This is a genomic window from uncultured Methylobacterium sp., assembly GCF_964244095.1.
Lineage (GTDB): Bacteria > Pseudomonadota > Alphaproteobacteria > Rhizobiales > Beijerinckiaceae > Methylobacterium.
In genome coordinates, this window is record NZ_CAXTHR010000012.1 from 1 (window position 1) to 49,861 (window position 49,861).

Annotated in this window: 42 protein-coding genes, 1 tRNA gene and 1 pseudogene; 20 read left to right on the forward strand and 24 right to left on the reverse strand. The window is 72.8% G+C overall.

Annotated features, from left to right (window positions below):
* Nucleotides 1–1,142, reverse strand: a 1,142-nt coding sequence (locus ACFE86_RS03560; RefSeq protein WP_375453958.1) for a NupC/NupG family nucleoside CNT transporter, incomplete at its 3' end; no start/stop codon positions are given.
* 250 nt (nucleotides 1,143–1,392) lie between these two features.
* Here ACFE86_RS03560 and ACFE86_RS03565 point away from each other — a divergent pair.
* The 3 genes from ACFE86_RS03565 to ACFE86_RS03575 all read left to right on the forward strand — a co-directional run bounded on the left by ACFE86_RS03565 (nucleotide 1,393) and on the right by ACFE86_RS03575 (nucleotide 3,075).
* The gene (locus ACFE86_RS03565) at nucleotides 1,393–2,286 is read left to right on the forward strand and encodes an alpha/beta hydrolase (RefSeq protein WP_375453959.1); all 894 of its coding nucleotides are present in this window, start codon (nucleotides 1,393–1,395) and stop codon (nucleotides 2,284–2,286) included.
* Nucleotides 2,287–2,397: 111 nt separating this feature from the next.
* Nucleotides 2,398–2,526, forward strand: coding sequence for a TFIIS helical bundle-like domain containing protein (locus ACFE86_RS03570; RefSeq protein ID WP_375453960.1), 129 nt, complete (start codon nucleotides 2,398–2,400; stop codon nucleotides 2,524–2,526).
* Between the two features lie 204 nt (nucleotides 2,527–2,730).
* Nucleotides 2,731–3,075, forward strand: coding sequence for a CsbD family protein (locus ACFE86_RS03575; RefSeq protein ID WP_375453961.1), 345 nt, complete (start codon nucleotides 2,731–2,733; stop codon nucleotides 3,073–3,075).
* Nucleotides 3,076–3,216: 141 nt separating this feature from the next.
* On the opposite strand, the gene ACFE86_RS03580 is transcribed toward ACFE86_RS03575, so the two are convergent.
* The 4 genes and pseudogenes from ACFE86_RS03580 to pdxY all read right to left on the reverse strand — a co-directional run bounded on the left by ACFE86_RS03580 (nucleotide 3,217) and on the right by pdxY (nucleotide 5,913).
* Nucleotides 3,217–4,002, reverse strand: coding sequence for a 3-hydroxybutyrate dehydrogenase (locus ACFE86_RS03580; protein ID WP_375453962.1), 786 nt, complete (start codon nucleotides 4,000–4,002; stop codon nucleotides 3,217–3,219).
* A gap of 94 nt (nucleotides 4,003–4,096) precedes the next feature.
* Nucleotides 4,097–4,837, reverse strand: a complete 741-nt coding sequence (locus tag ACFE86_RS03585; RefSeq protein WP_375453963.1) for an NUDIX hydrolase — start codon at nucleotides 4,835–4,837, stop codon at nucleotides 4,097–4,099.
* Between the two features lie 31 nt (nucleotides 4,838–4,868).
* Nucleotides 4,869–5,033 (reverse strand): annotated as a pseudogene (locus ACFE86_RS03590) (PhzF family phenazine biosynthesis protein); the annotation flags it as partial.
* Nucleotides 5,034–5,064: 31 nt separating this feature from the next.
* Nucleotides 5,065–5,913 (reverse strand): pyridoxal kinase PdxY, encoded by an 849-nt coding sequence (gene pdxY, locus ACFE86_RS03595; RefSeq protein ID WP_375453964.1) that lies wholly within the window; start codon nucleotides 5,911–5,913, stop codon nucleotides 5,065–5,067.
* A gap of 120 nt (nucleotides 5,914–6,033) precedes the next feature.
* Between pdxY and ACFE86_RS03600 the strand changes: the two genes are divergently transcribed.
* From ACFE86_RS03600 to ACFE86_RS03625, 6 genes are all read left to right on the forward strand, one after another.
* A complete protein-coding gene (locus ACFE86_RS03600) occupies nucleotides 6,034–6,555 on the forward strand; it encodes a DedA family protein (RefSeq protein ID WP_375453965.1) in 522 nt (173 codons plus the stop codon).
* Nucleotides 6,555–7,337, forward strand: coding sequence for a cobalamin-binding protein (locus ACFE86_RS03605; RefSeq protein WP_375453966.1), 783 nt, complete (start codon nucleotides 6,555–6,557; stop codon nucleotides 7,335–7,337). Before ACFE86_RS03600 ends, ACFE86_RS03605 begins: the two co-directional genes overlap by 1 nt.
* Nucleotides 7,338–7,420: 83 nt before the next feature.
* Entirely contained in the window at nucleotides 7,421–7,915 is a 495-nt protein-coding gene (locus ACFE86_RS03610; RefSeq protein WP_375453967.1) for an MmcB family DNA repair protein, read from the forward strand.
* Between the two features lie 98 nt (nucleotides 7,916–8,013).
* Nucleotides 8,014–9,120: a branched-chain amino acid ABC transporter substrate-binding protein gene (locus ACFE86_RS03615; RefSeq protein WP_375453968.1), complete on the forward strand. Its 1,107-nt coding sequence runs from the start codon at nucleotides 8,014–8,016 to the stop codon at nucleotides 9,118–9,120.
* A 236-nt stretch (nucleotides 9,121–9,356) separates the two neighbouring features.
* Nucleotides 9,357–9,632: a translation initiation factor IF-1 gene (gene infA / locus ACFE86_RS03620; RefSeq protein ID WP_147025743.1), complete on the forward strand. Its 276-nt coding sequence runs from the start codon at nucleotides 9,357–9,359 to the stop codon at nucleotides 9,630–9,632.
* A complete protein-coding gene (locus ACFE86_RS03625; protein WP_375453997.1) occupies nucleotides 9,629–10,594 on the forward strand; it encodes a DMT family transporter in 966 nt (321 codons plus the stop codon). Before infA ends, ACFE86_RS03625 begins: the two co-directional genes overlap by 4 nt.
* 20 nt (nucleotides 10,595–10,614) lie before the next feature.
* Here ACFE86_RS03625 and ACFE86_RS03630 read toward each other — a convergent pair whose 3' ends face one another.
* Together ACFE86_RS03630 and ACFE86_RS03635 are read right to left on the reverse strand one after the other, a co-directional pair.
* Nucleotides 10,615–10,914, reverse strand: coding sequence for a hypothetical protein (locus ACFE86_RS03630; protein WP_375453969.1), 300 nt, complete (start codon nucleotides 10,912–10,914; stop codon nucleotides 10,615–10,617).
* 244 nt (nucleotides 10,915–11,158) lie between these two features.
* Nucleotides 11,159–12,253, reverse strand: a complete 1,095-nt coding sequence (locus tag ACFE86_RS03635; protein ID WP_375453970.1) for a calcium:proton antiporter — start codon at nucleotides 12,251–12,253, stop codon at nucleotides 11,159–11,161.
* A 226-nt stretch (nucleotides 12,254–12,479) separates the two neighbouring features.
* Here ACFE86_RS03635 and ACFE86_RS03640 point away from each other — a divergent pair, with 226 nt between their 5' ends.
* Entirely contained in the window at nucleotides 12,480–14,231 is a 1,752-nt protein-coding gene (locus ACFE86_RS03640) for a DEAD/DEAH box helicase (protein ID WP_375453971.1), read from the forward strand.
* Between the two features lie 289 nt (nucleotides 14,232–14,520).
* Here the strand turns inward: ACFE86_RS03640 and ACFE86_RS03645 are convergent, their stop codons facing one another.
* Both ACFE86_RS03645 and ACFE86_RS03650 read right to left on the reverse strand, forming a co-directional pair.
* Nucleotides 14,521–15,351, reverse strand: a complete 831-nt coding sequence (locus tag ACFE86_RS03645) for a hypothetical protein (RefSeq protein WP_375453972.1) — start codon at nucleotides 15,349–15,351, stop codon at nucleotides 14,521–14,523.
* A gap of 286 nt (nucleotides 15,352–15,637) precedes the next feature.
* Nucleotides 15,638–16,549, reverse strand: coding sequence for a DUF6925 family protein (locus ACFE86_RS03650; protein ID WP_375453973.1), 912 nt, complete (start codon nucleotides 16,547–16,549; stop codon nucleotides 15,638–15,640).
* 136 nt (nucleotides 16,550–16,685) lie between these two features.
* Between ACFE86_RS03650 and ACFE86_RS03655 the strand changes: the two genes are divergently transcribed.
* The 4 genes from ACFE86_RS03655 (at nucleotide 16,686) to ACFE86_RS03670 (ending at nucleotide 21,097) form a co-directional block, all read left to right on the forward strand.
* Entirely contained in the window at nucleotides 16,686–18,155 is a 1,470-nt protein-coding gene (locus ACFE86_RS03655) for an ATP-binding protein (RefSeq protein WP_375453974.1), read from the forward strand.
* 61 nt (nucleotides 18,156–18,216) lie between these two features.
* On the forward strand, nucleotides 18,217–18,891 hold the full coding sequence (locus ACFE86_RS03660) for a response regulator (RefSeq protein ID WP_375453975.1): 675 nt from the start codon (nucleotides 18,217–18,219) through the stop codon (nucleotides 18,889–18,891).
* 34 nt (nucleotides 18,892–18,925) lie between these two features.
* Nucleotides 18,926–19,606 carry a TenA family protein gene (locus ACFE86_RS03665; protein WP_375453976.1) on the forward strand — a complete coding sequence of 227 codons (681 nt, stop codon included), beginning with the start codon at nucleotides 18,926–18,928 and terminating at the stop codon, nucleotides 19,604–19,606.
* Between the two features lie 156 nt (nucleotides 19,607–19,762).
* On the forward strand, nucleotides 19,763–21,097 hold the full coding sequence (locus ACFE86_RS03670) for a nucleotide sugar dehydrogenase (RefSeq protein WP_375453977.1): 1,335 nt from the start codon (nucleotides 19,763–19,765) through the stop codon (nucleotides 21,095–21,097).
* 153 nt (nucleotides 21,098–21,250) lie between these two features.
* Here ACFE86_RS03670 and ACFE86_RS03675 read toward each other — a convergent pair whose 3' ends face one another.
* The 5 genes from ACFE86_RS03675 to ACFE86_RS03695 form a co-directional block, all read right to left on the reverse strand.
* On the reverse strand, nucleotides 21,251–22,654 hold the full coding sequence (locus ACFE86_RS03675; RefSeq protein WP_375453978.1) for an ATP-binding protein: 1,404 nt from the start codon (nucleotides 22,652–22,654) through the stop codon (nucleotides 21,251–21,253).
* A gap of 73 nt (nucleotides 22,655–22,727) precedes the next feature.
* Entirely contained in the window at nucleotides 22,728–23,426 is a 699-nt protein-coding gene (locus ACFE86_RS03680) for a winged helix-turn-helix domain-containing protein (protein ID WP_375453979.1), read from the reverse strand.
* Nucleotides 23,427–23,567: 141 nt separating this feature from the next.
* Nucleotides 23,568–24,368, reverse strand: a complete 801-nt coding sequence (locus ACFE86_RS03685; RefSeq protein WP_375453980.1) for an ABC transporter permease — start codon at nucleotides 24,366–24,368, stop codon at nucleotides 23,568–23,570.
* A gap of 219 nt (nucleotides 24,369–24,587) precedes the next feature.
* Nucleotides 24,588–24,664 (reverse strand) — tRNA-Pro (locus ACFE86_RS03690).
* Nucleotides 24,665–24,794: 130 nt separating this feature from the next.
* A complete protein-coding gene (locus ACFE86_RS03695) occupies nucleotides 24,795–25,538 on the reverse strand; it encodes a 4'-phosphopantetheinyl transferase family protein (protein ID WP_375453981.1) in 744 nt (247 codons plus the stop codon).
* A gap of 153 nt (nucleotides 25,539–25,691) precedes the next feature.
* Between ACFE86_RS03695 and ACFE86_RS03700 the strand changes: the two genes are divergently transcribed.
* From ACFE86_RS03700 to ACFE86_RS03710, 3 genes are all read left to right on the forward strand, one after another.
* Nucleotides 25,692–27,011: an MFS transporter gene (locus ACFE86_RS03700; protein WP_375453982.1), complete on the forward strand. Its 1,320-nt coding sequence runs from the start codon at nucleotides 25,692–25,694 to the stop codon at nucleotides 27,009–27,011.
* Between the two features lie 83 nt (nucleotides 27,012–27,094).
* Nucleotides 27,095–29,554, forward strand: a complete 2,460-nt coding sequence (ligA, locus tag ACFE86_RS03705) for an NAD-dependent DNA ligase LigA (RefSeq protein WP_375453998.1) — start codon at nucleotides 27,095–27,097, stop codon at nucleotides 29,552–29,554.
* A gap of 64 nt (nucleotides 29,555–29,618) precedes the next feature.
* Entirely contained in the window at nucleotides 29,619–30,470 is an 852-nt protein-coding gene (locus tag ACFE86_RS03710; RefSeq protein WP_375453983.1) for a 3'-5' exonuclease, read from the forward strand.
* Between the two features lie 190 nt (nucleotides 30,471–30,660).
* Here ACFE86_RS03710 and ACFE86_RS03715 read toward each other — a convergent pair whose 3' ends face one another.
* Nucleotides 30,661–32,862 carry a 3-hydroxyacyl-CoA dehydrogenase NAD-binding domain-containing protein gene (locus ACFE86_RS03715; RefSeq protein ID WP_375453984.1) on the reverse strand — a complete coding sequence of 734 codons (2,202 nt, stop codon included), beginning with the start codon at nucleotides 32,860–32,862 and terminating at the stop codon, nucleotides 30,661–30,663.
* Nucleotides 32,863–32,964: 102 nt separating this feature from the next.
* Here ACFE86_RS03715 and ACFE86_RS03720 point away from each other — a divergent pair, with 102 nt between their 5' ends.
* A complete protein-coding gene (locus ACFE86_RS03720; RefSeq protein WP_375453985.1) occupies nucleotides 32,965–33,744 on the forward strand; it encodes an EAL domain-containing protein in 780 nt (259 codons plus the stop codon).
* Nucleotides 33,745–33,786: 42 nt separating this feature from the next.
* Here ACFE86_RS03720 and ACFE86_RS03725 read toward each other — a convergent pair whose 3' ends face one another.
* The 3 genes from ACFE86_RS03725 to ACFE86_RS03735 form a co-directional block, all read right to left on the reverse strand.
* Nucleotides 33,787–34,269, reverse strand: coding sequence for a hypothetical protein (locus ACFE86_RS03725; RefSeq protein ID WP_375453986.1), 483 nt, complete (start codon nucleotides 34,267–34,269; stop codon nucleotides 33,787–33,789).
* Between the two features lie 134 nt (nucleotides 34,270–34,403).
* A complete protein-coding gene (locus ACFE86_RS03730) occupies nucleotides 34,404–35,612 on the reverse strand; it encodes an acetyl-CoA C-acetyltransferase (protein ID WP_375453987.1) in 1,209 nt (402 codons plus the stop codon).
* A 230-nt stretch (nucleotides 35,613–35,842) separates the two neighbouring features.
* Complete coding sequence (locus ACFE86_RS03735) at nucleotides 35,843–37,630, reverse strand: acyl-CoA dehydrogenase C-terminal domain-containing protein (RefSeq protein ID WP_375453988.1); 1,788 nt, start codon at nucleotides 37,628–37,630, stop codon at nucleotides 35,843–35,845.
* A gap of 296 nt (nucleotides 37,631–37,926) precedes the next feature.
* Between ACFE86_RS03735 and ACFE86_RS03740 the strand changes: the two genes are divergently transcribed.
* Nucleotides 37,927–41,376, forward strand: a complete 3,450-nt coding sequence (locus ACFE86_RS03740; protein ID WP_375453989.1) for a hypothetical protein — start codon at nucleotides 37,927–37,929, stop codon at nucleotides 41,374–41,376.
* Between the two features lie 213 nt (nucleotides 41,377–41,589).
* The gene (locus tag ACFE86_RS03745; protein WP_375453990.1) at nucleotides 41,590–42,027 is read left to right on the forward strand and encodes a DUF3429 domain-containing protein; all 438 of its coding nucleotides are present in this window, start codon (nucleotides 41,590–41,592) and stop codon (nucleotides 42,025–42,027) included.
* Nucleotide 42,028: 1 nt separating this feature from the next.
* On the opposite strand, the gene ACFE86_RS03750 is transcribed toward ACFE86_RS03745, so the two are convergent.
* The 6 genes from ACFE86_RS03750 to ACFE86_RS03775 all read right to left on the reverse strand — a co-directional run bounded on the left by ACFE86_RS03750 (nucleotide 42,029) and on the right by ACFE86_RS03775 (nucleotide 49,501).
* Entirely contained in the window at nucleotides 42,029–42,307 is a 279-nt protein-coding gene (locus tag ACFE86_RS03750) for a hypothetical protein (RefSeq protein ID WP_375453991.1), read from the reverse strand.
* 170 nt (nucleotides 42,308–42,477) lie between these two features.
* Entirely contained in the window at nucleotides 42,478–44,793 is a 2,316-nt protein-coding gene (locus ACFE86_RS03755) for a caspase family protein (protein WP_375453992.1), read from the reverse strand.
* Between the two features lie 204 nt (nucleotides 44,794–44,997).
* Nucleotides 44,998–46,479, reverse strand: coding sequence for an HlyD family efflux transporter periplasmic adaptor subunit (locus ACFE86_RS03760; RefSeq protein WP_375453993.1), 1,482 nt, complete (start codon nucleotides 46,477–46,479; stop codon nucleotides 44,998–45,000).
* A gap of 1,272 nt (nucleotides 46,480–47,751) precedes the next feature.
* Nucleotides 47,752–47,982: a hypothetical protein gene (locus ACFE86_RS03765; protein ID WP_375453994.1), complete on the reverse strand. Its 231-nt coding sequence runs from the start codon at nucleotides 47,980–47,982 to the stop codon at nucleotides 47,752–47,754.
* Entirely contained in the window at nucleotides 47,982–49,229 is a 1,248-nt protein-coding gene (locus ACFE86_RS03770) for an acyltransferase family protein (protein WP_375453995.1), read from the reverse strand. The genes ACFE86_RS03765 and ACFE86_RS03770 overlap by 1 nt, the downstream gene beginning before the upstream one ends.
* Before the next feature lie 86 nt (nucleotides 49,230–49,315).
* The gene (locus ACFE86_RS03775) at nucleotides 49,316–49,501 is read right to left on the reverse strand and encodes a hypothetical protein (protein ID WP_375453996.1); all 186 of its coding nucleotides are present in this window, start codon (nucleotides 49,499–49,501) and stop codon (nucleotides 49,316–49,318) included.
* Nucleotides 49,502–49,861: the final 360 nt, after the last annotated feature.

The window sequence follows — 49,861 nt, forward strand, 5'->3', positions numbered from 1 at the left end:
ACGAGGCTCGAGAAGCTCGCGAGCTGGATCGCGATCGAGGCGAGGTTGGCGAAGCCGCAGAGCGCGAAGCACACGATCGCGGTGGTGCGCGGATCGAGGGCGCTCCCCTTCAGCACCGGCGAGAGGTTGGCGTAGGCGAAGAACTCGTTGAACGCGAGCTTCTGGCCGATCGCGCCGCCGACCAGCGTCGCGTGCTCCCACGGCACGCCGAGCAGCCACGCCAGCGGCGCCAGCGCGACGCCCAGGATGCCCTGGATCGAGGCGGCGGGATATCCGACGAGGCCGCCGGCAGAGCCGACGAGGCCGTCGGCGAGCGCGATCAGCCCGACGAAGGCGATCAGCATCGCGCCGACCGCGACGGCGACCGCGAGCCCCTTCTGGGTGCCGTCGGCCGCCGCCTCGATGAGATTGGCCGCCCGCGTCTCGCCGAACGCGACGCGGGTGGTCGCGACCCGGGTCGGCTCGGTCGAGGGAACGAGGAGCTTGGCGTAGAGCAGGCCGCCGGGAATCGCCATCAGCGAGGCCGCGAGCAGGTAGGTCATCGGCACGCCCAGAGCCGCGTAGCCGGCCAGGATCGAGCCGGCGGTCGAGGCCGCCCCGCTCGTCATCACCGCGAAGAGTTCGGCCCCGGTGAGCAGCGCGAGGAACGGGCGCAGCGCCACCGCGATCTCACTCTGGCCGATCGCGATGGTGATCACCGCCGAGAACGATTCGATCGGGCTGGTGCCGAGGACCCGGCGCAGGCCGCCGCCGAGGAGGCGGGCGGCCGCCTGCATGATCCCGAGATGGTAGAGCACGCCGATCAGCGCCGAGACGTAGAGGATCTGCGGCAGCACGCGCAGCGCGAGGATGAAGCCGCTGCCGCCGAACAGCTCGAACATCCGCGGCTCGACGAGGCCGCCGAACAGGAAGGCGGTGCCGCGGTCGCCGTAGGCGAGCACCGTCCGGACCAGCTCCGCCGCCGCCGCGAGCCCCGCCTGGCCGCCCGGGACGAACAGGACCAGCGCGCCCAGGCTCACTTGGAGCGCGAGCGCCGCGAGCACGACCCGCGGCCGGATCGCCCGCCGGTTGCTCGACAGGAGGACGGCGAGGCCGACGAGCAGCAGGATGCTGAAGCCGGCATGCAGGAGACGGTCTGGCATCGCTGTCGGGGCCTCGGCCGGCAGGAGCGCCCTGCCCGGGAAGGCCCCGCCATGGAAGCTTCGGGCCAAGCCTAAACCGTCGTCACGCCGCCGCAGAGCTTTTTCCCGGCACGGACGCCGGGAAGCCCGCATCCGTGCGGGGCTGCGGCTGGTACACGCCGTCCGCCGAACCATATCCCGTGGCCGGCACGGGGACGGGGCGTGCCGGGACGAACCGGAATCTCCCCTGCAGGGCGCGAACCACGACATCATGGCCAGCCTGCGCGCGTATCTCGCGTCCTACATGGTGAGGCGCAACGTCCGGAACCGGCTCGGCACCATGGGCGACGTCGCGCAGATCCGCGCCGTGTTCGGGGGACGCAGCTTCCCCGATCCGGCCGGCGCCGCCTACGAACCGGGCACGGTCGGCGGCGTGCCCGGCGAGTGGGTGCGGCCGCGGCGGGCCGCGGGCCCGGAATGCCGCCTGCTCTACCTGCACGGCGGCGGCTTCGTCGCCTGCTCGCCCACGACCCACCGCCCGGTGACGGGGGCGCTGGCCGAGCGCGGCTTCACGGTGTTCGCGCCCGATTACCGCCTCGCGCCCGAGCACCCGTTCCCGGCGGCCGTCGAGGATGCCTGCGCGGCCTGGAGCGCCTTCGCCGCGGAAGGACCGGGCTGCATCGCCGGCGACTCGGCCGGCGGCAACCTCGCGCTGGTCGCGATGCTGGCGGCCCGCGACCGCGGCGTGTCGATGCCGATGGCGGCGGCCCTGTTCTCGCCGGTCACCGATTTCCTCGCCGCCGACGGATCGCGGGTCACGAATGCCGGGCGCGACGCGATGTTCGATCCGCGGGCGCTGGTCAAGCTCGGGCCGATGTACCTGTCGGGCGCGGACGCGGCCGACCCACGGGTCTCGCCGCTGAACGCCGACCTCGCCGGCCTGCCGCCGCTGCTGTTCCACGTCGGCGAGCGCGAGATCCTGCGCGACGATGCGGTGCGCATGGCGGAGAAGGCGCGCGCGGCCGGCGTCACCGTGTCCCTGGAGGTGTTCCCGGTCGTCACCCATGTCTGGCAGTTCGCCCACAGCATGCTGCCGGAAGCCCGGCGCTCGCTCGACGGGGCGGCGGTATTCCTGAAGGCCCATTGCCTGAAAGCCCATGCCTGAAGGCCCATGCCGGCCGGTGAGTTCGCGCGGCGCGACGGAACGCGGCACGCCGGTCGGCCGTTGAGGGATCAAGCTGCGCCGTGTCGCGGCGCCGACCGCGAGGATGGACCCATGAGCCTGATCGGACGCATCGTCACCAAGCTCCTCGGCAACGAGGACCGCCCCGTCGCCCGGGACGACCGCAACGCGAGCTCCGCCTCGCCGCTCGGCCGGCTCGTCACCAAGATTTTGGGCAAGTAATCTTGAGCAAGTAATCTTGGGCAAGTAGCGAACGCGACGCCGGATCGCGGCTCGGCAGCCCGATCGGGCGCCGAACCCGTCGGCTCGCCGAAATCGCGGATCGTCGGGGGCACAAACAGCCTCTCGCGCGTTCCTCAGCCCGATCGCCCAATCCGGGTCGCGCCGCGCCGGCGCGCCCGTCCAGCATACGAGTAGGAGAAGACCATGGTTGATACGGATCGCATCGTCGGGACCGCCAAGGAAGTCGGCGGCAAGGTGCAAGGTGCGGCGGGCGACTTCGTCGACTCCAAGCGCGATTCGGTCGAGGGCCGGTTCCGCGAGGCCCAGGGCAAGGCCCAGGACGTCTACGGACAGGCCAAGGACACCCTGCGCGACGTGGCCGACAACGTCACCGACTATGCCGGCGACGCCTACGACCGGCGCGGCGAGCACCTGCGCGCGGGTCGGGAGGCCGTGAGTTCCCGCGTCGAGGAGAACCCGCTGATCGCCCTGATGATCGCCGGCGCCGTCGGCTACGGCCTCGCCCTGCTCCTCCACGGCCGCCGCTGAACGGTTCGGGCGTCCTCGCGGGCGCCCTGGGCAACGATACGGACGCCCTGTCGACCCGGTCGGCGGGGCGTTTCGCGTTTCCGGGATCGCGGCATCCGGTTCGATGGTCCGGCCTCGGCCCGCCGGTCCGGGGAAGCGCCGCTACTGCGCGGTCCAGCCGCCATCCATCGAGATGTTGGTTCCGGTGATCTGGCTCGCGGCGTCCGAGCACAGGAACAGGGCGAGCGCGGCGACCTGATCGACGGTGACGAATGCCTTCGTGGGCTGCGCCTTCAGCAGCACGTCGTCGATCACCTGCTGCTTGGTCAGGCCGCGCGCCTTCATCGTGTCGGGGATCTGCGCCTCGACGAGCGAGGTCCAGACGTAGCCCGGCGAGATGCAGTTGACGGTGATCCCGTGGGTCGCGAGTTCGAGCGCCGCCGTCTTCGTCAGCCCGACGATGCCGTGCTTGGCCGCGACGTAGGCCGACTTGTACGGCGAGGCGACGAGCGAGTGCGCCGAGGCGGTGCTGATGATCCGCCCCCAGCCGCGCGCCTTCATCCCCGGGATCGCCGCCTGCATCGCGTAGAAGGCCGAGGACAGGTTGATCGCGAGGACCCGCTCCCATGTCTCGCCCGGAAAGTCCTCGATCGCCGACACGAACTGGATGCCGGCGTTGTTGACCAGCACGTCGACCGTGCCGAACCGCTCCTCGGCGTCGCGCACCATGTCGGCGATCTCGCCGGGCCTGGTCATGTCGGCTGCCGCGTAATGCGCCTTGACGCCGAACGCGGATTCGATGCCGGCGCGGGCCGCCTCGATCGCCGCCGCCTCGCCGAAGCCGTTGAGCACCACGTTCGCGCCTTCCCGCGCCAAGGCGCGGGCGACGCAGAGCCCGATGCCGCTGGTCGAGCCGGTGACGATGGCGGTCTTGGATGTCAGGGTCATGCGCGGCTCCGTGGCGGCAGGTGTTAGGCGGCAGGTGTCCCGAAAACCTGCCCGATGCACCGCCGGATGTCGACGCGTCCGCGTCCGGGACGGCTCAGGGGCTCACGTCGGCCGCGCCTGCGCCGGGCGCGAAGGCGCCGGCGAGGTAGGCGCGCACGAATCCGGGCATGGCGCCGTCGATATCGGCGGCGCTGCGCACCGCGACGAGGCCGGCGAGTTCCGGCGCGTCGTCGCGGAGCGCGTGCATCTCCATGCGCGTGATCAGCGCGGCGGCCTCCTCGGAAAAATGCACCGGGCGCAGGAAGGCGAGTTGCCCCTCCCCGCGCAGGCACACCCAATCCTCCTGTGCCGCGTCGGGCACCACCAAGCCGGTCTCCTCGAACAGCTCGCGCCCGGCGCTGCCCGGGAAATCGACCGCCTCGCCGCGCACGTCGTCCCGATCCGGCGTGCCGCAGGGGAAGTAGATCTGCCCGGCATTGGCGGTGTGGGCGCCCATGCGGCCGAGCAGCACCGCGCCGTCCGCCGTCCACGGCACGATCACCGCGAAGGCGTTGGCGACGCGCCCGTCCGGCGAGCCGCCGTCGCGATAGGCGAGGAAGCGGGAATAGCGGGTCTCGAACAGGCTCAAGATGCAGGTGTCGCCGGTGATCGCGCAGTCGCAGGCGAGCAGCACCGGCCCGTCGAACAGGGCCGGCTGCGCCGCGCGCCGACGCCGCCAGTTCTCGTCGATGCGCCCGGCGTTGTCGCGCGCCCACGCCCAATCGTAGGCGACGAGGCGGGCCTCCAGGCGCGCGAGACGGACGACCTCGAAGCCGTAGGGCCGCGCATCAGACATGCAGCACGCCCTTGGAGGACACGACCGCCTGCTCGGCCGGCGCGGAGACGAACACCGTCTCGGACGGATCGAGCGCGCGGGCGACCGCCTGCATCGCGCCCGCATCGAGCCCGTCGCAATCGAGCACCACCGCCAGCGGGTTTCCGGCGAGGGCCCGGGCCGTGAACACGTCGCGGGCGGCGAAGCGGCGGGCCATCGGGGCTTCCTTCTCCCTGGTTTCGGGGCGCTCACACCGTCTCGACCGGGAAGGTCTCGCTCGGGGCGACGAACTCGTCCTGCGCCGCCACCGTCAGGATCTCGCGCGAGCCTGCCGCGAGCGTCCGGCGCAGCAGGCCGTGGACGGAGGCCGCGGCCATCCCGAGGGCGAGCGCGGCCGATCCGGTGCGGACGTAGTGGACGAGGAACAGGGCCGCGATGCAATCGCCCGCACCGTTGACCGAGAGGGCGAGGCGGGGCGTGCGCACCCGCCAGAACGCGCCGCCCTCCGCGGCCAGCATGTCGATGGCGTCGGCCGGCGTCGCGTCGGTGGCAAGCGAGGTCACGAGCACCACCCGCGGGCCGCGCGCGTGCAGCGCGGCCACCGCGCGCTTGGCCTCGCTGAGCGTGCCCGTGGCCCGGCCCGCGAGCAGGTCGAGCTCGAACTGGTTCGGCGTCAGGATGTCGGCGGCCGGCACCGCGCACTCGGCCATGAACGCGGCGATGCCGGGACGGACGTAGATCCCCCGGCCGGTATCGCCGATCACCGGATCGCAGGCGTAGAGCGCGTTCGGGTTTGCGGCACGCACCGCGGCCACCGCCTTGAGGATCGCGGTGCCGATGTCGGCCGAGCCCATGTAGCCCGACAGCACCGCGTCGCAGCACCCGAGCACGCCGCGCTCGTCGAGCCCGGTCACCAGTTCCTCGATCGCCGGACCGTCGAACACCCGGCCGCGCCATGCGCCGTAGCCGGTGTGATTGGAGAACTGCACCGTGTGGATCGGCCAGACCTCGACGCCGAGCCGCTGCATCGGAAACACCGCGGACGCGTTGCCGACATGCCCGTAGGCGACGTGCGACTGGATCGACAGAACCTGCATCGCGACGTCCCTCCCCGCGCGGCGCCCGCGGCGTGTTAACGGCTTTCGACCTTGGGGCAACGCGCGCAGCCGGCACCCTTTCACATCGCGGCAAGCTTTCACACCGCAGCAAGGCAGACCATGGACCTCGAAGCTCTCCGCGTCTCCGCCCTCGGCTTCGTGGAGGCCCACAAGGCGTGGACGCCGGTGATCGCCGGGGTGCTGGCCTTCTGCGAATCGCTCGCGTTCCTGTCGCTGCTCGTGCCCGCGACCGTGATCCTCATCGGCATCGGCGCGATGATCGGGGCGACCGGCACGCCGTTCTGGCCGGTGGTCGCGGCGGCGGCGCTCGGCGCGGCGGCCGGCGACTGGCTGTCCTACGAGTTCGGCCGTCACTACGGCGAGGGCGCCAAGCGGCTGTGGCCGATGCGGCGCTATCCCGAGATGGTCGCCAGGAGCGAGGGCTTCCTCGGACGCTGGGGCGCGGCGGCGGTGGCGGGCGGGCGGTTCTTCGGGCCGGCCCGCGCCGTGGTGCCGCTGATCGCGGGCGTGTTCGGCGTCGCCCGCCTGCCGTTCCAGGCGGCCAACGTGCTCTCGGCGATCGCCTGGGCGTTCGTCCTGCTGGCGCCCGGCGCCGGGCTGCTGGCGTGGTTCCAGGACTGATGCGCCGTTTTCCCCCCGAGCGCATCGTCTGCCTCACCGAGGAGACCGTCGAGACGCTCTATCTCCTCGGGCAGGAGGATCGTATCGTCGGCGTCTCGGGCTACGCGGTGCGGCCGGCGCGGGTGCGCAGGGAGAAGCCGCGGGTCTCGGCCTTCACCAGCGCCGACATTCCGAAGATCCTGGCGCTCGATCCCGACCTCGTGCTCGCCTTCTCCGACCTCCAGGCGGACATCGCCGCCGACCTGGCGCGCGCCGGCATCGCGGTGCACCTGTTCAACCAGCGCGACGTCGCCGGGTGCTTGGCGATGATCCGTACGCTCGGCGCCCTCGTCGGCGTGCAGGGCCGGGCGGACGTACTGGCGCAGGGCTACGCCGACGCGCTGGCGCGGGTCGCCGCCGCGGCCGCGGGGCGCCCGAGACCGAGAGTGTATTTCGAGGAGTGGGACGCGCCGATGATCTCCGGCATCGGCTGGGTCTCCGAGCTGATCGGGTTCGCCGGGGGTGACGACGTGTTCCCCGGGCGCGCCCGGATGCAGGCGGCCACTGACCGCATCGTGACCTCGCAAGACGTGATCGCAGCCGCCCCCGACGTGATCCTCGCCTCGTGGTGCGGCAAGAAGGTCAACGTCGCGCGCATCCGCGCGCGGCCGGGCTGGGCGGCGATCCCCGCGGTCCGCGATGGCCGCATCCACGAGATCAAGTCGCCGCTGATCCTCCAGCCGGGGCCGGCGGCCCTGACCGACGGGTTCGCGGCGATCCGCGAGGCCCTGGCCGCGCCGTGATCGGTCGCCGCAGGTGACAAGCCGAGTCCGGGCTTGGCAAGATGGGCCCGTCCCGATTCGGCACGCCCCGCCCTCCGGAAACGATGTCCGCAGCCCTCGCCCACGCGCTCGATCCCGTCCTGCCGCCGGACCGGCGCCAGTCGCCGACGGCGCTGAAGATCCAGCGCGGGGTGCGGCGGCTGTTCTCGGAGATGGGCTGCGTGAGCCTGCCCGAGTTCTCGCTCGTCAACGGCCGCCGGGCCGACGTGATCGCGCTCTGCGGCGCGGGGCGGCTCACCATCGTCGAGATCAAATCGAGCGTCGCCGACTTCCGCGCCGACCGGAAATGGCCGGACTACCGCGACTATTGCGACCGCTTCTTCTTCGCGATCTCGGACACGGTCCCGGAATCGATGATCCCGGAGGAATGCGGGCTCATCGTCGCCGACGCGTTCGGCGGCATGGTCGTCCGCGAGGCGCCGGAGCACGCGCTGTCCGGCCCCCGCCGCAAGGCCGTGACGCTGCGCTTCGCCCACAGCGCCGCCCGCCTGCTCCACAGCCTCGCCGACCCCGGCGCGATCCGCGAGGGGGTGCTCTGAGCGCGCTCCGCTCCGCCCTCCCCCGGACGCCCGTCGCGATGATAGGATCACCCGACGGAAGCGCCGGACGCCGACCGGCCTTCGCGGAACGGATCTTCATGCGCGCGCTTACCGGACTCGTCGCGGCCCTCGTCCTCGCGACGCCGGCCACGGCGCAGAGTACCGTGAAGATCGGGCTCTCGGCGCCGCTGACCGGGCCGGACGCAGCCTTCGGCCAGGGGATGCGGCAGGGCGCCGAGCAGGCGGTGGCCGACCTCAACCGCGCCGCGGGCATCGCGGGGCGCAAGCTCGTCCTCGTGGTCGCCGACGATGCCGGTGAGGCGAAGCAGGGCGCGGCGGTCGCCCGGCGCTTCGCGGCCGACGGGGTGCGCCTCGTGGTCGGGCCGCTCGCATCGTCCGTCGCGGCGGCGGCGGCGCCGCTCTACGAGGAGGCGGGGATCGTCGCCGTGACGCCGGGCGCCTCCTGGGCGCCGCTGACCCGGCGCGGGCACTGGAACCTGTTCCGGACGGTTCCCGGCGACGCGCAGCAGGGCACGGCGGCCGGCCGGTATCTCGCGGCGCACGCGACCGGGCGCCGGGTCGGCCTCGTCCACGACCGCACCACCTTCGGGCGCGGCCTCGCCGAGGCGGTCTCCGCGACGATCAAGGCGGCCGACAACCCGGAGGTGCTGTTCGAGAGTTTTTCGCGCGGCAGCCGCGACGCCGGCGATCTCGTCGCGAAGCTCAAGGCGGCCCGCGTCGAGGCGGTGTATTTCGGCGGCCTGGCGCCGGAGGCGGCCGTGCTGGTCCGCGCGATGCGCGAGGCGGGGCTGTCCGCGCCGATGGTCGCGAGCGACGGCATCCTCGACCGGGATTTCGGGACGCTCGCGGCGGCGGCCGGCGAGGGAACCGTCATGACGGTTCCGCCGGAGCCCGGCCGGCTGCCCGAGGTCAAGGGCCGGCCGCCGCGCACGCCCGAGGCCGAGACGCTCGCCGGGCCGACCTACGCGGCCGTCGAGGTCCTGGCGCAGGCCCTGGAGCGGGCGCGCTCGGCGGACGGGCGAAGGATCGCCGCGGCGCTCCGTGCCGGCCCCTTCCGCACGGTCCAGGGCGAGATCGCCTTCGATGCCGAGGGCGACCCCGTCGCCGGCACGATTGGCCTGCGGGTCTGGAAGCGCATGCCGGACGGGCGGCTCGACTACGCCGGCAACGACATCGCCCCCTGAAACCGGCGATCTGCACAGGAATCGTGCGGGACCGATGCTTTTCGTGCCGCGGGCGTCGTGCGGGCCGGACGGCCAAGCTTGCCTGCGCCGCGCGGGGCCCCTACATCGTGCGCGACGCTTCATGGCCCGGCGCCTCCGGATTCGGACCCGCCGCCGCAGCGTCCATGCGAATTGCTTTGCCGCGAGATCGTGTCGCCGGAACGCCTGCTTCCAGACGGTCCGACTGGAGAGGGTGAATGGCGAAAGAAGAATTGATGCAGTTCGACGGTCTCGTTCTCGAGATCCTGCCGGACGCGCGCTACCGCGTGCAGCTCGACCAGGGCCACGAGATCGTCGCCTACACCGCCGGCAAGATGAAGAAGAACCGCATCAAGACGCTGGCCGGCGACCGCGTCACCGTCGAGATGTCGCCCTACGACCTGGAGAAGGGCCGCCTCGTGTTCCGGCACAAGGACGAGCGTTCCGCCGGCCCCCGCCCGCCGGTGCGCGGCGGCCAGTTCCGCCGCCGCTGAGCGGCCGGTCGATCTCCCCGACGCGCCGGCCCGCCGCCGCCTATCCGCTGCTGACGTTGACCGCCCTGCTCTGGGCCGGCAACGCGGTCGCGGGGAAGTGGGCGCCGGGCCACATCTCGCCCCAGGCGATCACCGCGCTGCGTTGGGGCGTGGTCTGCGCCGTGCTGGTGCTGTTCGCGCGCCGCCGCATCGCCGCGGACTGGGCGGGCCTGCGCGGGCACTGGCTGCTCGTCCTGCTGATGGGGGGCTTGGGCTACACCGCCTACAACAGCCTGTTCTACGCCGCCGGCGCCTACACGAGCGCGGTCAACCTCGCGCTGTTCCAGGGCGCGATCCCCGTGCTCGTGATCCTGCTGAACTACGCGGTCCACCGCACCGCCGTGACCCTGGGCCAGGGGGTCGGCGTCGTCGTCACGCTCCTCGGCGCCGCGGTCGCCGCGACGCACGGCGACTGGCGCGTGCTCGCGACGCTCGGCTTCAACCGCGGCGACGTGCTCGTCTTCCTCGCCTGCCTGCTCTACGCCGGCTATACCATCGCCCTGCCCCGTCGCCCGGCGGTCTCCGGGCTGGCGTTCTTTGCCGCGATGGCGGTGATGGCGTTCGCGACCTCGCTGCCGCTGCTGGCGATCGAGGTGGCGATGGGCCGGGTGATCTGGCCGGGCGCCGAGGGCTGGGCGATCGTGGCGTTCGTGGCGCTGGGGCCCTCGCTCGCCGCGCAGCTCTTCTTCATGCGCGGCGTCGAGCTGATCGGCCCGAACCGGGCCGGGCTGTTCGTCAACCTCGTGCCGATCTTCGGCGCGGGGCTCGCGGTCCTGCTGGTCGGCGAGCCCTTCGGCGCCAACGAGGCGCTGGCGCTCGCCCTGGTGCTCGGCGGGATCGTCTGCGCGGAACGTCTCGGACGCAAGCGGCCGCCCGGCCTTGCGCAGCCGGCCGTGCCGCAGCCCCATCCGCCCGAGCGGTGAGCGCCGGCCCCGCTGCGCGCCTACTCGCAGACGCGGACCCGGCGGATGAACTCGTCGCCGTAGGCGTTGATCGCGCGGCGGCGCTCGAAGTGGCAGACCGGGCCGTCGTCGTCCTCGACGTAGACCGGGCGCGGGGCGCGGTAGACCGGCTGGCCGGGATAGTACCCGTTCTGCGACGAGGCGATGGCGCCGCCGACGGCAAGCCCGCCGAGCACGCCGAGCGCGGCCGCGCCGCCGGGGCCGATGCCGTCGCGGGCCTGCGCGGCGGGCGCCGCCGCGAGGCTGCCGGCGACGAGGGCGGCGGTGAGATATCGGACCATGGTTCGTCCCCTCTGGATCTGTGGCGGGCGCAGTGTCGGCGGCCGGGGTTAACGCAATGCGACCGGCGCAGGATCGAGGACGGCGGCGAAGACCGCGCGCCGCCGATCCTCGAACCAGAACAGCCGCGCTTTGAGGCGGATGTTCGGCGTCCGGGGACGCCGCGGATCACGGCCTCGCGAGTCACGGCGGCGATCGGCCGACCTCTGGGACGGTCCGGACGGGGCGCGCCTCGGCGGCCGAGCCTCACGGACTGAAGATCAGGACGAGGTAGACGAAGAACACGATCAGGTGCACCGCGCCCTCCAGCACGGTGGTGCGCAGGCCCGAGAAGGTGAGCGTGCTGAGGATCAGCGTGACGGCGAGCAGCGTCATCTCAGTGGGCTTGAGGCCGAGCACCACCGTCTGCCCGGTGATCAGGCCGACCGCCAGCACCGCCGGCACGGTGAGGCCGATCGTCGAGGTGGCCGCCCCCAGGCACAGGTTGATCGCCCGCTGCAGGTCGTTGCGGGCGACCGCCTTCAGCGCCGAGATCGCCTCGGGCGTGAACACGATCGCCGCGATGAGCACGCCCCCGAGCGCCGAGGGTGCGCCGAGCGCCTCGATGCCGTGTTCGAGGATCTTGGCGAGGCTCTTCGACAGCAGCACGATCGGCAGGATGTTGGCGATGAGAAGGGCCGTGTGGCGCAGGACCGCGCCGGCAGACGCGGCCGGGCGGTCGTCCGCGGCGGGCCTCGCGCCGGGCGCCGCCGCCTCCTGGAAGAAGTCGCTGTGGCGGCCGGTCTGGATCAGCAGGAACACGCCGTAGAGCGCGACCGTGAACACCGAGAAGGTCACCGCCTGGAGCTTGGTCAGCGACCCGTCGCTGGTGGAGGTGGTGAAGTTCGGGATGATCAGCGCCAGCGTCGAGAGCGGAATGATCACCGAGAGGAAGGCCGAGGCGCCCTGGAGGTTGTAGCTCTGCTGGTGGTGGCGCAGGCCGCCGACCAGCAGGCCGAGGCCGACGACGCCGTTCAGCACGATCATCAGCACGGCAAACATCGTGTCGCGCCCGAGCGTCGACGCGTCCTTGGCGCCGAGCATCACCGCCGAGACGAGCGCGACCTCGATCACGACGATCGCGAGCGTCAGCACCAGGGTACCGAGCGGCTCGCCGAGGAGGCCGGCGAGTTCCTCGGCCTCGTGCACCACACCGAAGGCCGACCAGATGATCGCGGCGAGCAGCCCCGCGAACAGGCCGGCCGCGAAGAGCGGCCGGCTCAGATCCGCCAGCCAGGCGCCGCCGAACCACGCGAAGGCGCCGACCGTCGCCCACGCCACCCCCAGACGCACCCTGTCCATGGACCATCCGTTCCGCGCGATGCCCCGCGCATCCGGGCGACAGCTTATCGACGATCGACGGACCGCGCGCGCGCAACCGCGCCATGCGGGGCGGGGCGTGGCAAAAACGCCGCCGACGCGCTAGAGGATGGCGTTCCGCAACCCGAGTCGAGACCGGCGCGCCCTTCGAAGTGACCCGCGGCCGCGCGGGTCCCGACGGGGCCAACGGTCGTGAAAGCCCTGCTCCGTGCCGTTTCCCACCCTGCCCGCCCCCTTCGCGCGGGCGCTCGCCGACCACGATTACGCCGAACCCACGCCGGTGCAGAGCGCCGTGCTGGAGGCGGCGGCCGACGGCCGCGACCTCCTCGTCTCGGCCCAGACCGGCTCGGGCAAGACCGTCGCCTACGGGCTGGCCATGGCCGGCCTGCTGCTCGACGGCGCCGAGCTGCTGGCGCCGGCCGCCGCGCCGCTGGCGCTCGTCATCGCGCCGACCCGCGAACTCGCCCTCCAGGTCCAGCGCGAATTGCTGTGGCTCTACGGGCCGGCGGGCGGGCGCGTCACGGCCTGCGTCGGCGGCATGGACCCGCGGCGCGAGGCGCGCGCGCTCAACGAGGGCACGCACATCGTCGTCGGCACGCCGGGGCGCCTGCGCGACCACCTGGAGCGGCGCGTCCTCGCCACCGAGGGCATGCGCGCCGTCGTCCTCGACGAGGCCGACGAGATGCTCGATCTGGGCTTTCGCGAGGACATCGAGTTCATCCTCTCGGCCACGCCCCACCAGCGCAGCACCTTCCTGTTCTCGGCGACCCTGCCGAAGGCGATCGACAGCCTCGCCGCCCGCTACCAGCGCGACGCCCTGCGCCTCGCGGTGAAGAGCGAGACGCGCGGCCACGCCGACATCGCCTACCGGGCGATCCGCGTGGTGCCGCGCGAGATCGAGCACGTGGTGCTCAACCTGCTGCGCGCGGCCGACGCGCCCACCGCGCTCGTGTTCTGCAACACCCGCAACGCCGTGCGCCATCTCCAGGCGAACCTGACCGAGCGCGGCTTCTCGACGGTGGCGCTGTCGGGCGAACTCGGCCAGGGCGAGCGCAACGCCGCGCTCCAGGCGCTGCGCGACGGCCGCGCCAAGGTGTGCGTGGCCACCGACGTCGCCGCCCGCGGCATTGACCTGCCGACCCTGAGCCTCGTCATCCACGCCGACCTGCCCCACGACGCCGAGGTGCTCCAGCACCGCAGCGGCCGCACGGGCCGCGCCGGCCGCAAGGGCACGTCGATCCTGCTGATCCCCAACGCCCGGCGGCGGCGCGCCGAGCAGATGTTCGCGCTGGCCAAGATCAGTCCCGAATGGGCCGGGCCGCCCTCGGCCGAGGAGATCCGGCGCCTCGACGGCGAGCGCATGCTGGAGGACCCGCTGTTCACGGAAAGCCCCGGCGAGGAGGATCTGGCGCTCGCCGAGACGCTGGTCACCGGCCGCACGCCGCTCGAACTCGCCGCCGCGCTCGCGCGCGTCTACCGCACCCGCCTGCCGGCGCCCGAGGAGGTGACGGACCCCGGCAACGCCTCCGGGCGCGGGGCCGCCGGCCGGCCGCCCTACGACCCGATGGACCCGGACAAGATCGCCGCGATGGGCCCGGCGGTGTGGTTCCGGCTCAACCTCGGCCGGCGCGACAACGCCGACCCGCGCCGCCTGCTGCCGATGCTGACCCGCCGCGGCGGCATCGACCGCCAGGAGATCGGCGCGATCCGCATCTTCGACCGCGAGACCAAGTTCGAGGTCCGCGGCAACGCTGCCGCGCGCTTCGCGCAGGCGTTCGCCCGCAACGGCTCGCCGGAGATCCAGGTCGAGGCGCTGGCCGGCGACGCGCCGCCCGCCGAGCGCAACGGACCGGCCGGCTTCAAGAGCCCGCGGGCGGGCAAGCACGAGCGCCAGATCGGCAAGCCGCCCGGTGGCAAGCCGCCCGGCGCCAAGCCCTACGCGCGCAAGCCGCAGGCCTGAGCGCGGCCCTTCATCCGCTTGCATCCGGGATCACCGGCCGCTCCCGGTTCAGGTATACCGCGACGCTGACCTTCCCTCTCCCCTCTGCGGGAGAGGGTGGCCCGCGAGCCAAGTCGGGAGAGGGGAGCGACGCTTCCCTCTCCCGACCCTCGCTCACGCGAGGGCCACCCTCCCCCGCAGAGGGGGGAGGGAAGGCGCAGACCGGGATTTCTTTCGTGAGGCGGTGTATCCGGGCGGAACCGCGCGACCATGCCTTCGGGCGGACGCCGGCACCCGGCACGCGCGCCGATCAGAACCGGTCGGGCAGGCCCCTTACGGCGTCGCCCAGCGCCTCGACGCTCTCGCGGATCTTCCGGCCGGCCGGTGCCAGGGACGGCACCTTGATGCCGAACACCTCCGTGGCCTCGTCCGGCGTATCCCGATCCGGAGCGTCGGCGGGCAGGGCCTTCGCCTCGACCATCACCGGCTTCCGGACCGGCTTCTCCGCCGCGGGTTTCTCGGAGAGCGGGAGCTTGGCGGCCGGCACCCTGGCGGGCACCGCCTTGGCGGAGGACGGTTGCGCCTGAGCCGGCTCGGCGGGAAGCGCGGCGAAGGTCGTGGCGGTGGTGCGGGCGTGGATGGTCTCGGCCGGCAGCGGCGCCAGCGCGGCCACCGTGCGGGCGGGCGCGACGAGGCTCACTTGCCGCGCCGGCCCGATCACCGGCACGTCGACGATCTCCGGCAGGGCACGAGTTTTTCGCGCCGTGGCGGCTTCCAACGCGACCGCGCCGGCCCGCGGCGCGCCAGGAATCGCGGACGCGACCGGACCGGGCGGCACGATCGCGGGCAGGACCGCGACGCTCCCGGTCGCGAGGACGGGAAGGCCGTCCTTGAGATCGGGCCAGTCCGCGGCCCTCTGCCGGATCGCGGCGGGCGCGCGCTGCGGGCCGGCGAGGCCCGCCAGGAATGTGCTCGCCGCGCTGGCGAAGGCGCCGGTCCCGGCGATCCCGAGCAGGCCGAACAGGGCGATGCGGCCCCAAGGGCGGTGCGAGAGGCGGTGCGAGGCACGGCCGACGGGGGGATGCTGCGCCGCGGCGGCCGGGGTGCGGGTCTCGGAGGGGTCGAGGGCGAGGTCGATCATCGGACGCGGTCGATCATGGGGCCAATCTCTTCGAACACGCGGAACCGGTGCGGCCGATCTCCCCCATCACGGCCGCTTCGCTTCCGTGAAGTCGGCCGGAAGCGACACGCTGGTTTCGAGTGATGACCTGCAATACGGCGCAACGATGTCAACCCGCATTCGCGAGACCGGTCGTGGTCCCGGCGGGGCGGCATCTTTTGTGGAGACGTCTTGTCCGCCCAGGAAGTCTTGGATACGGGCTCCGCCCTTAAGAACACGTATCGGTGCGGCAGGGCCGGCCGGGCGCTCAGCGGCCGAGGCGCTCGGCCTGCGCGCCTGCCACCCGCGCCACGGCGCGGCCCCGCCGGTCCGTAATGGAGACCGGCTCCGAAGCCGCGCGCGCGGTCGCCGTCAAGCGGAGGAGGGCTTGCTTGAGGGCGAAGGCCGGCCGGTCGCCCCAGCGGGCGAGCAGCGCCTGGAAGGCGTCGTGCCGGGCGCGGTCGAAGGGGATCGGCCGCCCCGCGCGGTCGCGACAGGGATGGGGCGGGTAGAGGTGGGCGCAGGGCACCAGCCCCGGCGGGATCGGTGCTGTGGCCGCGTGGGTCCGGCGCAGGCGCAGGATGCGCGGCAGGGCGTAGGCGCGGGGGCCCGACGGATCGCCGAGGCCGCCGGCCAGCACCTCGATCCGTCCGAGCGGGCCGGCGAAGACCAGATCCGCGCGTCCGCCCGCGACCTCCGGCAGGATCGCCGCGTCGAAGTCGGGCGCCGTCGCGCCGAGGCGCGCGCGCAGGCGCGCCAGGGTCCCGGCATCTCGCGTCCGCACGCGGACGGAGACCTGGGCCGCGTCGAGCCCGAGATCGAACAGCACGGCATCGCGCCGTGCCGGGTCGAGGGCACCCTGGTCCGGGCCGATCTCGCCGCTTTCCGTGCGCGGGGCGGGATCGAGCGCCGCCGCCGGCAGGCACAGGGCGAGGGCGTGGCTCCAGCCGTCGCCGACCGGGGTCTCGTAGGCGATCAGGCGGAGCGCGTCCGGCAGCACCAGTTCGATGCCGCCGCGGCCGGTACGCAGTCCGAAGCGTCCGCCGCCGAGCGGTTCGCACGGCTCGTCCGGCCGCCGGCGGAACTCGGCCGCGGCCCCGAACGCGCCCAGGCTCCAGGCGGCCTCCGGGTCGGCGAGCGCAGCGGAAAGGTCGTCGCGGGCGTTCGCGTCGGAGGGCATCGGCCGACGGGCTACGCGCCTCGCGACGGCAGCTCAAGAGCTTTTCCCGATCAGGAGCTCGTCCCGATGGGGACGGGCGGCGGCGCGCGCGGCGGCGGCATGGACTTCGGGGCGCCGCATCGCCACCCTGCGCCGCGTGAGCGCCAGACCCGTCCCCCTCGCGAGCGGTCCCGACGACGTCCGCAGCCAAGCCGCCCCGGCGGCGGTCCCGCGACGGGCCGTCCCCTCGGCCCCGCCGTGGAAGCGGTGGTCGACCCGGGCGCGCCTCGTCGCCGTGGTGCTGGCCATCGACGTCCTTGCTGCCCTGATCTCCTGCGGCGTGATCGTGCTGAACGCCCGCACCGCGGTGACGGTCGAGACGCGGGCCTCGCTCGCCACCGTCGAGGCGCTCGTCGCCGACACGATCCGCCTGCTGGAGGCGGCGCCGAGCGAGCGCCTGCTCCAGACCCTTGACCTGCGCTTTCAGGTGCTGCGCCACGTCCGCATCGCCGTGCGCGATGCGGCGGGGGCTCCCGTCGGCGGCGGCCTCGGCCGGCCGCGCCGGGAGAAGCTCGCGCCGGCCTGGTTCGCCGACCTGATCCTGCCGGGCATCGAGCAGCACGAACTGCCGATCGTCACCGCCGGCCGGGTGATCGGCAGCGCCCGGATCACCACGCAGCCGATGGACGAGATCGACGAGATCTGGGGCTATGCCCGCGCGCTCGCGCTCGCCACGCTCTGCATCAACGCGGCGATGCTGGCCGCGCTCTACCTCGCGCTCGGGCGGGTGCTGGCCCCGCTCGGCCGCCTCGCGGACGGGCTGACGCAGCTCGAGCGGCACGACTATACGGTGCGCCTCGAAACCCCGTCGACGCGGGAATTCACGGTGATCGCCGCACGGTTCAACCAAGTCGCCGAGGCGCTCGCGGCCGTGCGCGCGGCCAACGGCCGCCTCAACCGGCACCTGCTCACGGCGCAGGACGACGAGCGCCGCCGCACGGCGCTGGAGCTTCACGACGAGTTTGGCCCCTGCCTGTTCGCGCTGGAGGCCAGCGCCGCCTCGATCGGCCGGATCGCGGCCGGGCCGGCCGAGCCCGACCGGGACAGGCTCGCCGCGCGCGCCTCCGAGATCGCTGCCATCGTCGCGCAGGTGCAGGGCCGGAACCGCGACCTCCTCAACCGCCTGCGCCCGCACGCGCTCGGACAGGTGCCGCTTTCCGAGTGCCTCGCCCTGTTGCTGCGCGACTTCTCCCGGCGTCATCCGGGCACGACCTTCACCGGGCGCTTCGACGGGCTGGCGCGCGGCTACGGCGACCTGGCCGACCTCACGGTGTTCCGCTGCATCCAGGAGAGCACGACCAACGCCGTGCGCCACGGCCGCGCCGTGCAGGTCGCGGCCGAGGTCCGCGAGGAGGCCGGCGCCCTGCACGTCTCGGTCGCCGACGACGGGGTCGGGTTCGGCCCGGACCACGGCACCGGCCTCGGGCTCTCGGGGATGCGCGAGCGCGTCGGCGCGCTCGACGGCACGTTCGTGCTTGACAAGCGTTCCCCCGGCGCCGTTGTCCGCATCAGCATTCCCGTCGACCCGCAGCGGGGCGAGGACGCGAACCCGGCGCGATCGGCATGACTCAACCCGCATGAACGCCCTCGCCGCATGAACGCCCTCGCCGCATGAACGCCCTCGCCGCATGAACGCCCTCGCCTCGAAGCCCCTCGCCAGCGAGACGCGGATGCCGGTCCTCGTGATCGACGACCATCCGATCGTGCTCCAGGGCTGCCGCCGCGTCCTGGAGGATGCCGGAATCGAGACGGTGGCCGAGGCGACGACGGTGGTCGCCGGCTACCGCGCCTTCCACCGCCTGCGCCCGCCGGTGGTGATCTGCGACCTGACCTTCCAGGGCAGCGGGCTTGCCGGCCTCGGCCTGATCCGGCGCATGTGCGCGGTCGAGCCGAAGACCCGCATCCTCGTGTTCAGCATGCACAACGACCCGGTCATCGTCGCCCGCGCCCTGGAGGCCGGCGCGCTCGGCTACGTGCTCAAGGACCACGCCTCGGCCGAGCTGTTCGAGGCGTTCGAGCAGGTCCGGGCCGGCCGGGTGCATCTCGACCGGCGGCTCGCCACCGAGGTCGCGATGCTGCGCACCGATGCGCGCCGCGCCCCCGAGACCCGGTTGACGCCGCGCGAGCAGCAGATCCTGGCGCGCCTCGCCCAGGGCAAGCCGTATGGCGCCATCGCCGCCGACCTCGCGGTGAGCTACAAGACCGTGACCAACGCCTGCTCGCAGATGCGCCAGAAGCTCGGCGTCCGGACGCTCGCCGCGCTGATCCACGTCGCCGTCACCCAGGCCCGGCGCCCGGGTTGACGGCGCGGTTGTCGATACGGCGGGAGGGTGGGCGATGGCCGGTTCCGGGTTGGATACGTTCTCGACCGAGGCGTGGACGCGGAACGCCGCGCTCTACGAGACCATCCGCGCGATGCCGTTCAACGCCGAACTCGCCGCCGGCACGCTGAGCGAGAGCCGGTTCAAGCACTACATCGTGCAGGACGCGCATTACCTGATCGGCTTTGGCCGCGCGCTCAGCCTGGCGGCCGCGAAGGCGCCGGAGCCCGAGGGGATCGTGCTGTTCTGCCGTGCGGCCGAGGAGGCCGTCATCGTCGAGCGGGCGCTCCACGGCGGGTTCTTCCGCGACTACGGAATCGGCCCGGAGACCTTCGCCGCGACACCGCTCACGCCGGCCTGCGACCACTACGTGTCGTACCTGCTGGCGACCGCCTATGCCGAGCCGTTCGAGGTCCTGCTCGGGGCGCTGCTGCCCTGCTTCTGGATCTACGCCGAGGTCGGCCGCGACATCCATGCCCGCGCGGGCGCCGACAACCCGTATCGCGCCTGGATCGACACCTATGCGGGCGCAGACTTCGCCGAAGCCGTCGCGCGGATGATCGCGGCGACGGACGCCGCCGCGCGCGACGCCACGCCGACGCTGCGCGCGCGGATGCACCGCGCCTTCGCCCACGCGACCCGGCTCGAATGGATGTTCTGGGACGGCGCCCACCGCGAAGCCGGCTGGCCGGTGTGATCGGGGCGCGAGGCAGCGGAAACGCCAGTCGACGTTCGTTCGAGGTTCTTCGGTTCGGATGCAACCAAACCGGAGAGATCAGGACGTCGTGAAAAGCCAGGACGAACCTCTTCGCGACATCCACGTGTTCGTGACATCCACGTGATCGACGCAGGCATGACCGACATCCGTCATAGGATCGACAGGTACCGCCGACGCGACGCCGTGGTCGGAATCATAGGCCTCGGATACGTCGGGCTGCCGCTCTGCATCGCGGCCGTGGCATCGGGCTTTTCGGTCATCGGCTTCGATGTCGATGCCGGCAAGCCGCCGCTCCTCATGGCTGGACGGAGCTACCTCGAACACATCCCGGCCCGGGCGATCGCCGGCGCGGTCGAGACCGGACGCTTCCGGGCGACGACGGACTTCGACGCGCTCGCGCAGTGCGACGCGATCCTGATCTGCGTTCCCACGCCGCTGACGGCGCAGCGCGAGCCGGACCTGTCGTTCATCCGGAGCACGACGCAGGCGATCGCCGCGCGCCTGAAGCCGGGGCAGTTGATCGTGCTCGAATCGACGACTTGGCCCGGGACGACGGATCAGGTCGTGCGTCCGATCCTCGAAGGTCTCACCGCCTACAGGAGTGCGGTGGATTTCTTCCTCGCCTTCTCGCCGGAACGGGAAGACCCCGGCAATGCCCGCTACGACACCGCATCGATCCCGAAGGTGATCGGCGGCGACGGCGCCGCCGCGGTCGCCCTGGCCGACGCCCTGTACTCAGCGTTCGTCTCGGATACCGTCATCGTCTCCTCGACCGCCGCGGCGGAAGCCACGAAGCTCACGGAGAACATCTTCCGCGCCGTCAACATCGCACTCGTCAACGAGTTGAAGATCATCTTCGATGCGATGGGGATCGACGTGTGGGAGGTGATCGCGGCAGCCGCGACGAAGCCGTTCGGCTTCATGCCGTTCCATCCCGGTCCCGGCCTCGGCGGACACTGCATCCCGATCGACCCCTTCTACCTGACCTGGAAGGCACGCGAGTACGGCATCGCGACGAAGTTCATCGAGCTGGCCGGCGAGATCAACCGGCACATGCCGACCTTCGTCATGGACAAGCTGATCCGGGCCCTCGACGCACGCTCGAGCCGGGGGCTGAACGGCGCCCGGGTGCTCATCGTCGGGCTGGCCTACAAGAAGAACATCTCCGACATCCGGGAAAGCCCCGCGTTGAAGCTCTGGGAACTCCTGGAAGCGCGCGGCGCCGAGGTCGGCTATCACGATCCCTTCGTCGCGGAGATCCCGGTCACGCGCGAGCACGCCGGGCTCGCACGGCAAAGATCGGTCGCGTGGTCGCCGCAGGATATCGCGGCCTACGAGGCGATCCTCATCGTCACCGACCACGACACGGTCGATTATCGCGCGCTGGTCGATCACGGCAGGCTGATCGTCGATTGCCGAAACGCCTGCCGAAGCCGCGGCATCCACGCCGCCAACGTCGTGCCGGCCTGAGGACTCATCCGTGACGGCGTTCGTCCGCGGCCCGCGCGGTCCCGCGTGAAGCGTTTCGCGCCGCCTTCGGTCGGATCCGCGGGGGCGCCGGAAGAGCCCGGGCGCACGCGCGGCGCCGCGGCGCATGCGAGGTCGCGGCGCGAGACGCGCCCGTCAGCCCCGGCGCTCCGCGGCGACCGCCGGCAGGGTGATCGCGACGCGCAGGCCCGGCGCGTTGTCCTCCAGGACGAGCCGGCCCTGGTGCAGGCGCACCACGGCGTTCACGAGGCTGAGGCCGAGGCCGAAGCCCGGCCGCGAGCGGGCATCCTCCAGCCGTACGAAGCGGTCGAGCACGCGCCCGCGCTCGGCTTCCGGGATGCCCGGGCCGCGATCGGCCACGGTGAGCACGATCTCCGCGCCCGCCCGCGCCGCCGTGACCGCGATGGTCCCGCCCGCCGCCCCTTCGGCGGCCCCGTACTTGATCGCGTTGTCGATCAGGTTGGCGAGCGCCTGCCCGACCAATTCGCGGTTGCCGTCGACGACGAGGCCGTCCGGCGCCGAGACGGCGAGAGGCAGGCCGCGCTCCTCGGCCAGCGCCTCGTAGAGTTCGCCGATGGCCCGGACCGCCGGCCCAAGATCGAACGGCGCCATGATCGCGCGGGCATGGCCGGCTTCGAGGTGTGCGATTATCAGCAGGGCGTCGAACACCCGGATCAGGCCGTCGCTGTCGTCGATCACCCCTTCGAGGGCGCCGCGGAGCGCATCGGGCGATCCGGTGCCGCGCAGGGCCTCGTCGGCCCGGTTGCGCAGGCGGGTCAGCGGCGTCTTGAGGTCGTGGGCGATGTTGTCGGAGACCTCGCGCAGGCCGCGCATCAGCTCGCCGATCCGCTCCAGCATCAGGTTGAGGTTCTGGGCGAGGCGGTCGAGCTCGTCGCCGTTGCCGGCGACGGCAAGCCGGCGGTCGAGGTCGCCCGCCATGATCGTGCCGGCGGTCTCGGTCATCGCGTCGACCCGCTTGAGCACGCGCCCGGCCACCACCCATCCGCCGACCACCCCGAGCAGCACCACGACGGCGAGCGATGTGGCGAAGGTCCGGCCGATCACCCCGCGCAGGCGGTCGCGCTCCTCCACGTCGCGCCCGACCAGCAGCCGGAAGCCGCCCGGCAGGGTGAAGATCCGCACGATCGCCCGATGCGCGTCGCGGCCCTCCGTTTCGCGGCTGCGGCCGTAGACGGTCTCGCCCAGGCCGGGCGCGGCGAGGACGGCCGGGGGCACATCCCCGACGTTGCCGACCACGTGCTCGCCGTTGGCGGTGGTGACGAGGTAGAGCGAGGCTCCGGGCTCGGCCGCGCGCCGCTCGACGGCGCCGATCAGCCGGCGCAGTCCGCCGGCGTTGTACTGCTCGGCGAGCCCGTTGATCTCGGCATCGATCGTCGAGACGATCTGGTCGTCGAGCACCCGCCGGGCGCTCCAGGCGATCGTGCCCAGCGCGACCACGGCGCAGGCGGCAAACACCGCGAGATAGGCGATCGACAGCTTGAACGCCGTCGTCCGGAACAGTTTCTGGACCTTGGACAAGGGGTGTTCCCGCGACAGGGGATGTTCCCGCGCGGTGAGCACGGGCCTCACGGGCCATCCCCTCCGGGACCGGTCACGGGGCGCGCGGCTCGTCGGCCCGGATCATGTAGCCGGCGCCGCGGACCGTGTGGATCAGGGCCTGCGGGAAGCCCTTGTCGAGCTTGGCCCGCAGGCGCGAGACGTGCACGTCGATGACGTTGGTCTGCGGGTCGAAGTGATAGTCCCACACGTGCTCCAGCAGCATGGTCCGGGTGACCACCTGCCCGGCATGGCGCATCAGGTATTCGAGCAGCCGAAACTCGCGCGGCTGAAGCGCGACCTCGCGGCCGGCGCGGTGCACCCGGTGCGAGAGCCGGTCGAGTTCGAGCTCGCCGACGCGGTAGGCCGTCGGCTCGGCGGTCCCGGAGGCGATGCCGCCGCGCCGCGCCAGCACCTCGGCGCGGGCGAGCAGTTCGGAGAAGGCGTAGGGCTTCGGCAGGTAATCGTCGCCGCCGGCGCGCAGGCCCTTCACCCGGTCGTCGACCTGCCCCAGCGCGGACAGGATCAGCACCGGCGTCGCCACCGCCTGCTCGCGCAGGCTGCGGATCAGCGACAGCCCGTCGAGCTTCGGCAGCATCCGATCGACGATCAGCACGTCGTAGGCGCCCTCGCGGGCGAGCGCGTAGCCGTCGAGGCCGTCGGCCGCGTGGTCGGCCACATGTCCGGCTTCCCGGAACGCCTTGACGAGGTAGGCGACCGCCTCGCGATCGTCCTCGATGATCAGGAGCCGCATGGTCTGGGAGCATAGCGCGGACCGGGGCGGCGCGAAACGGGCCGGGCCGGGCGCGGGCACCGTTCCCCGCCCGGCGCCGGTGACGTTTCGGCGAAAGGCCGGCGGAGGCCCGGCCGCGGCCGCGACGCGCCCGGCGCGCCGTCAGGTCATCTTGCGCACGACGTGGCGCTCGAGCAGCAGGCCGAGCGTCAGGGTCGCGAGGGCGAACAGGAGCGTATAGGCATAATCGACGGTGATCGGAAGGTCCGGATAGAACCCGAGCCGGACCCACTCGATGATCTGCACGGCCGGGTTGTATTTCAGCCAGTGATAGATCTGGTCCGGCAGGAAGTTCGGCAGGAACATCACGCCGCTGGTCACGTAGATGACGATCGTGAACAGGACGAAGCCGATCATCCACGCCGGGTAGAAGGCGACGATGCTGACGTTGATCGTCCCGACCCCGATGCCGAGCAGGATCGCCGCGAGGTAGCCGCACATCGCGGTGAACGGATCGGCGGGAACCGGATCGACACCGATCGCCACCAGGATCGCGAGGATCACCAGCAATCCCAGGAACCCGGTGACGATCTCGACGAGGATGCGCGAGAACACGACGTCGAAGAGCTTGACCTGGGGATAGTAGGTCAGCGGCCGATTCGTGATGACGGCCTTCATCACCTCGCGCGAGATGTACTGGAACACGAGCACCGGAACCGCGCCGCTGGCGAAGAACAGCGCCCGGCTGTCGCCGATCGGCGCCGGAACCCCGCGGGTGACGTAGATGGTGACCAGCATGAACACGTGGACCACCGGCCACAGCACGACGATCGCGTAGCCCCAATGCGATCCGCCGAAGCGCGTGCGCATGTCGCGCAGCATCAGCGCGTGGAGCACGTGCAGGTAGGATTCCATCTGGCTTCGTTCGGGAAGCCGGGAGGGCCGTTCCGCGGTCGCAGGCATTCGATCTCCGCCTCGTTCGCCCGCCCGTGTCCGGCATGAAAACGCCGGAACTATGGATCGGAGCACCGCCGTGGGGCATGACGGGGACGACCCGCATCGCGGCGTGCGACGGACTTACGGCGGTTCGGACCGGCGCGGGACAAGGCCCCGGTTCGGTCCGCGCGAGGGTGATCCGATGTCCTGAACGCGGTTTGAGAGACCGCTGGCTCTCGGGAATTCTGGTCGGAGTGGCAGGATTTGAACCTGCGACCCCCACGTCCCGAACGTGGTGCGCTACCAGACTGCGCTACACTCCGACGACCGGCAATGACGCCGGCGAGCGGCGGTATAGCCGGCGCTTCGGCAGGCCGCAAGCGGCATGTCGGATCGAGGAGGGCAATCGGGTGAACCCGACTGCCCTGCGGATCGAGCCGAGCGCGCCGGCGATCAGGGCGGCAGGTCCAGCCATCCTTCCGCGAGCGCACACAGGGCGACGGCGGCGTCCGGCGCGCGGATCGCCGCGGCGCCGACGGTGCCGGGGCCCGGCTCGAGGTGATGGAGCGTCCAGGCCGGCGCCCTGTCGCCGGCGATCGCGACGAGGCGCGGGGCGTCCGGCGGCAGGGTGACCGCGAAGCGGTCGAGCGGCAGGGACAGGCCGGCGCCCAGCGCCTTCACCACCGCTTCCTTGCGCGTCCACAGGCCGGTGAAGGCGGCCTCGACCGCGTCCCGCGGAAGCGCCGACAGCGCCGCGGCCTCGGCCTCTGCGAAATGCACGCGGGCGATGCGCAGCGCGTCCGGGATCGGACGAAGCGCCTCGACATCGACGCCGATCGCGGCGTGCGGCGAGACGCCGACGAGGGCGCGGGTGCCCGAATGCGACAGGTTGAAGCGCAGCGCGCCGGCAAGCCGCCCGGCAAGTTCGGGCTTTCCGGCAGGGCCCGCGGCGAAGACGATCGCGTCCGCGGCGACGCCGAGGGTGCGCCCGAGGATCAGACGGAGGGCGGCGTGGCTCGCCCGGTAGCGGTCGCGGTCGTCCCGCCGCAGGAAGCGGTCCGCGCGCGCGGCCTCCTCGGGCGACAGCCGCGCGGCGCAGCGCGCGAGCTGCGCCTCGGACAGGGCGAGATCGACGCTCCAGACCCGGATCGCCGCCGCGGGACCGGGCTCCGTGACCGCGAACGCGCCGCGGCTCATCGCAGGGCTCGCGGCCGGCCTGCGGCTTCCCCGGCGCGTGCTGTAGGATGAGGCAGGGACGGGGCGAAGGGATGCGCGGGCAATGACCGGCTTTCAGGAGCGGCGGGCATCGAGGATCGGCCGTCGCGGCCGCCGCCGCAAGCGGTACGGGGCGTGAGCGCGGCCGTGCCGGCGGCGGCGGCCCTCGTCCGGCGCCTTCCGACCCTGCGGAGCCGGCCCGCGCGCTACGGCGCGTTCTTCGCGACCTACCTCTACCAGGGGCTGGTCGCCGGGTTCTCGCTCACCGCCCTGTCCAACCACCTTGCGGCGCAGGGCGTGTCGAGCGCGGAGGTCGGGTTCCACTTCGCGCTGGCCGGCCTGCCCTGGACGGTGCAGCCGATCCTGTGGGGGCCGCTGGTCGATCGGGCGAGCGGCGCAGCGATGGGCCGGCGCCGGGTCTGGAGCGTCGTCGCGGTCCTCGGCTGCCACGCGGCCTTGTCCGGCCTCCTGCTCGTTCCCGATGCGGCGTCGCTCGGGGCGCTCGGCCTCGTCTTCCTGTGCCACAGCCTGTTTGCCGCCCTGCTCGACACCGCCTGCGACCGGATGGTGATGGACCACGTGCCCGCGGGCGAGCTCGGCCGGACGAGCGCCTGCACCCGGGCGGGCTTCGTCGCCGGCGCCAGCCTCGGCGCCGGATTGTTCGGCTGGCTGCTCGCCACCCACGGCTTCGGGTTCAGCGTCCGCTGCCTGCTGGGCGCGGGCGTCCTCGCCAGCCTGCCGGTGCTGCTGGTGCGCGAGGCCCCCGGCGACGCCCTGCTCTCGCTGGCCCGGCGCCCGGGGGAGGCGGCGGTGCGGGCCGTGCCGTTCGGGCGGTTCCTGCGCCGCCTCGGGCTCGGCCTGCGGCGGCCGGGCGCCCTGCGGCTGATCGCGCTGTGCTTCTCGGTGGACGCGGCCCTCGCCCTGTTCGAGCTGCCGTTCTCGGTCGATCTCGTGCAGGCGCGGGGCTGGGACGCCGCCGGCCTGTCGCGGCTCCAGGCTGGCCTCGCCCTCGCCGGCGGCACGCTGGGCGCGCTCGGGATCGGGCTGTGGTGCGACCGGTCCGGCCCGCTGCCGGCGCTGCGCACCCTGTTCCTGGCGAGCGCCGCCGCCTTCGCGGCGAGCGCCGGCCTGATCGCCGCCGGCCTCGCCGGGCCGGCGGGGGCGGCGATCCTCGGCGTCACCACCGTGCTGCCGGGCCTCCTCGTCGTCGCCCTGGTGCCGGCCCTGATGCGGGCGAGCCGGGGGCGGGCGGGCGCCGCGACCCGGTTCGAGGTGTTCATGGCGGTGATGAACCTCGGCTCCGTCGCGGGCGGCGCCGCCTCGGGCGTGCTGGCGCCGGTGCTGCCGCTCTCGGGCGTCGCCGCCCTCGCGGCGCTGGTGCTGCTGGCGAGCGCGGCGCTCGTGCGGCGCCCCGGCCTGATCGCCTCGGCACCTGAAGGTCCCGCGGCGCCGTGAGCGAAGCGCCCGCCCCGGTGGAGGCATCCGTTCACGCCGATGCGGTAGAAGCCGCGCCCTGCCCCCTTCCGAAGCGCATGACGATGCCCGCATCCAAGCCCGACGCGCCGACCCGACTCACCGCCGAGGCGGCGCGTGCCCGCCACGCCGCCCTCTCGGAGGCGATCGCGGAGGCCGACCGGCTCTACCACCAGGAGGATGCGCCCGAGATCTCGGACGCGGCCTACGACCGCTTGCGCCGGGAACTGGAGACGCTGGAGGCCGGCTTCCCGGAGTTGTCCGGGACCGGCGCGGCGAGCGCGGCGGTCGGCGCCAAGCCCTCGGAGAAGTTCGCCAAGGTGCGCCATGCCGTGCCGATGCTGTCGCTCGGCAACGCGTTCGCCGACGCGGAGGTCGAGGAGTTCGTCGCCCGCGTCCGGCGCTTCCTGAACCGGCCCGCCGACGAGACCCTCGCCTTCACCGCCGAGCCGAAGATCGACGGGCTGTCGCTGTCGCTGCGCTACGAGCACGGCCGCCTCGTCACCGCGGCGACGCGGGGCGACGGCGAGACCGGCGAGAACGTCACCGCCAACGCCCGCACGGTCCGCGACATCCCGCAGGCGCTGGCCGGCGCGGGCTGGCCGGCGGTCTGCGAGGTGCGCGGCGAGGTCTACCTCTCGCACGCCGATTTTGCCGCGATCAACGCGCGCCAGGCGGCGGCGGGCAAGGCGCTGTTTGCTAACCCGCGCAACGCGGCGGCCGGCTCGCTGCGCCAGCTCGACCCGTCGATCACCGCCGCGCGGCCGCTGAAGTTCTTCGCGTATGCCTGGGGCGAGGTCTCGGAGGCGATCGCGGCGACGCAGTCCGGCGTGCTCGCCCGCTTCGCGGCGTGGGGCCTGCCGGTGAACCCGCGCACCGTGACCTGCGAGACCGCGGCGGAGATGATCGCGCACTACGGAAACATCGAGGCGGACCGCGCCGGGCTCGGCTACGACATCGACGGCGTCGTCTACAAGGTCGACGACCTCGCCCTCCAGCGCCGCCTCGGCTTCGTCTCGCGCTCGCCCCGCTGGGCGCTCGCCCACAAGTTCGCCGCGCAAGAGGCGCTGACGGTGGTCGAGGGCATCGACATCAACGTCGGCCGCACCGGCTCGCTCAACCCGCTCGCGCGCCTGCGGCCGGTGACGGTCGGCGGGGTGGTGGTGTCGAACGCCACGCTCCACAACGAGGGCTACGTGAAGGGGGTGGGCGGCGACGGCGAGCCGATCCGCGAGGGCCGCGACATCCGCGTCGGCGACACGGTGATCGTCCTGCGGGCGGGCGACGTCATCCCGAAGGTGATGGACGTGGTGCTCGACAAGCGCCCGGCCGACGCGACGCCCTTCGTCTTCCCCGACACCTGCCCAGCCTGCGGCAGCCGCGCGGTCCGCGAGATCAACCCGCGCACGGGTGCCCCCGACGCGGTGCGGCGCTGCACCGGCGGGCTGATCTGCCCGGCGCAAGGGGTCGAGCGGCTGAAGCACTTCGTCTCGCGCAACGGCTTCGACCTGGAAGGCTTCGGGCAGACCTACATCGAGGTGCTGTTCGAGGCCGGCCTCGTGCGCCAGCCGGCCGACCTGTTCCGCCTCGATTTCGCGCGCCTGAAGGCGGCGATCGTCGCGCGGCGCGAGGCCCTGTCCGCGGAACGGCGCGAGGCGGGTGTCCCGGCACCGAAGAAGGCGACGAAGAAGAAGGGCGAGGAGGAGGACAAGGCGATCCACAACCTGCTGGCTGCCGTGGCCGACCGCCGGAGCCTGCCGATGAACCGCTTCCTGTTCGCGCTCGGCATCCCCGATATCGGCGAGTCGACGGCCAAGGCGCTGGCCAGGCGGTTTTCCGATTTTTCGGCCTTGGGGGCCGCTCTGGCCGCCGCCGGCGCCGCGAAGGCGGGGCCGGACTGGCTCGAATTCTCGGCGGTGCCGCGCATCGGCCCGACCACCCGCGACCGGCTGCTGGAGGTCGGGCTGCCGGGCGAAGCCGCCGGCGATGCCGTGGACGGTCAGGACGGCGAGCCTCCGGTGGTCGGCGTCGCGAAGATACGGTTCAGCACGAGCCAGCGCGCGAGCCTGCTCGCCCATTACGGCAGCGAGGCCGCGATCCACGAGGCGATCGCCAAGGCCGCAGCGCAGCGCCCCGGCGACGCCTACCGGGTGTTCGCCGACGACGGCGAGATCGGCCCGGTGGCGACGGATTCGCTGATCGCGTTCTTCTCCGAGCCGCACAACGACGCGGCGGTCTCCGCCCTCCTCGACGAGGTCGCGGTGGAGCCGATGGCGGCGACGGCGCAGGCCGCAGCCTTCGCCGGCAAGACTATCGTCTTCACCGGCACGCTGGAACGGATGACGCGCAACGAGGCGAAGGCCACGGCCGAGCGGCTCGGTGCCAAGGTCTCGGGCTCGGTCTCGGCCAGGACCGATCTCGTCGTCGCCGGGCCCGGCGCCGGCTCGAAGCTGACGGACGCCGAGAGGCACGGCGTTCGGGTCGTCTCGGAAGACGAATGGGTCGCGATGGTGGCCGGTGCTTGAAGCGCGGGTCCGCCGGTCATAGACCGGGGACCATGGCACTCAGGCGGCCGGCCCGGCCTCGCGCATGACCGTCATCGCCCTCGACTTCGAGACGGCCAACGAGCGGCGCGACAGCGCCTGCGCGGTCGGGCTCGCCTGGATCGCGGACGGCCGCGTGGTGCGCAGGGCCTCGCGCCTGATCCGGCCGCCGGAGCTGCGGTTCGCGCCCGGCAACATCCGCGTCCACGGCATCCTGCCGGCGGACGTGCGCGACCGGCCGATGTTCGCCGACGTGATGGCCGAGTTCCTGCCGGACCTCGCGGGCGGGCTGATCCTGGCGCACAACGCGGCCTTCGACATCGGCGTGCTGCGCGCCTCGCTCGCCGCCTGCGGACGGCCGGTGCCGCCGCTCTCATACCTTTGCACGCTTCAGATCGCGCGAAAGGTGTTTCCGGACCCCGCAGGGTGCGGCCTCGGCAAGGTCGCGGGACGGCTCGGCATCCGCTTCGAGCACCACGACGCGGGCGAGGACGCCTATGCCTGCGCCGAGATCGCGCTCGCCGCGGTCGGCCAAACGGGTGCGCGGGACGTGCCGGACCTGTCGCGGGTGCTGGCGCTCCCCGTCACGCGGGTGGACGGCCGCGGCGCCGTGCCGCGGCCGGTCGCGGGCGCGATCAGCAGCCGCATCCTGCGCGCGCTGACGCCGGCGCAGCCGGAGGCCCTGCGCTTCGCGATGCGCGGCAGCACCGGCAACCGCTACGAAGTCTCGCTGGAGGACCGCGCGACCGGGCTGTCGCTGCGCTGCACCTGCATGGCCGGCCGCCACGGGCTGCGCTGCCGCCACGTGAAGGCGCTGGTGGTGGGCGACATCACCGACCTGCTCTCGGGCAACCATGCCGACGTCGAGGCGTTGCGCCGGCGGCTGGCGGCGTCTTGAGGGAGGCCGCGCCGCAGGTTGAAACTCCGAAATCGCCGTCGGACCCCCTCCCCCCTCTGCGGGGGAGGGTGGCCCTCGCGTGAGCGAGGGTCGGGCGAGGGGAGCGCGTTCTCCGGCACCGGCGCTCCCCTCTCCCGACTTGGCTCGCGGGCCACCCTCTCCCGCAGAGGGGAGAAGGATTAGCCGGGAGTCACGCCGCCTGCTTCGCCGCCTCGCCGTAGAACGTCCCGCCGGTCTCGGCCATGGCGAGCAGGTTGTCCGGCACGGCGAAGCGCGGGCCGTGCTTGGCTTCCAGCCCCTGCGCCAGGGCGACGAACGCCTCCGCGCCCATGAAGTCGATGTACGACAGCGCCCCTCCGGTGAACGGGGCGAAGCCGAAGGCCAGAATCGAGCCGACATCGGCCTCGCGCGGGTCGGTGATGACGCCCTCCTCCACCGTGCGGGCGGCCTCCAGCGCCTGCACCACGAGGAGGCGGTGCTTCAGTTCGGCGATGTCGAGCGTGTCGGGGTCGAGATGCGTCGGCTGGAGGTCCTTCAGGCCCGGCCACAGGCGCTTCGGCCCGCCCTCGGGATAATCGTAGAAACCCTTGCGGTTCTTGCGCCCGAGCCGCCCCCGGCCCTCGACCATCTCGACGAGCAGCGCCTTCTGCGCCGGATCGACCGCGCCGGGGCCGGCCTGCGCCTCCGTCGCCCGGGCGATCTTCAGCCCTAGGTCGAGCGCCACCTCGTCGTTGAGCGAGAGCGGGCCGACCGGCATGCCGGCCATCCGGCCGGCGTTCTCGATCATCGCCGGCGGCACGCCCTCGTTCAGCATCGTGTGGCCTTCGAGGATGTAGGCGCCGACGCAGCGGTTGGCAAAGAAGCCACGGGCGTCGTTGACGACGATCGGGGTCTTCTTCACCGCGCGGACGTAGTCCAAGGCCGTCGCGAGCGCGCGGTCGCCGGTCGCCGCGCCGCGGATGATCTCGACGAGCATCATCTTCTCCACCGGCGAGAAGAAGTGGATGCCGAGGAAGGATTCGGGCCGCGCCGACGCTTCGGCGAGGCCGGAGATCGGCAGCGTCGAGGTGTTCGAGGCGAGGATCGTGTCGGGACCGATCACCGCCTCGACCTGGGCGATCACCTCGGCCTTCACCTGCGGGTCCTCGAACACCGCCTCGATGACGAGGTCGCAGCCTGCGAGGTCGGCGTAGTCGGCGGACGGCTGGATGCGGGCGAGCAGCGCGTCGCGGTCGGCGGTCTTGGCGCGGCCCTTGTTGATCTGGCCGGTGATCAGCGTGTGCGCGTAGGCCTTGCCCTTCTCGGCGGCCTCGATCGATTGATCGACCAGCACCACGTCCATCCCGGCCTGGGCCGTGACGTAGGCGACGCCCGCGCCCATGAAGCCGGCGCCGACGACGCCGACCTTCTTCAGGTCGGAGGCCGGCACGTCCTTCGGGCGGCGCGCGCCCTTGTTCAGCGCGCCCATGGAGATGAACAGCGTGCGGATCATCGCCGTCGCCTCCTTGGTGCGCAGGATCATCGCGAAGTAGCGGCTCTCGACCCGCAGCGCGAGGTCCATCGGCAGTTGCAGGCCCTCGTAGACCGAGGCGAGGATCGCCTTGGCCGCCGGGTAGTTGTCGTGCGTCTCGCGCCGGTAGATCGCGTTGGCTGGCGGCCAGATCATCATGCCGGCCGGCGAATGGACTTTTCCGGACGGCGGCTTGAACTTCGGCACGTCCCAGGGCGCGACCGCCGAGCCGCCGGCTGCGATCCACGCCTTGGCCCTGGCGACGATCTCGTCCTTGGGGGCGACCTCGTGGACGAGGCCCATGGTGCGGGCCATGGCGGGGCGGATCTGCTCGCCCTTGAACAGCATCTGCAGCGCGTCGCCGGTCTGCATCAGCCGCGCGACCCGCTGGGTGCCGCCGCCGCCGGGAAACAGCCCGACCTTGATCTCGGGCAGGCCGATGCGGGTCTTGGGATCATCCGACACGACGCGGTGATGGCAGGCGAGCGCCAGCTCGAAGGCGCCCCCGAGGCACAGCCCGCTCACGGCCGCCGCGAACGGCTTGCCGCAGGTCTCGAGCTTGCGGAACACCAGCGAGAGCCGGCGCGAGGCCTCGAAGAAGTGGCGCATGGCGGGCTCCTCGCCCTGTTCGCGCTTGAGCGTCTCGTACTCCAGGCCGAGCCCCTGAAGCATCGTCAGGTCGGCGCCGCCGGAAAAGTTGTCCTTGCCCGACGTGACGACGCAGCCCTTGATCGCGGCGTCCGTCACGACCGCGTCGACGATCGCCTCGATCTCGTCGATCACGGCTTGCGTGATCACGTTCATCGAGCGGCCGGGGCAGTCCCAGGTCGCCAGCGCGACGCCGTCGGCATCGGTCTCGAAGCGGAAGTTCTGAAGATTCATCGCCGGTCCTCGGATGGCTCGTGCAAGCTTAATCGGCCGCGTTAACAGCGTGGAGACGTTTGATCCCCAAGCTTACGGCTGGGGTTAGAGCAGAAGAAGCCAATGATCGCCAACAGTGGGTGTCGGGCTTGCCGCGACGGCGAGCCGCTCGATTTCGCGTTCACGATGGCCTTCCAGCCGATCCTCGCGGCGCGCGCGGGCCGCGTCTGGGGCTACGAGGCGCTGGTGCGCGGCCCTGAAGGACAGTCGGCGGCCTCGATCCTCGACCGCGTCACCGACGCGACCCGGTACCGCTTCGACCAGGCGGCGCGGGTGCGCGCCATCGAACTGGCCGGCCGCCTGTTCCCGCCCGACTCCGACGCACGCCTGTCGATCAACTTCATGCCCAACGCGGTCTACGAGCCGGCGGCCTGCATCCGTGCCTCTCTGGAGGCGGCGCGGAGGGTCGGGTTCGCGCATCACCGGATCATGTTCGAGTTCACCGAGAACGAGCGGTTCCGCGACATCGCCCACGTCGAGCGCATCGTCCGCGAATACCGGCGCCAGGGCTTCATCACCGCGCTCGACGACTTCGGCGCCGGCTATGCCGGCTTGAGCCTGCTCGCGAACTTCCGTCCGGACCTGATCAAGATCGACATGGACCTGATCCGCGGCATCGACGCGGATGCCGGGCGCGGCACCATCGTCTCGGGCCTCGTCGCCATCGCCGGGGCGCTGGGCGTGTCGGTCCTGGCGGAAGGGGTCGAGACGCGGGCGGAGTTCGATGCCCTGCGCGCCCTCGGCATCGATCTGTTCCAGGGCTACCACTTCGCCAAGCCTCTCCTCGAAGGGCTGCCGCACGTCGCCGGCTTCACCGACGCGGAGCGATCCGCGGCGGCCTGAGGCCGGCGGGCGCGCCATAGCCGGACCGCTGCGCTTGCGGTCTCAGCGGGCGGGCATCGGCGGCGCACCGGGCTGCGGCGCGTTGTCGCCGGCCGAGGCCACCGCGAGCATGTTGAGCAGCTTGGTCACGGAGGCCTGCGAGATCGCCGTCACCGTCGAGGACGGGTCGGCGTTGATCGCCTGGAACTTGAGGTAGGTCTTGTCCTCATAGACCTCGTTGAGGTGCTTCAGCTCGGGCAGCGCGAACTTGGCCGCGTATTCCTTCGACAGGCCGTCGACCATGATGCCGCTCTGCTTGTCGAACTCCGCGCTCAGCTCCTTGCGGACCGATTCGGACTTGTCCTCCGGCATTGCCGCGACGGTCTTCTCCAGGGCGGCGTTGAAGCCGGTCTGGAGGTTCCTGATCAGGGTCTTGCTGACGAGGGTCCTGGCCTCGGCGACCTTGTCGGCGGCCTCGTCGGCGCGGGCAGCGGGCGGCAGGGCGAGGGCTGTGGTCAGGCACAGGGCGGCGAGCAGGCGGATCATCGTGTCTCCCTCGGTGTCGTTCTTGATGTCGTTCTTTGGAGTCGTCCTCGGCCCCGCCGTTTGCCGGCACGGGCCGCGCTCGCCTCTATCAGCGTTTCCAGGGATTTGGGAGCGGCCGGCCGCTCCCGGGATCGTCACACCCGCTCGATGATCGTCGCGGTGCCCATGCCGGCGCCGATGCACAGCGTCACCAGGGCGCGCTCCTTGCCGGTGCGCTCCAGTTCGTCGAGCACGGTGCCGAGGATCATCGCGCCGGTGGCGCCGAGCGGGTGGCCCATGGCGATGGCGCCGCCGTTGACGTTGACCTTGGCCGGGTCGAGGTCGAAGGCCTGGCAGAAGCGCAGCACCACGGCGGCGAAGGCCTCGTTGACCTCGAACAGGTCGATGTCGGAAAGGCTCAGGCCGGCGCGCGCCAGCACCTTCTTCGTCACGTCGACCGGGCCGGTGAGCATCAGCGCCGGGTCGGAGCCGATGTTGGCGAACGCCCGGATGCGGGCGCGGGGCCTCAATCCGGCGCCCCGGCCGGCTTCCGCCGAGCCGATCAGCACCGCCGCGGCGCCGTCGACGATGCCCGACGAGTTGCCGGCGTGGTGCACGTGGTTCACCGCCTCGACCTCCGGGTGCGCGTCGATCGCCACCGCGTCGAAGCCGCCCATCTGGCCCATCTGCACGAACGACGCCTTGAGGCTTGCCAGCGACTGCATGTCGGTGCCCGGCCGCATGTGCTCGTCGCGGTCGAGCAGCGTGAGGCCGTTCACGTCGCGCACCGGCACGACCGAATCCGTGAACAGGCCGTCCGACCAGGATCTCGCGGAGCGCGCCTGCGACTGCACCGCGTAGGCGTCGCAATCGTCGCGCGAGAAGCCGTACTTGGTGGCGATCAGGTCGGCGGAAACGCCCTGCGGCATGAAGTAGGCCTTGATCGCGATCGCCGGATCGACCGGCCACGCGCCGCCGGACGCCCCCAGCCCGACGCGGCTCATCGATTCGACGCCGCCGCCGACCGTCATGTCGTGCTGGCCGGCCATCACCTGGGCTGCCGCGAAGTTGATCGCGTCGAGGCCGGAGGCGCAGAAGCGGTTGATCTGCACGCCCGGCACGTGGGTGCCGTAATCGGCAACGAGCGCGGCGGCGCGGGCGATGTCGCCCCCGGCCTCGCCGACCGGATCGACGCAGCCGAGCACCACGTCGTCGATGCGCTTGGTATCGAGCCCGTTGCGGTCCTTGAGCGCGCGCAGCGCCGTCTCGGCCAGCCGCAGGGCGGTGACCTCGTGCAGCGACCCGTCCGGCTTGCCGCGCCCGCGCGGCGTGCGGACGTGGTCGTAGATGAAGGCCTCGGTCATGGCGTTTCCCTTAGGATCTTCCCCGCTTGCGCGGGCGCTTATCGTTTTCGGGGGACCGGGCGACCGACGATGCAACCGCCTCTCCCTCTCCCTTCTGCGGGAGAGGGTGGCCCGCGAGCTAAGTCGGGAGAGGGGAGCGCCGTATCCGGATACGGCGCTCCCCTCTCCCGACCCTCGCGTGAGCCGAGGCCCACCCTCCCCCGCTAAAGGGGGGAGGGAAGAATAGACGATCAGAACGCCTCGGCCGCCAGCGTCATCGTCGTGTCCGAACCGGCCTTGATCCGGGTAAGCCGCATCGCCGTCTCGGGCAGCACCCGCTCCATGTAGAAGCGGCCGGTGACGAGCTTGGCCGCCATGCGCTCGGAGGCGGCCTCGGCCTGCCGCGCGACAGCCGCCTTGGCGATCCTGGCCCACATGTAGCCCATCGCCACGAGGCCGAGGAGGTGCATGTAGTCGGTGGCGCCGGCGCCCGCGTTGTCGGGCTTGGCGAACGCGTTCTGCATGAACCACATCGTGGCGCCCTGGAGGTCGTTCAGCCCGGCCTGGAGCGGGCCGGTGAACGCCGTCATCGACGCGTCCTCGTCGTTGTCCTTGATGAAGGTCTGCACTTCGCCCAGGAACGCCATCATCGCGCGGCCGCCGTCCTTGGGCAGCTTGCGCCCGATCAGGTCCATGGCCTGGATGCCGTTGGCGCCCTCGTAGATCATCGCGATGCGGGCGTCGCGCACGAACTGCGACATGCCCCATTCCTCGATGTAGCCGTGGCCGCCGAACATCTGCTGCGCCTCGACCGCGTTGGCAAAGCCCCGGTCGGTGAGCACGCCCTTCACCACCGGCGTCAGCAGCCCGAGCAGGTCGTCGGCGGTCTGGCGTTCCCCGGCATCCTCCGAGCGGTGCGCGATGTCCGATTGCAGCGCGGTCCAGAGCATCAGCGCGCGCGCCGATTCGTTGAAGGCGCGCAGGCCCATCAGCGTGCGGCGCACGTCCGCGTGGACGATGATCGGGTCGGCGGCCCTGTCCGGCGCCTTCGCGCCGGTGAGCGCGCGGCCCTGCAACCGGTCCTTGGCGTAGGCGGCGGCGTTCTGGTAGGCGACCTCGGACTGGCCGAGCCCCTGGACGCCGACGGCGAGCCGCGCCTCGTTCATCATCACGAACATCGCGTTCAGGCCGCGGTTCACCTCGCCCACGAGCCAGCCCTTGGCGCCGTCGTAGTTCATCACGCAGGTGCTGTTGCCGTGGATGCCCATCTTGTGCTCGATCGAGCCGCAGGAGACGCCGTTGCGCGCGCCTGCTGAGCCGTCCGGGTTCACCAGGAACTTCGGCACCACGAACAGCGAGATGCCCTTGGTGCCCGCCGGCGCGCCCTCGATCCGGGCGATGACGAGGTGGACGATGTTCTCCGACAGGTCGTGCTCGCCCGCCGAGATGAAGATCTTGGTGCCGGTGAGGCTGTACGCGCCGTCGCCGTCGGGCACCGCCCGGGTCTTCAGCAGCCCGAGATCGGTGCCGCAATGGGGCTCGGTGAGGTTCATGGTGCCGGTCCAGGCGCCCTCGACCATCTTCGGCAGGTAGGTTCGCTTCTGCTCGTCCGAACCGTGCACCAGCAGCGCCGCGATCGCGCCCTGCGTCAGGCCGGGATACATGCTCAGCGCGAGGTTGGCGCCCGAGCCGAATTCCTGGATCGCGGTGTTGAGCGTGTGCGGCAGGCCCTGGCCGCCATAGGCCTCGGGCACCGAGAGGCCCATCCAGCCGCCCTGCGCGTAGGCGTCGTAGGCCGCCTTGAAGCCCTTCGGCGTCGTCACCGAGCCGTCCGGATGGCGGGTGCAGCCCTCGACGTCGCCGGCGCGGTTGAGCGGCGCGAGCACGTCGTCGGCGAGCTTGGCGCCCTCGTTCAGCACCGCCGCGACCACGTCGGGGGAGGCGTCGGCGAAGCCTGCGAGGTTGGCGTGGTTGTGGAAGCCGAGCACGTCGTCGAGGAGGAACAGCGTGTCCTCGACCGGGGCGCGATAGCTCGGCATCTGGTATCCTCCGCGTGCGGGCGGGCGTGCCGTCCGGCCTGTCTCCGGCCGGTGGGCGCCATGATGGTTCATATATAAACTATCTCGCCCCGCCCAGGCAAGGGGGCGGCGCGACCCGCCTCGATGCCGCCGCCGCGCGCGACGTCGGGACGGGGGTGCGGCGCATCTTAACCGCGTGTTTACCAAGACCGTTAATCGTCGCCGATGACCGATCCGACGGCGGCGTTCCGGGACCTTCCGCATCCTGCCGCGCAAGCCGTCCGGAGCGGTGCCGCACGCCGCCGAACGCAGGCCCGATGATGACCCGAAACGCGACGCCGAGCTTCGACCGATTCGATCCCGACGTGATCGAGGCGGCTCGCGACGTCGCCCGCCGGGCCGGCGTTCCGCTGGAGACGTGGATCGCCTCCGTCGTCCCGAACGCGGGGACGGCAAAGCCCGGCCAGGGCAAGCCTTCCGCGCCCCGGCCCGCGGGCGGCAGGGCTCAGCGACGCCGCGCCGACGTGACCGCCTCACTGCCCGCCTCCCTGTCCAAGGCCGCTTCCGAGCCGGCCGGGCATCCGGAGCCGCCGGCAGCCGTCGCCGGGGCCGTCCCGGCCGACGCGCTCGGCGCGACCTTCCAGGCGCTGCTCACCCGGATCGACGGCCTCGACCGGACGCTCGCCGAGGAACGCCGGTCGGTCGAGGAGGCCGCCCGGCGCCGGATCGAGGACATCGAGGCCCGGATCGGCGAGGCGCTCGGCGCCGCCCCGGTGCAGCAGGTCGCCGACCGCCTCGGCGACATCGAGCGCCGGATGTCGGCGCTCGGCGAGCAGGTCGCCGCGTCGCGGCCCCCGGGGCGTCGCGGGCGAGCGGCCGTCACCGAGATCCGCGATGCGGTCCAGGATATCCGCCAGCGCCAGCGCGAGCTCGGCGCGGGCTCGGAGAGCAGCGTCGTCGCGACGATGCGCGAGGACCTCGCCCGCCGCCTCGACGCCACCGTCGCGGAGGCCGCACCGGCCGCGCCCGCGGCGCAGGACCCGTCCGCCGACCCGGACCCGTCCGCGAACCGGGATCAATCTGCGAACGCCGTGTCGGAACTCCGGCGCGAGACCACCCGGCTTCGCGAATCGATCGGCCACCTCGCCACGGGCCGCGACCTCGGCGCCCTGGAGCAGGCGGTGATCTCGCTGGCGAGCGGCGTCGAGCGCGCCCAGGCGCCCGCCGACCTCGCGGCCATCGCCGCGCCGATCGAGCTGATCCGGGTCAAGGTCGAGCGGCTCGCCGACGACGTCGCCGAGAACGTCCACACCCGCGTCGCCGGCGACGTCGAGCGCCTCGCCGCCCGCCTCGACACGGTCGTGGCCGCCGGCCGCGGCAGCGCCGTCGATCCCGACGCGCTCGCGGACCTGTTCCGCGAGTTGGAGGAGATCCGCCACCTGATCGCGGCGCTCGCCGGGCCGGAGCGCATCCAGAGCCTCGCCCACGGTCTCCAGGCGATCAGCGCGCAGATCGCCCAGCTCCAGGGCGCCGCGACCGCGGGCGGCGACACGGCCCTGCGTCCGCTGCTCGAGGAGATCCGCACCGGGCTGAGCGCGGGCTCGCCGGCGCCGGCGGCCCTCGTCAGCCAGATCGAGGCGATGGCCGGCAAACTCGACGCCCTGCAGGCCGGCGCCCGCGGCGCGGACACCGCGGCCTCGAAGGCGATCCTCGGGCGCATCGACGCGCTGGCCGACAAGGTCGACCGCGTCAGCGCCCAGCCGGTCGGCGACCTGATCGGGCGCCTGGAAGGTCTCGGCGCGAGCCTGCGCCAGCCGGCGATGCCGGGCGCCGACGTCGCCTCGATCCACACCATGCTGCGCAACCTCGCCGAGAAGGTCGACCGCGTCGGCACACGCTCCGGCGGCGAGGGCCTCGACGCTCTCGAGAAGCAGGTGGTGTCGCTGGCCAACCGCCTCGACGCCCGCAGCGCCGACCCGACGCTCGCGAGCCTGGAGCGGACGATGGGCGACCTGCTCCGGCAGGTCTCGGCGCTCCGCGAGGAGGCGCCGATCGAGGCCGCCGTCGAGCGGGCCGCCCGCGGCGCGCTCGCCGACGCGGTCGGCGGCGCGCGCGAGGCCGCCGAGCGGAGCGAGTTCGGCCTGCTCCGCGCCGGCCTCGCGGACATCCAGGCCCGGCAGGCCGCCTCGGACCAGCGCCTCGCCGCCACGCTGGAGGGCGTGCAATCGGCCCTCGACCGCCTGACCGGACGCCTCGGCGAGCCCGCGCGCGCCGCCGCCGGCGCCCGGCCGGCGACGCTGGAGGAGCGCCTGCTCGCCTCGACCGGGGTCGAGGCGCCCCGCGCGCGACCGGCGCGGCGGCCGGAATTGCCGAGCGCGATCGGCATCGGCCCGGCACCGGAGACCGGCCGGGGCGACGAGTTGCTCGAGCCCGGTGCCGCACGCCCGGTCAAGGACGCACCGGCGCACGAGCGCCCGGCGCGCGAGCGGGCCGAGACCGCGGAATCCGACGGCTCGGCCGACATCAAGACCAACTTCATCGCGGCCGCCCGCCGTGCCGCCCAGGCCGCCCAGGCCGAGGTCGCCTCGGAGGCCGCGCTCTCGGCCGGCCGGCGCGAGCCCCGCGCCGGCGCACGCAAGGCCACGCCCGCCGCGGCCGCCCCAGGCGAGGGACCCGTGGCGCGCCTGCGCGCCGAGATCGACCGCCGCCGCCGCCCGCTGCTCCTCGGCCTCGCCGCGATCGTGCTGGCGCTCGGCGCGCTTCAGGCGATCAGCATGCGTCCCACGGGCGGCGCCGAGCCGGCGCGGACGAACCTGCCGCCGGTCGTCGCAGCCCCCGCCAGGGACGGCGCCGGCTACGCCGAGTCCGGTGCGCCCGCCCCACCCAAGGCCGGGCCGGCGATGCCGACACAGGCCGAGGCGGCGCGCAGCGCCCTGCCCGATCCACAGACGACGCAGGCCATCGCCTCCCCGGCGCCGGCCGAGGCCCGCCCGGCCGCCGCCAAGGTCGCGCCGCCGCAGGTGTCGAACATGGCCTCGCTCTCAGCCGACCTCGCAGGCATCCCGGCCGGGCTTTCCAAGCTCCGGCAATCGGCGCTCGACGGGGACGGCACCGCGATCTGGGAACTCGCCGGGCGCACGGCCGACGGGCGCGGCCTGCCGCGCGACCTGTCGCTCGCGGCCAGGCTCTACGAGAAGCTCGCCACCTCCGGCTACGCGCCGGCCCAGTACAAGCTCGCCGGACATTTCGAGAAGGGATCGGGGCTGGTCCGCGACATCGCCCAGGCCAAGCTCTGGTACGGGCGCGCCGCCGAGCAGGGCCATGCCCGCTCGATGCACAACCTCGCGGTGCTCTACGCCGAGAACCCGGCCGCCTCGGGCAAGCCGGACTACGCCTCGGCGGCCTCGTGGTTCAGGCAGGGCGCGGAGTATGGGGTGCGCGACAGCCAGTACAACCTCGCGGTGCTCTACGCCCGCGGGCTCGGCCTGACGCAGGACCTGACGCAGTCCTACGCGTGGTTCTCCGCGGCCGCCGGGCAGGGCGACGAGGATGCCGGCAAGAAGCGCGACGACGTGGCGACCAAGCTCAGCCCGGCCGACCTCGCCGCGGCGCGCAGCCTCGCGGCCAACTTCAAGCCCCGCCGGCTCGACCGGGCGGTCAACGACCCGCCGGCCCCCAACGAGGCCGCCACCGGCCCGATGACCCTGCTCGGCGCGCCCGCGCCGGCCGGCCCGGCCTTCGCGCCGGCCGCCCGCAAGGGCGTCTGATCCCCGGGGGCCGAAGTTCCCGATGCGTCCCTCCGGGCGCCGCCATCATCATCCGCCGGTGCGGCGTCGGCGCGATGCGGGCCGGCGGCCGGACGGCCTACGGCGGAAGCTTGACCAGGATGCCGCAGCGCGGGAACCGTCCGCGCCCGCGGCCGTATAGACGTTCGATTCGATACGCGACCGCCGATCCGCAGCGGGCAGCCCGGAGGTCGGATGACGCGCGTGACTCCCGTACCGATCGGTGCCGTGCTGCTCGGCGTCGCCGGCCTGATCCCGTTCCTCGGCTTCGCGGCGCTCGCGGTCAGCGGCAGCGACGGCGGCCTTGGCACGATCGGGCTGTCGCCGCGCACGATCCTGTCCGGCTACGGCGCAGTGATCGCCTCGTTCCTCGGCGGCATCCGCTGGGGGGCGGCGGCGGCGCGCAACGCCGGCAACGCCGACTACCTGCTCGCGATCATCCCCTCGCTGCTGGCCTGGGCGTCGCTCGCCGCGCCGGCCCCGTGGGACCTGCGCATGCTCGGCATCCTGGTGCTGGCCTGGGGCCTCGTCGATCAGGACCTCGTCCGGCGCGGCCTCGTCCCGGTCTGGCTCGGGCGGCTGCGCCTCGTCCTGTCCGGCGTCGCGGGCGCAGCCCTGCTGGTGGCGGCCTGAATCAATAGCCGACGCCGAGGATCAGCAGGCTGACGTAACGGCCGGCGAGCGGAAGGCCCAGCTCCGGCAGACGGCCGGATGCGCGGGCCTGCGCGAAGTACGGACGGGGGGCGCGGCGGTGCGCGATCGTGCGGCAGCCGGCGCGGTCCGCGTTCCATCCGGCCTGCGCGCAGGCGAGGCTGTGCAGGGGCGGCGCGTCCGCGAGAACCGGCGCGGCGGCGACGAGACCGCCGACGAGACCGAGGGCGATGATCGCCGAATGGGAGAGGGACCGTGACATCGTGAGAACTCCTCGGACGTTCAGCAGGTAGGGGCTAAGCGACGGGCGACCGGCGCGCGATCCACTGGGATCGGGCACGATCGCGGTTTTTTCCGGACAGGCCCGCCCGAAGCTGCCCGGACGGAACCTTCAGCCGCACGCGGACGGGCGCTGCTCGATGCGAAGCCGCATCAGAATCCGATGCCGACCATCGGGGCGGCACCGCCGCCGCCGCCGCCGGATGAGCGCGGCGCCGGGGCGGAGACGCGCGCCTCAGCACGGGCACGGGGGGCGGGCGCGGCACGGACCTGGGCGGCGCGGGAGCGCGACGCCTCCTTGGCCTGCTGCGCCGCGCGCCGCCGCTGGTCGGCGACGGCCGCAGCGCGCTCCGCCTGCCGGTCGGCGGCCCGGCGGGTCGCCTCGGCCGCGCGGCGGCGGTTGGCGGCGGCGGCTTCGTCGGCGGCTTCGCGGGCGCTCTCGGCGGCCTCGCGGCGGCGGGCGGCGGCGGCCCGCTCGGCCTGGCGCTCGGCGGCCGCTTCGGCCGCCGCCTGGGCGCGGCGACGCTCGGCCTGGGCCTCGTCCTTCGCCTTGCGGCGGGCGGCCTCGGCGATGCGGGCGTGCTCGGCATCCTCGCGGTCGGTGACGACCGTCTCCGACTCGGCCTTCCGGCGTGCGATCTCCGCGGCCTTGCCGCGCTCCTCGGCCTCCTTCTGGCGGGCGGCGATCTCCGCGGCCTTCGTCCGCTCGCGCTCCTCCGCCGCGCGGGCCTCGGCCGCGGCCTGAGCCTCGGCCTTCGCGGCGGCCTTGGCCTGCGCCTCCGTGGCGCGCTCCCGGTTCGTGAGCTCGCCCGCGGCCTGAGCGCGGCTGCGCTCCTCGGCCTCGCGCACGGCCTTCGCAGCCTCGGCGGCGCGGGTTGCGGCGTCGGCCTCGCGCTGGCGGGCGGCGGCCTCGGCTTCGGCCTTCCGGCGCTCGGCGGCGAGCGCCTCGGCGCGCTGCTCCGCCTCCTGCCTGCGCACGGCGATCGCGGCGAGGCGGGCGGCCTCCTCATCCTCGCGCTTGCGCGCGGCGACCTCGGCGGCCCGCGCCCGCTCTTCGGCCTCGCGCTGCTTGGCGGCGGCCATCGTCTCCGCCTTCTGGCGGGCGGCCTCGGCGGCCTTGGCACGCTCGGCCTCCTCGCGCTGCTTGGCGGCCTCGCGATCGAGACGCTTGCGCTCCAGCTCGGCGGCCTTCTTCTGCCGGTCGTCCTCGTCGCGCTGGCGGGCGGCCTCGCGCTCCAGGCGCGCGGCCGCCTCGCGCTCGCGGGCGAGGCGCTGCAGCGTGTCGAGCCGGTCTTCCGCCTCCGGGAGCAGCAGGGAACTCGGGTAGGTCTCGATGAACTTGCGGATCGCGCCCTGGTCGGTCGAGAGCCTCAGCCGGTCCCAGGCGCGCTGCTCGGCGGCGCTCGGCTTCGGCACCGGCTGCACCGGCGGCGGCTCGACCCGGGGAGAGGTCCGGGTGTTGGCGGGCATCCCGCCCGCCGGCGGACCGCCCGAGGCGTCGCTGGCGACCGGCGTGATCGCCGCGTAGGTGCCGCCGGTGCTGAGCTTGGCGACCTGCACCCGCGCGAGCTCGGCGTAGAGCCCGGTCTTGTGCGTGTTGAGGAAGACCTCCCAGGCCTCCTTCTTGCCGACGCGCTCGACGATCTCGTAGTCGGACTTGGCGTTGTCGGTGAGCGCGGCCGGGGCCGCCTCCGCCTTGGCCGGCACGAGCGCGACGGTGCCGCCCCCGAGCGAGCCGTAGACGTAGGGCTCCTGCCGGCGCCCCGTCGCCTTCAGCACGTCGTCGCGCACCCGGCCGAAGGCGAGGCGCACGTCGAGGCCGGGGACCGTGAGGCTGGCGAGCAGCGCGGTCGTAAACGGGCTGTGCGCGGCCTCGCCGTCGTTGGCGACGAACCCCTCGGCCGCAGCATAGGCGATCAGCGTGTCGGTCTGGCTCGTCTCCACGCGGCCGAGGCCGGCGCTGATGGCGCGGCTCGCGACCCGGCGCTTCATCTTCGAGCCGAACGGGTTGTCGCGGCAGGCGTCGAGGATGACGAGGCGCAGGCGCTTGGCCGGCTCCAGGGCCGTGATGATGCGGTCGAGCGAGATCGCCTCGTCGTCGGCGTCGCGCTCGTTGAGCAGCTTGGCGTCGGTGGGGATCAGGTAGTTGGTGCGCTGGATCTGGATGCCGTGGCCGGCATAGAACACCACGGCGATGTCGGAATCGGCCGCCGCGTCCTCGAAGTCGCGAATCGCGCGCTTCAGTTCGAGGTTGCCGACATCGGTGCGCGCGGTGACCACGTCGAAGCCGGCGGTGCGGAACATCTCGGCCATCGCGGTGGCGTCGTTCACCGCGTTCGGGAGCTGCGGCACCGTCTGGTAAGCGCCGATGCCGACCACGAGGGCGACGCGCCGCCCGTCCGCCGAGGCCTGCTCGGCGTAGAGCGTCAGCAGCATGCTGACCAGTATGGCGATCGCGAGCCGTGTCACGGCGGTGGCCTCTGCGCGGGCGGGGCGGAGACCATTCGGTCGCCGCCGTCCGCCACGCGAAATTAGGCGGTGCCCCGCATTCGCGCAACGGATAAATTGCACGGGCACCGGCCGTGGCCCGCGCGAATGCAGGGCAACGTGCGATTGTTCACATCAACCATCGCTCCGATACTGTCGATCGCCCCCGCATCGGCGCGCCGGGGCTCAGCGCGCGGGGTCGGCCGCCCGGACCGGCCGGATCAGGTCGCCCTCCCTCAGGAAGGCGCCCGCCCGCGACACCACCGTGTCGCCCTCCTCGATGCCGTCGGTGATCTCGACGAGCTTCTCGGAGGACAGGCCGGTCACGACCGGGCGCCCCTCGATCCGGCGCTTGTCGGCGCGGTAGACGACGATGCCGTCCGGCTCCCGCGTCACCGACGCGTGCGGCACCGCCACGCCGCAGCGTTCGGCGACGCGCACGATCCCGCTGGCGAACTGGCCCTGGCGAAAGCCCTCGCCGAGGCTCTGGCCGCCGGCGAGCAGGATGCGGACGCGGCCGAGCTGCGTGCCCGGATCGACGCCCGAGGCCACGAGGCGCACGCGCCCCGGCACCGGATTCCCGCCGAGCGGCGTCACGATCACGCCCTGATCGGGCTTGAGCCGGCCGAGGGCCGCGAGCGGCACCTCGGCCTCCAGCTCGAACGCGCCGCGGTCGATCACCCGGAACAGGGCGGGCGCCATCGCCGAGGCCGGCCGGCCGGCGACCGCGTTCGCCTGCCCGATCAGCCCGGCGACCGGGCTGCGGACCGGGATCGGGCGCTGATCGGGGTCGCCCTCGCGCACGAGCTGCGCGATCACCTGGCCCGCGCGGACATCCTCCAGCGGGCCCGCGAGCGCGCGCAGCACCCGCATCCCCTCGCCGTCGGGCCGGACCTCGATCTCGCTGCGCGGCACGATCACCCCGGCGACCCGGATCTGGTCGCGGAAGCAGGCCTTCTGCGCCCGGACGACGGCCACCGAGATCAGGTCGTCGCGGTCGGGCGCGTCGGCCGCGGCGGCGACCGGGTCGGGCGCACGAAACAGCGATGCGGGCGCGGCAAACCACAGCGCCCCGAGCCCGAGCAGCAGCACCGCGCCGCCGGCGAGCATCAGGCGCCGTGGGCGGGCGGGCCGCGGCACGGCCGCGGCCGGATCGCGCGGCATCACCACGCGGTAGGCGTGGACGGGGCGCGGGATGTTCTTCAGGCGCTGCGGGCCGATGTCGCGGAACGCGACCGCGACCTTGCCGGAGACCGCCTCCTGCACGGTGCGCGACAGGCACAGGCCCCCCGGTTCGGCAAGGCCCTCCAGCCGCGCGGCGACGTTGACGGCATCGCCCAGGAGGTCGCCGTCCTGCTCGACCACGTCGCCGATGGTCAGCCCCATCCGGAACCGCACCCGGCGGTCCGCGGGATCATCGCGGTCGAGGGCGTCGAGCCCGGCCTGGATCGCGAGGCCCGCCCTCAACGCCTCGACGCCGCTCGGGAACTCGGCGAGGATCGCATCCCCCGCGGTGTTGAACACGCGCCCTCCGAAGCGGGCGACCTCCGCGCGGAACACCACCTTGGCGGCGGTCAGCCGGCGGAGCGTGTCCTCCTCGTCCTTCGCCATCAGCCGCGAGTAGCCGGCGACGTCGGCCGCGAGGATCGCGGCGATGGTGCGCTTCATCGGCCGGTCCGCGGGCCCGAACGCGGAGAGGGGCAGCCGCCGACGCGCGCGTCCGTGCCGGCATCAGGACCGGCATGGAGACCGGCCGCGTTCGATGGTCGATCGGCGACGGACATGCAGAGATCACGCAGGTTTCAACCCACTCCCGATGACGGGCCAATCCCGGCCGTTGTCAAGCGCGACGCGGCTCGTGTCAGGGTGATCGCTTGAAAGCGATGACCCTGATTTATTGTTGCCTCAAGCGCCGGCGGCGGCCTGCGCGGCCTTGGCTTGCGCTCCGCTCGACGCCCGAGAGGACGTCCGTCCTCTCAGGCCCGCTCCGCGGGGCGCTCTTCGCGCCCGGAAAGCGGCACGATCGCTTTCAAGCGATTGCCCTGCGAGGTGAAGCAGCACCGCGCCGCAGATGGCCGAGAATGCGAAGCCGCCGAGGCTGGAAAGGGCTGCTGCTACGGCGACGGCGCCCATGACGGCCGCGTTTGGCACGCCTGGGTGTCCGGCCAGGAGCAGTCACAAGGCGGCCGCACCGCGCAGCATCGCCCCGAACCAGCCGACGTCCGTGACGCACCGAGTGACAGCGCGCACGACGTAGGGTGGCGGTGAGACCGGCCGTGCTGTGTAACAGGGGCCACCCTGCGCGTGGTCATCGGCGGCCTTCCGGCAGCATTCCCGCTGTGAGCCCGAAGGATGGGTCGGGCCGCGGTTCGATACGGTGCCAAACCAAGCCTCAGTCGTTCAAAAACGCGCGCGGGTCCGGCCCGTCATCACTTGGACAGCCGAGTTCGTAGCGTTCGTAGTCCGAGTTCGCGTCCGCGCACGCTGCGTTTGCACCGACCAGGGCGGACCGGCCGACAGGCGTGGTCGATAAAGCGGCTTCGGTCGCCGCACCGCTCTCGGCGGCCTGGGGAAGCGCGGCCAAGGACAGAAGCGCGCACACGCAGAGAGGGACCGTGAAACGAGACATGCGCTTGATCTCCGCGTTGTTCGCTGGTGATGCGTTGGATGCCGACCCTGGCCAGCGGGATGGCACCGCCTGAGACCGGACGGAGCCGGCATCGCGGCTCCCGCCGGCCGGGCTGAGGCGTCGACATGCGGTGCGCGCCGGGGGGCTCACCGGAACGGGGATGACGCGGCACCGGGCGGTCCGAGGCCGCACACGGTCAGGCCCCCCGCCAATCCTTCGCGCCTGCGGGCGGTTGCCGGTTGGCGGGATGCGCCGGCCGCCGATGTCGCTCCGACGACGGGGGCGGTCACGCCGAGAGCGAACACGGGGCGTCATCCCGACGCCAGTAAAGCGTCGTTGAAGATGGTGATGCCATCCGTAGCGAGGTCGTCGTCCGGGGCGCGGGCGAGCGAGGCGCCCAGCAGGACCAGCACGGCTGCGAGGATAGCCAGGCCGGTCAGCACCCGCGCCACGGTGGTGGCATAAGCGCGGGCGGCGTGGATCAGTGCGCAGCCCAGGGCGAAGGCGCAGACCTGCGTGGCAGGTATGGTCAGGTCGGTCATCACCGTGGCGTCCTCGATCTCATGACGGCGGCGGTGAGAGACAGCGAGGATGCGGTGCGCAGGGTCGGCAGCGCCGCGACCGGTGGGACCGGGGGCACCGGGAACGCCCCGACCCGGTCGGCGAGCCGCCGGCTCCAGTGCCGGGCAGGCGTCTCGATCCAGCGGTGCGTCCAGGCGGCGACCGTCAGCACCAGCCCGACATAGGCCAGCACGAGGCCATCCGCGCCCAGAGCCGAGCCGAACGGTGACACCATCACCGGGATCGCAGCGGCCGCGTCCGGCAGCAGCCAAGGCAGGCCGGAGAAGGCGGCACCGCGCAGGCCATTCTCCACGGCAAACCACACCGGCACGTGTACGAGGTAGATCGAGAACGACAATTCGCCGAGCCGGGTCAGCGGACGGGCCGAGAACGCTCGGACCACACGCCCTTCGTCGGAGGCGAGGCCGAGTACGAGCCCAGCGAATGCGAAGGGGACGAGCAGCGACCATCCGCTCTCAGCCGGCAGCATCACGAGCAGGCCGGCCAGGGCCAGCACAGCGACCTGCTCGCGCGTGCCGAGCCGCACCGCGCGCCCACGAACGTTCGCGTAGGCGGCGTGCACGAGGCAGCCGAGGAAGAAGGACAGCAGGCAGCGGAAGATCGCCGGGCCGGATGTGGTGGCAAGTCCCTCGGGGGCGAGGGCGATGGCGGCGAGCCCGAGCCCGGACAGTCCGGCCCACAGCGCGATGCGTCCGCGCCGCAGCGCCAGCACGGTCAGGCCGAATAGCAGGTAGGTCCACAGCTCGACGGCAATCGACCAGCAGGGGTGGTTCCACATCCAATCGAGGCCGGGGATGAGGCCGAAGGTCATCGTCGCCTGGGCCAGCAATGGCATCACCCCGGTGAAGGCCGAGAAGGTCTCCCGGCCGGCGCTCAGCCCGGCCCGGTCGGCGAGGAAGACAGCCGTCTCCAGGGCGAGGAAGGCTGCGAGCGCGGCGAAGTGGAGGGGCAGGAGACGGCCGGCACGCTTGAGCGTGAAGCGGGCGAGGTCGGCGGGCGTGCGCATGGCGCTGTAGGTGGCGGCCATGACGAACCCGGAGAGGACGAAGAAGAAATCCACGGCGTAGAAGGCGTGGCGGATGTGCACGAGGTCGTGGCCGTGCCAGTCCCAGCGCAGGTGGTAGAGGACAACGGCGAGGGCGGCGAGGCCGCGCATGGCGTCGAGCGCGACCCATCTCTCCGTGGGCGTGGCGGTGCGGGCTGTCATGGTTGCGGAAATCCGGGATCGGCAGTCGGAGCGGAACATGGCGGATCAGGAGCCCGCGGCGCACGGGCCGCGGGCGGGACGCAGGGTCAGTTCGGGATGGTGCAGGTGGCGATGTCGCCGCTGGGCAGCACATCGCACATGGCGGGCGCCTCGGTCCGCACCGCGGCGGGGTTGATCGACGCCTCCGAGGTCGACGGGGCGATCAGCATGGTCGTCAGGAACTCAGCCGAGGCCAGCAGGAAGCCAGCAGCGAAAAGATGTACGGCGCGCATGGGTCGGCTCCTGTGCAGTCCATCGGTCCGAACCTTCGCGGATCGGCCCTGTCGGCATCTGCATCGATATCGAGCCGCTATAGAAGCTTAGGTATTGGCGGCATGCCTCCCTCATATGGGGTATGCGGCTCACGCCCCGGACTTGTTTCCGCGTCTGAAACACGGAAGCTGCCTCGGTGGCGAGCGGGCCCGGAACCGCGCGGTGAAGGGCAGTTTCAACGACCGGTGGCGACGGACCGGCTAGAGCATTTTCCAGCGAGGCGGATGCCGGCTCGCGTGAAGAAAATGCGATCACACAGAGGCTTATATACCGCGACTCCGAAGGAATCCGTTTTTTCTGTTTTCAGGCAGCGATTTGCG

Bases quoted from the DNA above. Each gene is read 5' to 3' on its own strand.
- ACFE86_RS03715 (WP_375453984.1), bottom strand. From the start codon at position 32,862: ATGAATCTTCAGAACTTCCGCTTCGAGACCGATGCCGACGGCGTCGCG.
- ACFE86_RS03665 (WP_375453976.1), top strand. From the start codon at position 18,926: ATGGCCGGTTCCGGGTTGGATACGTTCTCGACCGAGGCGTGGACGCGG.
- ligA (WP_375453998.1), top strand. From the start codon at position 27,095: ATGCCCGCATCCAAGCCCGACGCGCCGACCCGACTCACCGCCGAGGCG.
- ACFE86_RS03750 (WP_375453991.1), bottom strand. From the start codon at position 42,307: ATGTCACGGTCCCTCTCCCATTCGGCGATCATCGCCCTCGGTCTCGTC.
- ACFE86_RS03680 (WP_375453979.1), bottom strand. From the start codon at position 23,426: ATGCGGCTCCTGATCATCGAGGACGATCGCGAGGCGGTCGCCTACCTC.
- ACFE86_RS03745 (WP_375453990.1), top strand. From the start codon at position 41,590: ATGACGCGCGTGACTCCCGTACCGATCGGTGCCGTGCTGCTCGGCGTC.
- ACFE86_RS03600 (WP_375453965.1), top strand. From the start codon at position 6,034: ATGGACCTCGAAGCTCTCCGCGTCTCCGCCCTCGGCTTCGTGGAGGCC.
- ACFE86_RS03650 (WP_375453973.1), bottom strand. From the start codon at position 16,549: ATGCCCTCCGACGCGAACGCCCGCGACGACCTTTCCGCTGCGCTCGCC.
- ACFE86_RS03570 (WP_375453960.1), top strand. From the start codon at position 2,398: ATGAGCCTGATCGGACGCATCGTCACCAAGCTCCTCGGCAACGAGGAC.
- infA (WP_147025743.1), top strand. From the start codon at position 9,357: ATGGCGAAAGAAGAATTGATGCAGTTCGACGGTCTCGTTCTCGAGATC.
- ACFE86_RS03735 (WP_375453988.1), bottom strand. From the start codon at position 37,630: ATGCCGAGCTATCGCGCCCCGGTCGAGGACACGCTGTTCCTCCTCGAC.
- ACFE86_RS03710 (WP_375453983.1), top strand. From the start codon at position 29,619: ATGACCGTCATCGCCCTCGACTTCGAGACGGCCAACGAGCGGCGCGAC.
- pdxY (WP_375453964.1), bottom strand. From the start codon at position 5,913: ATGCAGGTTCTGTCGATCCAGTCGCACGTCGCCTACGGGCATGTCGGC.
- ACFE86_RS03670 (WP_375453977.1), top strand. From the start codon at position 19,763: ATGACCGACATCCGTCATAGGATCGACAGGTACCGCCGACGCGACGCC.
- ACFE86_RS03580 (WP_375453962.1), bottom strand. From the start codon at position 4,002: ATGACCCTGACATCCAAGACCGCCATCGTCACCGGCTCGACCAGCGGC.
- ACFE86_RS03695 (WP_375453981.1), bottom strand. From the start codon at position 25,538: ATGAGCCGCGGCGCGTTCGCGGTCACGGAGCCCGGTCCCGCGGCGGCG.
- ACFE86_RS03685 (WP_375453980.1), bottom strand. From the start codon at position 24,368: ATGCCTGCGACCGCGGAACGGCCCTCCCGGCTTCCCGAACGAAGCCAG.
- ACFE86_RS03660 (WP_375453975.1), top strand. From the start codon at position 18,217: ATGAACGCCCTCGCCTCGAAGCCCCTCGCCAGCGAGACGCGGATGCCG.
- ACFE86_RS03605 (WP_375453966.1), top strand. From the start codon at position 6,555: ATGCGCCGTTTTCCCCCCGAGCGCATCGTCTGCCTCACCGAGGAGACC.
- ACFE86_RS03760 (WP_375453993.1), bottom strand. From the start codon at position 46,479: ATGAAGCGCACCATCGCCGCGATCCTCGCGGCCGACGTCGCCGGCTAC.
- ACFE86_RS03575 (WP_375453961.1), top strand. From the start codon at position 2,731: ATGGTTGATACGGATCGCATCGTCGGGACCGCCAAGGAAGTCGGCGGC.
- ACFE86_RS03635 (WP_375453970.1), bottom strand. From the start codon at position 12,253: ATGGACAGGGTGCGTCTGGGGGTGGCGTGGGCGACGGTCGGCGCCTTC.
- ACFE86_RS03720 (WP_375453985.1), top strand. From the start codon at position 32,965: ATGATCGCCAACAGTGGGTGTCGGGCTTGCCGCGACGGCGAGCCGCTC.
- ACFE86_RS03725 (WP_375453986.1), bottom strand. From the start codon at position 34,269: ATGATCCGCCTGCTCGCCGCCCTGTGCCTGACCACAGCCCTCGCCCTG.
- ACFE86_RS03585 (WP_375453963.1), bottom strand. From the start codon at position 4,837: ATGTCTGATGCGCGGCCCTACGGCTTCGAGGTCGTCCGTCTCGCGCGC.
- ACFE86_RS03775 (WP_375453996.1), bottom strand. From the start codon at position 49,501: ATGCGCGCCGTACATCTTTTCGCTGCTGGCTTCCTGCTGGCCTCGGCT.
- ACFE86_RS03645 (WP_375453972.1), bottom strand. From the start codon at position 15,351: ATGATCGACCTCGCCCTCGACCCCTCCGAGACCCGCACCCCGGCCGCC.
- ACFE86_RS03630 (WP_375453969.1), bottom strand. From the start codon at position 10,914: ATGGTCCGATATCTCACCGCCGCCCTCGTCGCCGGCAGCCTCGCGGCG.
- ACFE86_RS03740 (WP_375453989.1), top strand. From the start codon at position 37,927: ATGATGACCCGAAACGCGACGCCGAGCTTCGACCGATTCGATCCCGAC.
- ACFE86_RS03610 (WP_375453967.1), top strand. From the start codon at position 7,421: ATGTCCGCAGCCCTCGCCCACGCGCTCGATCCCGTCCTGCCGCCGGAC.
- ACFE86_RS03565 (WP_375453959.1), top strand. From the start codon at position 1,393: ATGGCCAGCCTGCGCGCGTATCTCGCGTCCTACATGGTGAGGCGCAAC.
- ACFE86_RS03615 (WP_375453968.1), top strand. From the start codon at position 8,014: ATGCGCGCGCTTACCGGACTCGTCGCGGCCCTCGTCCTCGCGACGCCG.
- ACFE86_RS03765 (WP_375453994.1), bottom strand. From the start codon at position 47,982: ATGACCGACCTGACCATACCTGCCACGCAGGTCTGCGCCTTCGCCCTG.
- ACFE86_RS03730 (WP_375453987.1), bottom strand. From the start codon at position 35,612: ATGACCGAGGCCTTCATCTACGACCACGTCCGCACGCCGCGCGGGCGC.
- ACFE86_RS03770 (WP_375453995.1), bottom strand. From the start codon at position 49,229: ATGACAGCCCGCACCGCCACGCCCACGGAGAGATGGGTCGCGCTCGAC.